A 57,671-nucleotide genomic window follows, 5' to 3' on the forward strand; every position below is an offset into this window, starting at 1 on the left:
CCGTCGCCCATCCTTCGCTACATCCTCACTATGACGACGCACATGAACAACCACATGACGGGGTCCCATGCGGCCCTCACGTCACTGAGAGATCAGCCCACCGTGACGGCATCATCCTCAGCCAGCCTGGCGGTCAACAGCCAGCAAACCCGTCGCGTTCCTGCTCGCCGATCTGGGAGTGACCAAGAGCCACAGCCGCCCCCACGTACCCAACGACAACCCGTTCTCGGAGTCCCAGTTCAAAACGCTGAAGTACCGGCCCGAATTCCCGAAAACATTCACCAGCATCGAACAGGCACGTGCCCATTGCGAGGAGTTCTTCACCTGGTACAACCTCGACCACCGCCATTCTGGGATCGGCTGGCACACCCCCGCCAGCGTCCACTACGGCACCGCCGAACAGATCCGCCAACAGCGCGCCCTGACCCTGGACGCGGCCTACCAGCAGCACCCAGAACGCTTCATCCGCAAGCCACCCCAACCGCCCCAGATCAGCCCAACCATCTGGATCAACCAACCCGAACAGGAGGCAAGCACAAATCCCTGAAACTCACCACGAAATCTGTCTCACCGAGGTTGACATCTTCCGTGCGCGCGTCCTAGTTTCTGACGCCAGAGCCGCGTCGGGAGTTCCCGGCACTGGCCGGCGCGGCCGGGAGTTCAGGCGTCACGGGCAGGGCGGCGGAGTCTTAGTCGTGTAGTGGAACCGCAGCATCTTCGGCTCGTACGTCGACTCGAAGATCAGGTCCGTCCAGGTTGGCTCGCCTGGTCCCCCAATCTCCGCTCCGTAGACTGCCTTTCCCTTGGCGTAGGGGCTCGGCCATCCCGGAGGCGGCCCACCATTCCCAAACGGCGACGTCTCCCAGGTGTACCCATCGAACTGGAGGAACTGGATCCCGCACTTCGTAGACAACTTCACCCGGGGACCTATGACCAGTGGTATCGGCATCTTGCTAGGCCACACGTCAGGAGTCGGCCAAACCTCAGATGGGAAAGGCTCCTGGGAAGAAGGTTCCGGCGCCGGAGAAGAACACGCCCCGACAACACCTACCAGCACGACCGCTACCACCATCGCGAGCCCACGGCGATTCCGGCCACTGCCCATGATCACTCCCCTTACCAGGACGCAGCTGATCGGGGCCGACTCGGCCGCAGTGCTGCGCGCGTCCTGGTTTCTGACGCCAGAGCCGCGTCGGAAGTTCCCGGCACCGGCCGCCAACCGTGCCCAGGCGTCACGGGCAGGGAGGCGGAGTCTTAGTCGTGAAGTGGAACCGCAGCATGTTCGGCTCGTACTTCGAGTTGAATCGCAGCACGTCCCCCGGCTTCGGATCATTCATGATGTCCAACCTGAGGGCGTTCCCTTCTAGGAACTTGACGTATCCCTTGGCGTAGGGGCTCGGCCATCCCGGAGGCGGCCGACCATCACCGAACGGCGACGTCTCCCAGGTGTACCCATCGAACTGAAGGAACTGAACCCCGCACTTCGTCGACAACTTCACCTCGTCACCGACTATCGGCTCCTCGTAGTAGTTACCCTTCGGCCAAACGTCAGGAGTCGGCCAAACCTCAGACGGCGATGGCTCCGGGGACGGGGTATCCGGCGGGGGCGAGGAACACGCCGCCAAGGCCCCCACCAGGACCACTCCAACCACTAACGCCAACCCGCGCCGACTCCGGCCACTGCCCATGATCACTCCCCTCTACCGCTTGACAAGAGTCACCTTGAAATCCGACAAAGCCTTCTTGATCGGAGCGAAGTAGACCCTGCTCGAACACAAGTTGCCCGGGATCGCGACCGACCCAGACGGACACGCGTAGAAGTCTCTCCCCCCAGAAATGGTGCCTCTGACCTGTCTCTTGTCCTCCTGCTTCTTCTTCCCCGGACCCATGAACACCGGGCCACCGCTATCGCCTTCCGCGACTGCGATGCCGCTGCTGGCCACAGCCTTGACCCAAGGGCAGAACGGAATCTTCCCCTTGCTCGCGGCACACGTCTTGGTCTTCGTCACCTTCAACTTGCAGTGAACGCCAGAATTCGCGCCACTGGTGCACACATAGTCGCCGACCTGACTATCGCCCGCACTGCCAACGACCTTGTACTTGGACTTCGGCGCGTTCCAGTCCCCGGTGTAGATCAGCGCGGTGACCTTGCCCGTTGCCCCAACCAGCGCCGTGTCGTGCTTGGGCAACACATCCCACACCTCCCCGAACTTGGAGCCCTTCTTCGGGGGGTTGTTTCCATCCATGGCGTAGTACTTGCCGCCCTTGACCTCCCCGCAATGCTCGGCGGTGATGAACACGTTTCTCCCGCCCTTGTCCTTGCCCGCGACACCGCTGGAGCACAACCTGCCTAACGGCGTCAGCAGCGCCGCACCGGAACGCCACGGCTGATCGGGCTTCCAACGCGGACCCTGGGCTAGAGTCACCCGCTCACCTTTGGTCACCGTGACTGGCACACCAACCGCCTTGGAGAACACCCCCCGGGTCGACTTCAGACCATCTTGATCCGCCCCGGAAACCGCGACAACTTCCGCGTCCAACCCGCTGCCGGTCTGGCTCGGTGACGACTCCACCAGCGACCACCCAGTCGACCGCCGCAACTTCCCGCGCCGCTCCCACAACTTGCCGGTCGCGACATCCAACTCCGCCTGCGTGTACGCGGCGGACGTGACAGTCACCGAAACACCCTTCGGAGGCCTAGCCAGCTTCCGGGCCACCCGTCGGCCCGGCTCGCCTTTCCACGCGAAAGTCACCGAACCCACATCGGGGTCTAGCCACACTCCACCGAACCCCTCAGGGCCTTTGAAATCCAAGGAGTACGCCGGTCCCAGGATCCTGGCAATCCACGCGTCCATGCGCGCTTGTCGCAACATCACGCGGCGGTACTTACCTCCCTGCGGCTCACCTGAGCTGCTGACACCAACGCCAGCGGTCTGAGCCCGCGACGGAACAACACCCGCGCCATCAGCGGCCACACCACCCGAGGTCACAGCGCCGCCAGGGTCCCCGGCCGTGGCTACGACCTCGCCCCCCCCCAACGCCAGTACGACCAGCGCACCAGCCACGACAGCCGACTTGCCCTTACTGAAGCGGGTTCCCCCGAAAGTAACCATGCCGCGACCCTACGTCAGCACCCAGATGCCGTCAACCCCCGCGCGAGCCGGTGGATTCGGGCTAGAGGTTGTCGATCGCGCGGCAGATGTTCGCCTCCATCTGCCGAAGGCGGTCATTCTCCTCGTGTCGGCCACCGACTGACGCCACTACTACTCGCCGACCCGTGGCGCACCGGGCCCCACCGTTCGCGAGCGCTGCGCGAAGTTCTCCGACTGTTCGCGCCAGGCAAGCTGGCAGGCCCGCCGCGTCGGCGACGGCGACCAGGTCAAGGCCGTGCGGCGTGCCGAAGACTCGTTCAAAGTCCCGCGCGAACTCCGGTTCGCCCTGTTCCAGCTGTGAGAACAAGCCGCCGCCGTTGTTGTCAATCACGACGTAAGTCAGGTCCGGCTCCGGCTCGCCCTCAGGCCACACCAGCCCGTTGTGATCATGGAGGAACGACAGATCTCCCATGACCGCGACGCTTGAGTCCCCACCAAGTAGCTGGTGAGCCAGCGCAGCTCCCGCACCACTGCTCACGACCCCGTCGATGCCGTTGACTCCACGGTTGGCCATGACGACGCCTGGGACGGACACCCAGTCCGCTTCCAGGAACCTGATCGGCCACGAGGGTCCGATGAACAACAGCCCGTCGGGCGCGACTGACCGGCGCGCCTCTGCTGCCGCCACAGGTCCTGTCAGATCCGCCTCAGGCTCGTCCGGTCGGCTCGACTCCACGACCCCGGCGATGACGCAGTCAGCGGCGAGCCACTCGGCGAGCCACTCATCCGCCGCCGGGCGCCCCGGTTCGCGGGGGGGCGCCGCCGGGAGTCCCGGCAGCACGACAGACGCTGATCGTGCGGGATCGGGGGGATCGCACAGCGGATTCAGGTTGACCGCCCAGTGGTCACGAGCACCCGACACGACCCCCAATACCGAGCGGGTCAAACCGAACCGCCCCACCGTGATGGCCAGATCAGGTGTGTGCGTGCCAGCGAAACCCGTCGCGGCCAGAACCAGGGGCCCATGCCTAAGCACGTTGGGATGATCAAGAGGCCCAGCGGTGGGCTCGGCGATGACCGGCCAGCCCAAGGCAGCCGCTAGGTCCACGACCTGCCGACGAAGGGATGCCTGAGCGGGCGGCAGGTCGCCTACGATAAGTAGCCCGCGCTCTGGAGGCACCCCTGGCCAGGGCGCCGCCGTCGCTGTTTCCCCCACATCAGCGGCCCCGGCGGTGGAATCGAACTCCGGAACCGAGCCAACGAGCGGCGGGCGGAAGGCGGCGTTGACGTGAACCGGGCCCGGCCAGGACCTTGCCTCTGCCACGCCCCGAGTGGCCGCTGCCTTCCACGCGTCGGATTCGGTTGCGTCCCCTGACTCAGGTGCGGGCAGATCAACCGACCAGCGCACCGCCGAACCGAAGATCCCGACCTGATCGACTGTCTGCGGAGCTCCGCAACCGCGAGCTTCAGCGGGCCTGTCCGCAGTCACCAAGACGAGCTGGGCTGGCGAGTAGCTGGCCTCGAGGACCGATGGAAGCAGATTCCCCACCGCCGTGCCCGATGTGCATACGACCGCCACCGGCTCACCTGACCGCCGGGACAATCCGACAGCCAGGAACCCGGCGGAACGCTCGTCAATCCTCACGTGCAACCGCAGGTGTTGCCGCCGCTCCCGCTCGGCGAGCACAAGCGCCACGGGCGCCGACCGGCTGCCTGGCGACAGCACGAAGTCGCTCACCCCCTGGCGGACCAGCTCGTCGACGAACGCGGCGGCGCACGCCAGGGCTGGCGAAGTCACAGCGCTTCGCCGACCAGCTTCGCGATGCCGGGTTCGACGAGCGGCCATGCGGCGATCATCCGCTCAAGCCACGCCACTTCGGCCTGCTCACCGGCCTGGGCGAGCAGCAACGCGCGGGCTTCCGCGAGAACCTCATCCTCAACGGTCGGCCTCTCGACACGCAGGCCACCGTTTCTTGGCAGCGTCGTGTTCACTACGAGATCGTCAGCCAGTAGCTCGCCTGTGCCCAGACCGCAGTCGTAGGCCAGGTCGGGCAAAGCGGCGGCAGCCGCGACTCCGCATGCCAGACCAATCGAGGTATCCATAGCGCCGCTTATCACGACGGGGACACCGACCGATTCAGCGATCCGCAGCGTCCGGGCGACTCCGCCCAGAGCGGGAGCCTTCAGGATGGCGATGTCCGCAAACCGGGCCAGGTCAGTGACCATTCCGTCGCGGCGGACCAACTCGTCAGCAGCGACCGGCACGTCCAACCGGCCCCGCAGCCAGCTCAGCTCCGCCGCCGTGCGGCAGGGCTGTTCCACGTACTCAAGTCCGTACTCAGCCAGGACCCTTATGCGCTCGATGGCGGTGTCGACGTCCCAGCACCCGTTGGCGTCCACGCGGATCCGTCCGACCCCGGCGCCCAGGTCATCGTCGAGAACCCCACGGACTGCGGCCACGCGAGCTTCATCCGCCGCTGACCCCTCCTCGGGCGAAGCGACTTTGATCTTGATCGTGCGACACCCAGCCTCCCGGATCGCTCGGCGCGTCAGTTCAGCGGCGGCGTCGGGACCGACCGCCGGCACAATCGCGTTCACGGGAACGAAGTTCCTGACGGCCGCGGGCCACTCACCGTAAGCGGCTTCAAGCGCCGAACCCAGCCACAGGGCGTCCGCGCGCTGGTCGTAGTCCGCGAACGGCGAGAACTCACCGGCGCCGCCCGGGCCTCGCAGCACAACACCATCGCGGAATTCCAGGCCACGGAACCGGGTCCGCAACCGCACGCGGAAAGCGACCGCGTTGGCGAGCACACCAGCCAGGCCCCGACGGTGATTCACGGCCGTTTGGGGAACTGTTTGAAGTTGGGCTGCCTCTGTTGCTGGAAGGCGTTTCGACCCTCCTGGGCTTCCTCGCTCATGTAGAACAGAAGCGTCGCATCGCCAGCGAGTTGCTGAACACCAGCCAGCCCATCATCAGCGGCGTTGTGCGACGCCTTCAGCATCCGCAGTGCGAGCGGAGACAAGGAGAGCATCTCCTGGCACCAGGCCACGGTCTCCTTCTCCAAGTCGCGCAAAGGGACGACCGCATTGACCAAGCCCCAATCCAACGCCTGCTCCGCGCCGTACTGACGGCAGAGGAACCAGACCTCCCTGGAACGCTTCTGGCCGATCTGCCTCGCCAGCAAACCCGACCCGTACCCGCCGTCGAATGACCCGACCTTCGGACCCGTCTGCCCAAAACGAGCGTTGTCAGCCGCGATGCTCAGGTCGCACACGATGTGCAGCACGTGCCCGCCACCCACCGCGTATCCGGCGACCATGGCCACTACCGGCTTCGGGGTCCGCCGGATCTGCACCTGAAGGTCAAGAACATTCAGCCTGCCGATTCCCTTCCGGCCCACTTCATCATCGCCGAGGTACCCGTCGCTACCCCTCAGATCCTGATCACCCCCGGAGCAGAAGGCCCAGTCCCCCTGACCCGTGAGGATGATGACCCCGACCTCGTCGTCGTCGCGAGCCAGGTTGAAGGCGTCAGACAACTCGAAGAGTGTCTTGGGCCGGAACGCGTTGCGGCGATCGGGCCGGTTGATCGTGATCTTCGCCATTCCGTCAGCGGTCTCGTACCGAATGTCGCTGAATTCGCCAGCCGCGAGCCAATCCGCTCCAGGTTCGACACTGGAATGCCCTGGGTCATCCGCCGCGGGGCTGTCGGGGGTGACCACGGGAGGCAGGGTGTAGCGATTCCGCGATTCCATGGCCGTCCCTCCATGTGGGCCGCACGGGCCGCGGTTCGCCAGCGGCCCGAGATGTTCCTAGGCTAGTAGCGATGAGCAGACGCGCGCTAAGCCGCATCCTCGTGCCTCCCGGGCCGCCCGGAGTGGGGCTTGTGGCGGGCGCCCTGTCGCGGGCTTTGTCCGGTGGTCAGCCATTCGCACCCATCCCTCTGGCTTCGCAGACAACGCCTGCCGCGCATGCGGCTGCCATGTCCGCGGCTGTGGAAGCCAGCGCGCCCCTGAAACGCGACGACATCGCTATCGTGCTGGCCACGAGCGGGTCCACAGGAGAGCCCCGGGGCGTGGTGCTCACCTCCTCAGCTCTGACTGCTTCCGCACAGCTTGGGTCCGCCGCCATGGGGCCCCCAGGTGTGTGGCTGACCGCGATGCCCGTTACAGGAATCGGCGGGCTGCTCACGGTGGCCAGGGCGCTGCTGGCTGGAGGCGAGCCCATGGCCTGGCCAGGTGTCGGTGGTGCGGAGCCGTTCACCGCCAAGTCGTTCACTTCAACTGCGCGGAGCGTCTTGGACCGAGCGCGAGCTGATGGGTTACCCGCCTACGTGTCCCTTGTGCCCACTCAAGTGACCCGCCTGCTCGGCGATCCCGCTGCCCTGGACGCGCTGGCGGGTTTCGGCCGGGTCATCGTTGGAGGGGCCCGCTTGGCGCGGCACTCAAGGGCCGCGGCGACTGCGGCCGGGGTGCGGATCGTCGAAACGTACGGCATGACCGAAACCTGCGGCGGAGTCGTCTATGACGGCAAGCCGCTGCCAGGAGTCCTGGTGGATGTCTGCGCCGACACTGGCGTGGTCCGACTTGGAGGACCAACAATCGCCGTCGGCTACCGCCTGCGCCCGGATCTGGACCGCCGCCGATTCGCGAACGGATGGTTCATCACGTCCGACCTCGGGCGCTGGGACGGCGAGACGCTGACGGTGCTGGGACGTTGCGACGATGTGATCAAAGTGGGGGGAGTCAAGGTCTCTTTGCCGGCGGTGACCGAAGCCGTGCGCTCGGATTCCCGGGTCATCGACGCGCTCACCGTCGCCGCCCAGGACCCCGAATGGGGCGCTGTCCCGACTACGTATGTCGTTCCAGATGACGCTTCAGCGACCCGACCAGGCGTTCTGGCCGACGCTCTCACGGTCGAACTGATAGGAATCGTGACTTCCAGATTGGGCCGCGCTTCCGCGCCCAGGCGGATTGAATTCGTAGCTGAACTCCCGCACCTTCCGAGCGGCAAGGCGGGGATCCTCCCCCACCCCGCTGGGGGCACCCTCCCCCACTTCGTGGGGGGACCCCCAACGAAGTGGGGGAGGGGGCACCCAGGCCCGCCAGCGGACAGTCAAACCTGATGGCGACTGCCCGCCAGTGGATCGCCGGTGCCAGACCGCGCACACTGCCCGCCGCGATCGCACCCGTCGCTGTTGGAACCGGTGTCGCCGCGCACGAGCACGCGTTCTCCGCTCCTAGAGCGATCCTGGCCCTAGCAGTCGCGCTGGCACTACAGGTCGGCGTCAACTTCGCCAACGACTACAGCGACGGGGTACGCGGCACGGACGCGGTACGCGTCGGCCCGGTGAGACTGGTTGGCCAGCGACTGGCACCACCGGGCGCTGTCCTCGCGGCCGCAGTCGCGTCGTTCGGGCTCGCCGGGATCGCGGGCCTGGCGCTAATCGCGTTGTCCGGGGCCTGGTGGCTCCTCGCGGTGGGAGCGGCCGCGATCGCGTCCGCGTGGTTCTACACCGGTGGCCGCCGCCCGTACGGGTATGCCGGCCTCGGGGAGGCTTTCGTCTTTGCCTTCTTCGGCGTAGTCGCTGTCATGGGCACCGCGTACACGCAAACCGGGACGCTCACCACGCTGGCGCTCATCGCCTCGATCCCACCCGGGCTTTGGGCTTGCGCGATCCTGCTGGCTAACAACCTGCGGGACATCCCGGGAGACCGCGAAGTCGGCAAGATGACTCTGGCCGTGAAGCTCGGCGATCGGAGGACCCGGCATGTGTATGTCGCCGTGATGGGGCTTGGTTTCGTCGCGATCGCAGCCCTCGCCATCTTCTCCCTCCCGGCGCTCATCGGGCTGCTGGCCGTGCCCTTGGCTGTCAAGCCAGTGTCCGTTGTCGCTTCCAGTGCCTCTGGGCCAGCTCTGATCCCAGTGCTCGGCGGCACGGGCGCGGTCCTGCTGGCGGGCGGGCTGCTCGTGGCCGTCGGCCTCGGCGTCTGACACGATCGACTACGAACCGCGCCTGCCAGAGGCTGGGGAAGCGTATGGAGTCCGGGCACGTCAACTCCCGTATGGGCCCAGAAACCGCTCACCGTTGAAGTGAATCAAGTGACTCAGGTTGTCAGCGCACCAAACCTCAGTTTCCCAAGCGATGTCGGCAAGGTACTTCCGCATCTCGCGGCGGGAGGGGAAGCAGGAAACGAACACCAGCCCAGCGGACGAACTCCCGAATAGATTGCTTAGTTCGCCGTGCCGCTTGGCATCGACAGGTCCATGCGACGAGGCGGCCTCCAGCAGGACCATCCAGTTCCTGTCTGGATAGTGCACCACCAGGTCCGGCATCTTGCCATGGCTGTCAACTGTGACCCCGAGCGCCGCCAGCCGGTCCACGTCAAACACAGCCCACTTCGCATCAGCGTCTCCGATGTACAGCACCACGCCGCCGGGGGTGAAGCGTTCACAGAACTCCTCCACCATCTTCTTCAACAGGATGTTCTGCCCCCCAGGACTCAGCTGGATCGCTTCACCGCTGGGCAGTGTGACCGGTATTCGGTTCATCTGACGTGCCACTGCGTACTGCTGAACGAGGCCGGGCCGGAGAGCGAGGTAGTGCTCGAACATGCCATCCGGCCTCCCCGTGCCAAACCTGCGCGCCAGTTCTAGCGCCGTGGGATGGATTCGGTAGCACCATTTCGGCGAGTTGACTGGGCGTGTCGGTTCATCCGGGTTCTGCTCAACCAGCAGCGTGTCGGCGAACTGGTGCAGCGTCTGGCGCCTGATCGTTTCCCGGGTGTTCGGCTTGTACCGATGCCCGAGTTTCCGGTCAATCCAGTCAATGATCTCGACAGTGCGCAGCGGCGGGTTGGCTGCCTGGGGCCACGGCTTGCCGGGTTCGAGCTGGAGCAGCGCCAGGAGGATTCGCGCAGAACGTTCGTTCTGGCGTTCCGCGTCGAGGCCGACCCTGCGGAGGAACTCCTGGGCTTCGGCAATGCGCGTGGCGATCCCGTGATCGTCTCTCATGCCGCTGATCCGATCACAATTCAAAGTGGCCAGCGACGATTTCGTCCAAGGTGTCCTGGTCCGGCAAGCGAGGGTCGAAGCGCGCTCCCAGCGCCCGCATCTCATCGTCGCTCGGGAATCGGAGTGTCCGCAGGTCCGTCGCGTTGACCTGAGTGTGACCCGAGAACGTGCGGAAGAAGCGGTCGACGAGCGTCGAATTCAGCCAGTACGACAGACCGATTGCGAGGAAGCGATCCAAGCCAGCCCCGCTGCGGTGGAACACGTTCAGGTGGTTCTCGAACGCGACCGTCTTTGCCGCGTGTCCGGTCGGATCCCACACTCCAGCGACAATTCTCCGCCGCTCCTCCTTCGCGGAGAACCGTTTCGCGAGGACGTAGTAGCCGTTGGGCATCACGCGCTTCGCCGCTCGGACCTCGTCGGACACGTCTAAGGCTTGCGGCTTACGGATCTCCCGGGGCCACTCAACGATCCCGCCCCGAATGTTGCCCGGGTACACGAGGGGCACCGTAGCTTCGTCCATCTCGTTCCGCAGGAGGTCCCGGACGCGGAAATCGACAACCCGGCCCGTGGAAACACTGAGCCCGATGCCGGAGAGCGTGCATGGGATGAGCGCCATCGAGTCCGCGGCCTCCTGATCCTTGTCATTGGCGAAGACGCGGACGAACTTGTGCGGGTCACCGGGTCTGACAACCTCGTTGTACGGGACGGTACGCACAACTGCCACGTCATGATGCCCCGCGCTGATCGCGATGGTGACGTGTGAGCGCTTGCCGACACGAGTGCCCGAGAACACGATGTTCTCCTGGAGCACGCCCGTGTCAGCGAACACCGTCGACCGCGACTGGAATGTGTGAATCGCATCCAGTGCAAGCCGGTCCAGCAGGAACCGACGAAAGCTGCCGAAGTAAGGTCCGTTGGCGAAAGAGCGCGGCGTGATCGCCGCGAGTTGCCCACCGTCCCGCAGCACTTCAACGCCGACCGCGAGGAAGGCGGCATACAGATTCGGGCAGTCGGCGCCGATCGCGGCGACAGCGAGCCGGTGCGAGGAACGCGCCCCGAGTTTCAGGTATGGGGGATTCATGATGACCAAGTCGAACGGCCGCGAAAGCAGGGGTTCACTGGCGAGCAACCCGGTAGCGAGGTCTATGAAATCGCCCTCAATCACTGACGCATCCAGACTCATGCCGCTTGACCTGGCAGCGTCCTTGCAGTCCTCAAACGTGTCGCGCAGGTACCCAGCGACAGTGGGATCTGTTTCGACACCAACAACCTCAACGTCGAGTTGGGGCGACTCGCTCAGGATTCGGGCAACGATCGCAGCCGTCAGCGAGCCCGACCCAGCCCCAGGGTCGAGAATCCGAAGTTGGCCTTCGCGTGGCAGCCGGGGAATCGCGGCAATCAGCGAAGCCGCGCGCCCGGGGGTGAAGAACTGGCCGAGTGCTGACCGAGACTTGTCGTCAAGCCTGGATGCCGCCCCGACTCGGCGAGCCTCTGCGTGGGCGAGCAGCTGCCGCGGTATCACGAGGAATAGCGTAGGCCGTCCCCTCAAGTCGTCGGCGCATTTCCACAGGCCCCTAAGAGGTGCCGTCGGCCTCAGCGTCTGAGGCCCCGGCTCAACCCTTGGATCACGTTCCCGGTCACTTAGGATCGAACTGTGCGGGCACTGGCTAGTGGGCCAACGAGGGGAGGACTCCAATGCGATCGCCGGACTCCCCCCGCCTGGTTCCCGTCCTGCTGTACCACCACGTAGTGGCGGGCCGACCCGACGAGCCCTGGGCGATCGGCTCGAACGAACTGCGCCGACATCTCCAGATGCTGGCCGCCACAGGAGCGGCTACATTCACCGCCAGCGACTACGCCGACCACTGCCGATCGGCGACATTGCCCGAGAAACCCCTGGCGATGGTCACATTCGATGACGCCCACGCCGGTGTGGTGGACCTCGCGCTTCCGATTCTCCAGGAGCTCGGGCTGCGGGCCACGTTCTTCGTCGCCACTGGATTCCTTGGCAAGCCGGGCAACATCTCTGCCAGCGCCCTGCGAGGGCTCGCCGGGACCGATCTGGAGATCGGCTCCCACAGCATCAGCCATCCGCAGCTAGATGTGATCAGCGAGCACGATGCCTGGATCGAGATAGCGCGTAGCCTCGACGCGCTGCAGGACATCACAGGTAGCGCGGTTACCTCCTTCTCATACCCGCACGGCTATCACGGACCTGTCGCGCGCCGACTCGTCGAGCGTGCTGGCTACGAGACCGCCCACGCCGTGAAGAACTCGTTCAGCTATGTAGGCGACGACCTGTTGGCGGTGGCCCGGCTCACAGTGCTCGCCGATACTCCCACCGCTGTCGTTGGCGAATGGATCAACCGCCGCGGCGCCCCGATCGCGCGTCGTTCCGAAGCAGCGCGGACGCGGCTGTGGCGCCACTACCGGCGAGCACGCATGCGCCTCGGGCCTGGCCTGGGGCAACCGGCGGTCGCTTCGACGGAGGCCGCCGACGATGCTGACGGTTGACCTCGACTCCCTGCCCGAAACGGTCGAAGCCGGGGCTTTCGTCCTCATCCGCGACGTCGGCCGTCCTGTCTGCTTGCTGCGGGTCGCTCGACCGGTGACCGGTTCACAGCTGCTGGACGTCGCACGAGATGACGCTGCCCAATCGCCAGGCGTAACAGTGCTTCAACGGGCCAAGCCACGCGCTCGTCCCGCTGGGGAGATCCTCACTCCGGGCGACGCGAAATCGGCCAGGCCCACTCTGTCAATCGTCATTCCCAGCGCCCGTGGAGGAAGCTCGGCAGCTCGGCTGATCGCATCGTTGGCTGGAGAGCGTGACTGGATAGATCAGATCTTGGTGATTCCCAACGGTTGCGACCCGGTGCGAACCCGAGACGTAGTCGCCGAAGCGATTGCCAGCAACTGGGGCAGCGTGGATTCCATCGATTGGGACGTAATCGAGTCACCGGTCGGGCTGTCACGCGCACGCAACACTGGCCTTCGCGCCGCGACCGGCGACCTCACGGCGATGGTCGACGACGACGTCATAGTCCTGCCCGGATGGGGATCCGCGATCGCCGCGGCAGCGACGAATCTCCCGCGGGCGTGGGCCTTCAACGCACTGGTGCTGAGCGACAGCCCCGCCACCGAGGCAGCGAAGTGGTTCGAGCACTCCGGCGGATTCCGCAAGGGCCTGGACTCGCGCATCTTCCTGCCGCGCGACTTCGCCGCCGCGCAGGCGCTGCGGGAGGTGACGGCCATGGGAACCGGCGCTACCTGCGTACTTCGCACCCAGCAGGCCCGCGAACTTGGCGGCTACAGCGAGCGCCTCGGGGCGGGCACGAGCGCCCTTGGTGGCGAAGACCTCAACATGCACCTGAACGTCCTTGACGCGGGTGGGGCTGTCGCGTACGTACCCGCAATCACTGTCTTGCATCCGCCGCCGGACAGCTGGGAGGCGATTCGAAGACAGACCTTCAGGTACGGGGTCGGCCTGTCAGCTCTGGTCACACACCGAGTCGCCACAGGCGGGATCACGATCCGACAACTGCTGAGGTTGTGCCTGGCGGCGATCGTGACTGTGGCTTCGCGCAGTGGCTACGTCCACGAGCACCAGGAACGATTCCCACTGAGACTGCGACTTCTCGAACTTGGCGGATTGGCCACCGGCCCGCTCGCCTACGCTCGCTCATCCCTGGCGCTTCCGAGGCAGGCTTCCGGCGGCGAGGACGCCGAGTCGATGGATCTGCGGCATCGAACCGTACGCAGCGGCTACCTGCTGATCGTGAACACGGTGGCAACAGCACTGCTGGGATTGGGCTACTGGGCCATCGCCGCTCGCGTGATGCCACCGGCCGCGCTCGGAGTTGGCGCGGCGTTGATCGCGTTGATCACAGCTCTGTCCACCGCCGGGCAACTGAACTTCTCCCTGTCATTGCCGGTGCTTCTGCCGCGCGCGGGCAAGCACCGAAGACGTTTGCTACTCAGGTCCTACTGTGCGGCGCTCGCGCTGACCTTGGCTATAGGTGTCGGAGCGCTGGCGATCGCTCCCGGCGCTATGAGTGCGTTGCCGGGTGGAGTGACTGGTGCCGCGCTGTTCCTCGTCGCACTGTGTCTGTGGTCGATCTTCTCGATCGAGGACGGAGCTCTGGTCGCGGCCAACAAGACCTGGGTTGTGCCCGTGGAGAACAGTGCGTTCGGTGTGCTGAAAGTTGCAGCGCTCCTCGGGCTAGCGCTACTGGTTAGCGGCGGCGAAACTGGTCGATCGGAGTCCGCCGGGGCCGCGATCCTGGCAGCGTCGTGGTACCTACCGCTAGCACTGATAATCCCCGTCGTGACCGTGATCCTGCTGCGTACGCTGGCGGCACCCACGCCCCGGGCGGATAGCGCCAAGCTGCGCATCCGCCAGTTCGTCGCGTTCGACTACGTCGGCTCGCTGCTCCTGCAAGCCGGGTCAACCGCGCTTCCATTCATCGTCGCTGTGGCTCTCGACCCGACGGCGGCGGCGTTGTTCGTGGTCGCCTGGACCCTGTCCACGAGCGTGGATGTCCTGACCATGAATCTGTCCTGGCCGATGAGCGTGGCCATCGCTTCCTCTCCGAAGGACGCCGCGGCCACGAGCCGGGCTGTAGCTCTACGGATCTCACTGCTGATCGTCCCCGCGATTGGGGTTGGCATCGTCGGTGCGCCGTGGCTGCTTCAGATCTTCGGCCAGGAGTACGCCGAGGGCAGCGTCGGTATCCTGCGGCTGCTGCTGTTCGCGTCGATACCGCGGGCAGCGGCGACGTTCGCGATGTCGGGCCTGCGGGCGCGGGCCAAAGCCCGAGCGGTCGCGGGCGTTCAGGGCGTGGCCACCATAGTCACGCTCGCCGTCGGCTTGGGTCTGGCTCCAACGCTCGTCATCAACGGGTTCGGAATCGGCTGGCTCATCGCCAACCTATTCGCTGCGGCGCTGGCGCTCGCCGCCCTGCGCGCGGTGACTGGTTCGGAGCGCGCACACAGCTAACTGACAGCGCCGAAGCTTCAATCGCGCGACGCGGCGTTGGCGTGTGTCCACCTCCCGTGGCTACGATGAGTTGTAGAAGATCCTGGAGTCACCATGACGCGAGTAATCCCGGTCCTGATCATCATTGGGCTCGCACTATACGCGTTCTTCGACGTCCAGGGGACTCCCGCTGACAGAGCCCTGCGTTTGCCGAAGTCGCTATGGATGATCATCGCGCTGATTCCGCTGCTCGGGGCGGCTCTGTGGTTCCTGCTGGGACGCCCGGAAAGCGCGGGAAGCGGACCGCCGCCACCCCGGATCATCACGCTGAAGTCAAAGCCCAGGCCGATCGCTCCCGACGACGATCCGACATTCCTGCGCAGGCTCGATGAGCAAACCTGGCGCCAGGCTCAGGATCGCAAGCGCGCCGCTCAGCAACCGTCCGAGCCACCAGAGGCCAGTGACGAGAGCGCCGGAGCTTGATCCGAATAGGACCCTTGCCGCCTAGGCTCCCGCGCCCTTAGACGCGCGAGCCGTGAGGTCAGCGGCTGGCTCGGTGTAGATGATGGCGACCAAGGCGTCTGCCTCGAATTCCAACGAAGTGACAGACGCCAGCGAACATTGGCGGTGTCGCGGGTCGTGGGCGAACCGGCGGTGCTCCGCGTCAAGACGGGCAACCCATATGGGCAGCTGGTGCGAAACGACCAGAGCCTCATGCCCACTCGCTTCAATCCGCGCCCGGTCAATCGCGACACGCATCCTGGCGGCCATGTCCACATACGGCTCGCCCCAAGACGGACGCAACGGATTCCAGAGGTACCTCAGCAGGCGCGGGTGCCTCGCCACCTCTCCGACGCTGACCCGCATCCCCTCGAAGACGTTCTCCCCTTCGATCAAGTCCGGGTCCGTCTTCACCTCCAGACCGCGCACGGCCGCGATCGGTGCGGCAGTCTCTTGCGCCCGTTCAAGCGGCGACGCCTTGACCAGCACGATGTCACGATCCTTGACAGTCGATGCGACGCGCTGAGCCATCCGCTGGCCTAACTCGGACAAGTGGAACCTGGGCAGGCGCCCATAGAGGATGCCCTCGGGATTGTGGACCTCGCCATGACGCAGAAGGTGTACGACCGTCCGCTCGGCCATCGGCGCTCCAATCTCATCCCGGCGTTCGGTCCAACGCCGCAGACCAGGCTACGCGAAGTATGGCGGCGCCGTCTTGCCACGAACACGGGCGGGAGCTGATGAGATCAATCCCAGCGCGCAGCGTGAAGTTGCCGCCCGAGCAACACCACGCCGACCGCAAGCAAGAAACCGCTTGCCAGGGCGAGGTGCCATCTCGTAGGACCGCCTTGGATGTCGTTGAATACGGGGATCAGGACGAAGAGACCCACACCGGTGAAGACAGCGGGAACGGCGGGCCTCCACCCGGCAATCTTCACGGCTACGTATGCGAGCGCACTCGCAACAACAAGGAGGGCGAATCCAATCAAGACCCCCAAGACGGCGATCAGACACACGAAGTCAGTGGCGAGAACGAATAGCACGAACCCGCCGATCACTTCGGGCCCCCACGGGGGTGGCGCAGCCGGCACTTGTTCCGCGTCCGTCATGACACACGTCTGAGTTCACGGCATCCGCGTGCCACGCCTTGGTACTCAGGTTGGGTCATGGCGAACCCCTGGGGGGGCTGCGGCGGCGGCTCGGGCGGCGGCGGGCAACGCGGCCGCGATGCGGTCGATCGCGTTGTCGTCGTGTGCCGCCGATACGAACCAGGCTTCGAAGGCCGACGGCGGCAGGTACACGCCCGCGTCCAACATGGAGTGGAAGAACGCCGAGTAGCGCCACGCCTCTTGCGAGCGGGCCGCGTCATAGTCGCGGACCACCTCGGAGGTGAAGAAAACGCTGAACAGGTTCCCAGCGGCCTGAACTCTATGGGCCACCCCACTTTCTGACAGCGCCGCGGACACTAACCGGGAGACTTGCTCCGCCCTGGAGTCCAGATGTGCGTAGACCTCTTGTGTGCACGCGCTCAGGGTCGCCAGACCGGCCGCCATCGCCACCGGGTTCCCGCTGAGGGTCCCCGCCTGATAGACCGGCCCGGCGGGCGCCACCTGCCGCATCACGTCCGCCCTGCCGCCGAAAGCCGCGGCGGGCAAGCCGCCACCCATGACCTTGCCGAACGTGATCAGATCCGGCACGACGCCATCAACGCCGAACCAGCCCGACGAGGTCACGCGGAACCCGGTCATCACCTCATCGCTTATGAAGAGTGCGCCGTGACGGGCACACAATTCGGCCAAGCCCGCGTTGAAGCCATCGTGAGGAGGAACCACGCCCATGTTCGCGGCGGCGGCCTCGGTGATGACACAGGCGATGTCGTCGCGAGTTTCGAAGGCACGTGCCACAGATCGCAGGTCGTTGTATGGCAAGACGATGGTGTCGCACGCCTGGTGGCTTGTGACTCCGGGACTGTCAGGTAGCCCCAGCGTCGCCACGCCACTACCGGCGGCGGCTAGCAGCGCGTCAACGTGACCGTGATAGCAGCCAGCGAACTTCACTACGGCCGTCCGTCCGGTGAACCCGCGCGCCAACCTGACAGCAGACATTGTCGCCTCGGTCCCGCTGGACACCATCCGAACCATCTGAGCCGGAGCCACCCGACCTGTGATGACTTCCGCGAGGGCGACCTCGTCTGGCGTCGGAGTGCCGAAGGAAAGCCCACGAGCGGCAGCCACCGACACCGCTTCGACTACCGCAGGGTGAGCATGACCCAGGATCGCTGGCCCCCATGCCCCCACTAGGTCCACGTACTCCGCGCCGTCGACGTCGTACAGATAAGGCCCGCGCCCGCGAACCATGAACCGGGGGGTGCCGCCTACCGCCCCGAACGCCCTAACCGGGGAGTTCACTCCACCTGGCGTCACCGCGGCGGCACGGTCGAACAGGGATTTCGAAACGGTCATCCGTCGATTCTGGCAGCAGGCCTGGATCCTGTCGCTGTCAGGTGCTCAGTCGTTCGGCGAGTTCGGTCGCCCAGTACGTGAGAACAGCCGACGCGCCAGCACGTTGGATCCCCAAGACCGTCTCGTGCATCAATGCGTCCCGGTCCAACCAGCCGTTCGCGGCAGCCGCTTCGATGGCCGCGTATTCTCCCGAGACCTGATACGCCCACACCGGCAGGTCGGCGCTCGCCGTGACGTCCGCCAGCACATCCAGGTAACCGAGAGCGGGCTTGACCATCAGGATGTCGGCTCCTTCGGCCGCGTCAAGCCACGCCTCGCGCATTGCCTCGCGCCGGTTGGCCGGGTCCATCTGGTAAGTGCGACGATCTCCGCTGAGCTGCGAAGACACGGCCTCACGGAAGGGGCCGTACCAAGCCGAGGCGTACTTGGCGGTGTAGGCCAAGATCGCGACGTCCGGCCTACCCGCCCCGTCGAGCGCCGCGCGCACTGCGGCGACCTGGCCATCCATCATGCCGCTAAGACCCAGCACTTCAGCCCCGGCCAAGGCTTGCGCGGCCGCGATGTCGGCGTACCTGCGCAGCGTCGCGTCATTGCCGACCGAACCGTCCGCGGAAAGCACTCCGCAGTGACCGTGATCTGTGAACGCGTCCAGGCACGTATCCGCCATGACGACCAGATCATCGCCGGCAGCGTCGACGGCCACCCCGATCGCGCGATTCAGGATTCCGTCCGGGTCGTCCGCGCCAGAGCCCCGTGGATCCAGGTGCGCCGGAACTCCGAAAAGCATCACGCCGCCGACACCGGCATCGGCGGCCCGCCGCACGGCTGCGGCCCCGGACTCAAGGGTGTGCCTTACGACTCCAGGCATGCTCGGAATGGGGTCAGGCTGCTCGATACTCTCGGCCACGAATAGTGGCTGCACCAGCGAAGCCGGGCTAACGCGCACCTCAGCCATCAGTCGGCGTACGGCAGGGGTTGAGCGCAGTCTGCGAGGGCGGTCGCTCGACTCTGGTTGGACGTACATCTGCCGGCTAGGTCGCCTTGCGCCGGGCTGCGGCGCGTCGGCGGCTGGGTCTCCAGGACATCTCCCCGACCTCCGCGGCAGCCAGGCGCAAGGCGTCACCATGCTCCGCGAGGTTGCACACCAGCTGGCTCACGCTGGGGGAATCCGCCAAGACATCCACGGTCAGACCGTGCTCTTCGGCAGCGCGGGCTGTCTGGGGGCCAATGCACGCGATGACTGTGCTCGCGCGCGGTTTACCCGCTATCCCTATCAGGTTCCGCACCGTTGAAGATGACGTGAACAGGACAGCGTCGAAACCACCGGTCTTGATCGCCTCGCGGATGGGAGCGGGAGGCGGCGAGGCCCGCACAGTCCTATAGGCCGTCACATCATCGACTTCCCAGCCGAGTTCGTTCAATCCCGCGACGAGGGTCTCAGTGGCGATGTCCGCGCGGGGCAGGAACACACGGTTGATCGGATCCATCACGTCGTCGTACTCCGGCCATTCCTCCAGCAGGCCAAGGCTTGATTGCTCACCGCTGGGCGTCAAGTCCGGGGTCACGCCGAAAGCGCGCAGAGCGGCGGCGGTCTGCGCGCCAATGGCCGCGACCTTCAGTCCGGCGAACGAACGCGCGTCCAATCCATATGCGGTGAACCTCTCGCACACGGCACGCACAGCATTGGTGGACGTGAACCCGACCCACTCGTAGCGCCCGGTCACCAGTCCTTGGATCGCGCGTTCCATCTGCTGCGGAGTACGCGGAGGCTCGACCGAGATCGTGGGGACCTCGACCGGCACTGCTCCGTACTGCCTCAGCTGTTCAGACAAAGAAGCGGCCTGCTCCTTTGTCCTCGGCACCAGGACCCTCCAGCCGAACAGGGGCTTGGTCTCGAACCACGACATGACCGCGCGCTGTTCCACTACTTCGCCGACGACGACGAGTCCCGGCCCTGACTGCTTGGCGTTCTTCACCGCCGCGGCCACATCAGCCAGCGTGGACACCACCGTGCGCTGATCCACACTCGTGCCAGAACGAGTGATAGCGACCGGCGTTCCAGCATCCCGGCCCGCCGCGATGAGCGAATCCGCGATCGCCACAACGTTGTCGGCGCCGTTATGGATAACCAGGGTCACACGTTGGCGCGCGAGGAGATTCCAGTCCAGGTCAGTGTCATTGGCGTCAACGATCGCGACCTCCCGCGCGCGGCCACCTGTCAAGCCGAAGCCAGCGTATGCGGGGATCCCATTGACCGGACTGACGCCGGGCACAATCTCGAACGGGACGTGTGCCTTGGTCAACGCCTGGACTTCGATCGCCAGCGAACCGTCGAGGACTGGGTCACCGGACAGGAGCCGGGCCACCACGCGGGACTGAGTAGCCAGCGCGGCCACGAGCTTGGCGCGTGCCTGATGGTCGAGCGGCACTGCGTCCTCGTCGACCGGGACCACTACCTCCGCCCCCTCGGCGACCTGGGACCGCGCCAGGGCGGCTACGTCAGGATCGGCCACGATCACGTCGGCCGCAGCCAGCAAGGCGGCCGCCCGAACCGTCAGGAGGTCGGGATCTCCCGGCCCAGCGGCAATGAGCGACACGCAGGTGGCGGACTTCTTCTTCGCGCTTCTCAACGGACACTCTCCCCTAGATAACGGCCGGCCCCGACTGCGAGGAGTTCGCCGGCCACTCGATGACCGAGCGAAACAGCCTCACTGACAGGTCCGGCAGCGGACACACGGACAGGATCAGCGCCCTCGGGATCGAGGACGGCGGCAGTCAAGTTCAGTTCGTTGCCAAGCGCTCGCCCAAGGGCTCCGACCGGGGCGGCACACCCGACGCGAAGCGCGACCAGCACAGCTCGCTCGGCGTCGACCTCGGCGTGGGTCGGAGCGTGATCGAGCTGGGCGACTGCCAGCGCGAGTCCAGCGTCGGCGCGCGCCCTAACCTCAACGGCCAGGGCGCCCTGTGCAGGTGCCGGAAGCATCATGTCGGGTTCAAGGATCTCGGCGATGCGTTCCGACAACCCGAGCCTGTGCAGACCCGCGGCAGCCAGGACGACCGCGTCGAACTCACCGGAATCGAGCTTGGCGAGCCTGGTTCCCACGTTGCCCCTCACAGGCACGGTCCGCAGATCTGGACGCAGGGTCCGGATGGCCGCCGCGCGGCGCGGTGACCCGGTCGCGATCGTCGCCCCCGCTGGTAGCTCCGCCAAAGGGACACCGCCGCGCGTGCAGACCGCGTCCCGCGCGTCAGCGCGTGCCGGGACAGCGGCCAGGTCAAGCCCCGCCGCGGGTGCCGTGGGGAGGTCCTTCAGAGAATGAACCGCCAGGTCCGCTGAACCGTCCAGGATCGCCGCACGAACGTCACTGACGAAAACCCCTGATCCGCCTATCTCATGCAACGCTTCCGTGGACTGATCGCCCTTGGTCACTACTTGGAGTAGCTCGATGCCGATGCCCGACTGTCGGAGCTGATTAGCGACGAAGCGGGCTTGCGCGAGCGCCAAGTCGGAGGAGCGAGTCGCAAGTTTGTAGGTCACTGGACTACCTCCCTGAGGCGCTCGGCCTCGCGGAGGTCGGCAACATCGGCATCAGACGTACCCGGCACCAGAGCGACCTGATCGACGGCGAGGTTGAAGAGGGAATTCAGCGCTTGGGCGTACTGGGCGCTGTCGCGATCAGTCGCCAGCTCCTTGAGCCGAACCGTCGGGGTGTGCAACAAGGTGTTGAACGCGCGCCGGAATCCGAGCTCGATTTCCTCCCATTGGTCCTGCGTGATCTCGGGCAACCGCCCCCGGACCCGCAGCAGTTCTTCATCGACGACCGCTGATCCCCAAGCCCTAAGACCGAGCATGACCGGCTCGAATTTCCGGGCGGCGCGCGTAGCCACGAATTCTGTCAGTTCCTCTGCCACAACGCGCCTGGCGGCCGTCGCGCCATCTGACTCCGCCCCATCGGCGACTGCCAAACCGACGTCAGACAGGTCCAATCGGACGACTCCGGGCAAGTCCGCGATACCGATCTCGGAGTCGTGCGGCATCGCCATGTCGAGCACTACCAGGGGTCGGCCGCCTCTGCCGATCAGCGTCGGCCGGACGATGTCGGTCGTCAACACGACGCCGGTCGCGCCAGTGCAGCACACGACCAGGTCCGCGTCGGTGATCAGTTCTGGAAGCTCACTCAGTCCGGCCACATCTGAGCCACGACCCAAGCCTCGACCCTGTTCCACTGGAGGGGACCCCTCCCCCACGAAGTGGGGGGACCCCTCCCCCACCTCGTGGGGGGACCCCCCAGGTCGTGGGGAACGGTTAGCCACTGTCACTTCGCCGACGCCCAACCGCGAAAGGTGAGCCAGCGTCAGCGACCCCAACGCTCCGGCTCCGATGACAACGACAGCTGCCCCGCCGGGTTGGGCACCGCCCAGTCCGGCCAGCCGCTCGAAGGCCTGCGCCAAACCAACTGACACGATCGACGCCCCGGCGCCGTCGATCGGGGTAGCCGACCTAACGAGCTTGCCAACCCTGAGGGCCGCTTGTCCGACTTCGTTCAGTTCCCGGCCCGCGGTGCCTGAGTCCTGCGCTGCCACGACCGCCGCGCGCACCTGCCCCATGATCTGCTGCTCGCCGACCACCATCGAGTCAAGACCGGCTGCTAGTTCGAACATGTGCTGGATAGTCCGCTCGTGATAGCGGACGTAGCAGTGCGGCATCAGTTCCTCCACCGCCATACCCGCCCCCTTGGCCAACAGGGCAGAGATATCGTTCACTGCCGCGTGGAACCTGTCCGCTTCGGCGTACACCTCAAGCCGGTTGCACGTCGACACGACCATTGACTCAGCGATGTGTTCACTGGCTAGGGCTTCCGACGCCAACCGGACCTGGTCCACTCCCGCGAGTTGATCGAGCACAGCGATCGGCGCTGTCTTGTGACTTGCCCCGACCACCAAGAGAGTCACCGCGCCGTCACCTCCCGCCGCAGACACGTCCGCGGCTCAAACTGCGCCTGTCGCGACCGCGAATCGTTCGGCAACCGTGCTCCCCATGAAGCGGCGCGGCGGCTGCCGCACCGATGCCCGCACCAGGCTGGTTCTACTGGCTCGCCCCTGCGGCAATCCGGGAATATCCCGCCATTGCGCTCGGCGTGCCCTCAGAGTACGAATCAGCGGCCGAATCCACAAAGTCGCGAGGAGTGAGACGCCCGCTATCCGAACACTACGGTTCCACTCGCCTGAGCGTCGCCCCGGTCGTCACTCGTTGCTTGGTGATCTTCGGCTCGCCCAGGTAGGACAGCGAGGCACCCGTAGACAGTGACACCGCCATCGCACGCTTCACGTTCATCAGCGCTGTAGCTCCTGCCGACATGTCCACCGATGCCTCAGTCAGTTCAAGATCTCCCGCCCGGACCGTTGAAGCTTCTGTGACGGCTACCTTCGCCCTCGCCACCGAACCTGTCAGGGTCGCCGAAGACCCCGCCTTCAGATCCGCCGTGAAGTCCTTGGCCCGCACCGCACCTGAGAATTCAGCACCGGCCGATAGCTTCAGCCGCACGGTCTTCCCGGACAGAGCGACCCCCCGGCTCAACCGGATCAACGCCCCGGACGTGCCGGTGACCGACACCAGCGATTCGGCTGTTACGTCGGCGGAAAGCGTGGCTCCGGCAGGGACCGGGCCGGACGCCGTGCGCAGGGTTAGCACGCCGTCGGCAATCGTCACCTGTACCTGATTCGCCGGGATGCCCGAGGAGCGCACTTGGACCGTGCTCGAAGTCCCAGGCGAGACTGTCACACGGAATCCGTCTGCTGCCTGGATCGAGTCGAATGATCCCGTCGCGACGACACTTGCGGAAGGCGAAGCTGAAGGCCGCGCATCATCGCAACCGACCAAGGCGACCGAGCCGACCATCAGACCTGCGGCAACGATCCGGATCAAACCGGCTCGACCTCGACCGCCGTGCCGTAGGCAGCCACTTCGTTCATCAGATCGGCGATCTCGCCGGAGTCGTAGCGCATGGCTAGCACAGCGTTCGCGCCGAGCCTGGCTGCTTCGGCCTTCAGTCGGTCAACTGCTTCGGTGCGGCTGTCGTTCAGCAAAGTCGTGTAGCCCTTGGCCTCTCCCCCGAACATCGTCCGGAAGCTGGCGCCGACGTTGGAGAACGCGTTGCGCGCGCGCACAGTCAGCCCACACACCTCGCCCAGTACGCGCACAACGCGGAATCCGGGAAGGTCGTTCATGGTCGAAACGATGATCGGTGGCCCTGAGTACTTAGCGGGCCCGGCGCCAACTTCACCGGGGGCCTGCTCACTGATCACTGGCTGAACGTGTTCACTCCAGCGTTCGCCGTCCCAGTAGCGAAGATTCGCGGGGTTCTGTGGATCGCCGTACCAGCCAGCGGGGGGCAGTGGTGTCATGTCATCGCTCATGGCCATCAGCGTAGCGACCGGACACAGGTCCGCTCAGGCCGACTCGGAGAACGGGGCGGCAGAACCTCAGACGGGCACACAGCCGCGTAAAGTCCACCTGTGCCCAACTCTCACGCACGCAGCCGCGCGAAGGCTCGGCCCAGGACCCGGGTCGCCGTCGCCGCCGGCCGGATCGTCTCCGCGGCGTCCAGGGCAGCCGGGCGAGGCGAGGGCATGGTCGTCGGCGGAAAGGTGATCCTGCGACTCGCGCCATCAGCCGTCACAGACCTTGCTGCCGGGCGCGTCGCGGCCCTGGTTTCCGCGACCAACGGCAAGACGTCGACGACGCGTCTGCTGGCCAGCGCGCTCGAACAGGCCGGACCTGTGGTTAGTCAAACCACTGGCGCCAACATGCCGACCGGCATAGTCATGGCGTTGGCCAGAGCCCCGAGAACGGCCACCGCGATTCTGGAGGTGGATGAGGCGTATCTGCCGGTTACGGTCGCGCAGGCGAAGCCGCGAATCGTCGTGCTGGGAAACCTCACACGGGATCAGCTGGACCGGATGAACGAAGTCGCGATGATCGCGCGCAAGTGGCGATCCACGCTGGCCGAGCTTCACGATGTCGTGGTGATCGCCAACGCTGATGATCCGATGGTCGAGTTCGCCGCCGGCGCCGCAGCCAACGTGATCTGGGTGGGCGCGGGTCAACAGTGGACCGCCGACTCGACCGTGTGTGCCCAATGCGGGTCGCTGCTCAACAGGGATGGCCCGCAGTGGTCGTGTCCCGGCTGCGGTCGGTCACGCCCCCACCCGGACTGGCTGCTCGACTATGAGCCTGGAGCAGCGACCGCAACGGGGCCGGACGGCGTCGCGCTTGACTTGAGTGACTTGCGGCTGCCGGGACGGTTCAACGCGGCCAACGCCACGCTCGCACTCGCGGCGGTGCGGGCGCTCGGGCTGGATCCGATAGAGGGACTTCGTCGGATGAAGGACGTGGATTCTGTCTCCGGCAGGTTCGCCACGATGCGCGTCGGACAGCTGACGGTCCAGCTACTGCTGGCGAAGAACCCCGCTGGGTGGTCGGAGCTGCTCGACATAATGCCCCCGGCGCCGACTCCGATCATCGTGACCATCAACTCCAATTCGGCCGACGGTCGTGATCCGTCGTGGCTTTGGGACGTGCCGTTCGAGAAGCTGCGGGGCCGCACTGTCGTCGCCACCGGATCCCGGCGGCGGGACCTCGCGGTCCGGCTGACACACGCCGAGGTGGACTACGTAGTAATCGAAGATCCCTATGCCGTCGGCGCACGGCTTCCCGCTGGGATGGTCGACCTTGAGGCGGTCTGTTGCGCCGCCACCTATACCGCCTTCCAGGAACTACGCACGACGGGGGTTCCAGCGTGAGCCCGGATCTGCACGCAGGCGAGTCCGCCGTCAGCATCGTTTCGGTCTACCCGGTGCTGCTTGGCACGTACGGAGATGGAGGCAACGTCATGACGCTTCGCCACCGGGCGAAGCTGCACGGCGTCGACGTGCGAGTAATGGAGATCCCACCTGGTTCCCCCGTGCCTCGCGACGCCGATATCTATGTGATGGGCGGAGGCGAGGACACGGCTCAGGTCGCAGCCAGCCAGGCTCTGCGGTCCGACGGAGGACTGCGCGCCGCCGCCGAGCGCGGAGCCGCTGTGTTGGCCATCTGTGCCGGGTATCAGCTTCTGGGCCGGGCGTTCCCTGATGCTCAAGGCCAGCCGACGCCTGGGCTCGATCTGATCGACATCGAAACGTCGCGGCTGCCCGCACGCGCCGTCGGCGAGCTAGTCGCCTCGCCTGAGGTGTCGGGTGAGGCACCACTGTTGACCGACCGGTTAACCGGCTATGAAAACCACGCCGGTGGCACAACAAGAGGGCCGGGCGTCCGGCCACTTGGACGCCTCCTGGCGGGAGTCGGTAACGGCGACGGGACCGAGGGCAGCATCGTCGGCCGGATCATCGGCACGTATCTGCATGGCCCGTGCCTGGTCCGCAATCCCAACATCGCCGACCAGCTGCTCAGCTGGGCGTCCGGTCGTCGGCTTGAGCCGATCAGCGAGGCCTCGGTCGAGGATCTGCGATCAGAGCGCTTGCGAACGGTCCTGGGCTCCCGTTGAGCCTGCTGGGGCGGATCAAGGCTTCGCCGGTGCTTCGGGGGATGCCCCGCGAGGTGTCGGTCATTGCGGCGATCGCGTTCTGCGTGGCACTCGGGTACGGCATCGTCGCGCCCGCCATCCCGATCTACGCGCGCTCGTTCGGCGTCTCGGCGTTCCTGGCAGGCGCGGTAGTCAGCGTGTTCGCGCTGATGCGCCTGGTGTCAGCCCTGGGCGCTGGCGTCTTGATCGACCGGGCCGGGGAACGAGTGATCCTGACGTCGGGCCTGATCTTCGTCGCGGTGTCCAGCGTGCTAGCCGGACTCGCTGCCGACTACACCCAGCTGCTCGTGCTGCGCGGCGTGGGTGGAATCGGAAGCAGCATGTTCACGGTCTCGGCGATGGCTCTGATGCTGAAGGTGGTTCACCCCGATCAACGCGGTCGAGCGGCTGCGGCGTTCCAGGCCGGGTTCCTGCTGGGAGGGGTAGCCGGCCCTGCTGTCGGAGGGCTAGTCCTGGCTTGGTCCGTTCGCGCGCCCTTCTTCGTCTACGCGGGGACGCTGGCCATGGCAGCAGCAGTGTCGTGGCGGTACCTGCCATCGGAGCCGCCGGGCACACCGATCGTCACGGACCCTGAAGAACCCACCGAACCTGTGCCTTCGAGCGTCACACTCGCAAGCGCACTGAAGATGCGTGCTTACTGGACTGCTCTGTGCGCCAACTTGACCAACGGCATTGTCTCATTCGGGCTGCGATTCAGCCTCGTCCCCTTATTCGTGATCGAAGGGCTGAACAGCGGAGCGAGCCTCGCGGGCATCGGATTCCTAGTGGCGGCCGCTTCCCAGGCCGCATTGCTCATGCCCGCGGGCCGAATGGCGGACACACGCGGCCGCAGGCCCGCCCTGCTGTTCGGCACACTGCTCACAGCGATCGGCATGGGCGCGCTGGTCGTGACGCAAGCGCCGGTGACGTTCGTCGTTGCCATGGCCGTTGCAGGGGCTGCCGGGGCGTTCATGGGGTCCGCTCCAGCCGCTGTCGCCGGCGACATCGTGGGCGCCGCGGGGAAAGGAACGGTTATCGCCGTCTTCCAGATGACGGCAGACCTGGGCGTGATACTCGGCCCGCTGCTGGCCGGACTGCTGGCAGACTCGTGGGGCTTCGGGCCGGCGTTCGCTGTTGGTGCCGCCGTGGCACTGCTGGCGTTCGTCGCGGCCGTGATCATGCCGGAGACCCTGGGCGCCTCCCGCAGAGCCAGCGGATCGGGACCTTGACGGCTTCGACCCGAGCTCGATCGGTACATTCGCGCAATGACTGACTCCGACATCCTGCTCGAAACACGCGGCAGCGCCGTGTACCTACTCCTGAACCGTGCGGACAAGGCGAACGCGCTCACACAGCGGATGTGGGACCTAGTACCTGAACTCGTGCTAAAGGCTGAATCAACGCCGGGAGCCCGTGTCCTTGTGCTGGGATCGACGACCGACAAGGTATTCAGCGCCGGCGCGGATGTCGCCGAGTACAGCGCGAATGCCGGAACTGTGGCGTGGGGCATGGAGAACCATCGCAGGGTCACAGACGCGACGGCGGCAATCGCCGACTGCTCATTGGCGACAATCGCCCGGATCGCGGGACCTTGTGCGGGAGGCGCTGTCGCGTTGGTTGCCGCGTGCGATCTGCGCTTGGCCGCCGAGAACGCGCGCGTCGTCGTCCCACCAGCCAAACTCGGCCTGGTCTACCCGCAGGCCGACACCGCCAGACTCGTGGACCTGATAGGCCCGAGCGCCACGAAACTCCTGCTGCTGACGGCGGCCAAGATGGACGCCCCGTGGGCGCTGCGCGTCGGCCTGGTGGATTACATGGCACCCGATGATGGGCTCGATTCCCTAGTGGACGAATTCGTAGCCCGCATCAGCGCCACCGCGCCGGTTTCGGTCCGTTCGATGAAGACAACGGTCGCTTGGGCCTTGAGCGGGGTCCGCGAGGATACAGCGGAAACCCGAGATCTCATCGCTGGGGCGCTCGCCCATCCTGACCACAAGGAAGGAACCGAGGCGTTTCTGGAAGGCCGGGCGCCGCGATTCACCGGCTGCTGAAGAGAGGTGACTGCTGAGCATCCGCTGGGTGGCCGAACCGTGCGCCGCCGAGCGAATTCCGCGCCCGGTTCGCGAGTCGCGCCAGATCAAGCGCCCATCGGTGTCAAGATCACGGAGTGGCCCGCGTACACCACGCCCGCAGGATCGCCCGCGCGGCCGCCTATGGCGGCGGCGGGTTACTGGGGTTGGGTGCAGCCACATTGGGCGGGCTCATCGCCCAATCACAGCAGGCGCGCAAGGCGATCGGTCAGCGCAGGGAGTCAGCCCCGTACGCCGATGGACGGTACGGACACGCGAAAGGAACATCACTGCGGTTGGCCCTGCTAGGCGACTCAGCGGCCGCGGGGCTGGGCGCCGACAACGCGCGCGACACCATCGGCGCAGTGCTGGCGTCCCTGGTCTCGGAGTACTCCGGGCAGCCGGTCGTGCTCAGCACCGTTGCCGAGGTGGGCGCCAGGTCAAGGCACCTGGACGAGCAGGTGACCCGCGCGCTCCACTACAAGCCGCACGTCGCAGTGATCATCATTGGAACGAACGACGTAACCCACATCATCCGGCCGCAAGTCTCCGTCCGGTACCTCGACGCGAGCGTTCGGCACCTGCGCGACAACGGGGTTCAGGTCGTCGTGGGGACATGCCCGGACCTCGGCACGATCACACCGATCGATCCTCCGCTTCGCTGGGTGGCGCGGCGCCTGTCGAGATCGCTCGCGGCCGCCCAGGCTATTTGCGTCGTCGAAGCCGGTGGGCGAGCCGTCTCACTGGCTGACCTGCTCGGACCCGAGTTCGGAGCCCGGCCCGAAGTCCTGTTCAGCCGCGACCGTTTCCATCCATCAAGCGAGGGATACAGGGCGACCGCGCAGGTGTTGGCACCATCGGTGCTCGCCGCTCTTAGTCGTGGCGCCAGCGGAGAGGTTCTTCCTGACTTGTTCATAGGACGGACCATCGCCCCCCTTCCGCAAGCTGCGGCTGAGGCCGCCGAGAACCCCGGTACGGAGGTTTCCGCCACGACTGTAGGCGGCCGACAGCGCGGAGCTTTCGGACGCTGGGCACGGCTGGGTAAGCGCATTCTCGTGCACAGGCCAGCGCGATCGCCCGCCGTCGACGAAGACTCTCAGGGCGAGTGCCACCTCGGTCCGCCAACGGCGGTACGGTAGGTCAGCGAGAAGTTCCGCAACCGCTCGGAGGACCGGAATGACCCTGCACCATTCAGAGGCCACTCACCGCCAGCTCGTCGATCGGATCCCCACCGCAACCGGCAAGAACCTGAACGAGTGGTTCTCGACGCTGCTCGATGGGCCGGCGCTGTCTCGGTTCGACGAGCGGGTTACGTGGTTGCGTGACGAGTACGACCTGTCCCATGGGCAGGCAACCGCGATCGTCCACGAGTACGACAAAGTGCGCGCCGCGCGCAAGCTGGCGTAACGGGGATAGTGCCCCGCAGCGGCGTAGCGAGGCCACACGTGCGAGTGATCTTGTCGCGCAAGCGGCCACATTTGGCCGCTTCGCGTATCTGAAGTGGCCAAAACCGCTCCGTGAGCCCGGCGCAGGGACAGTCAGTCGCGGCTGAGGGCGAGAATCGCCAGGAGTCGAAGGATCTCCAGGTACAGCCAGATCAGCGTGACGAGCAGCCCGAAGGACATGCGCCACGATTCTCTTTCGGGAAGGCCCTGGGCAACGCCCTGCTTGATCGCCTCGAAGTCCAGGTTGAGCGTGAACGCTGCTAGCAGTACACCGAACGCGCAGAGCAGAAGCCCCAGCGTGCCAACTCCGTAGAAGCCCCATCCTCCCCCGACACCGAACAGCGCCGCCCCGAACGACACAAGCGCGATGAGCAGATAGGACACCATGGCGACGGCCATGACCTTCATGAAGGTTCCGTTGACCTTGATGATGCGCCCGGAGTACAAGGCGAGCATCACGCCGAACGCGACAAGAGTCCCGATGATCGCCTGGCTAACGAGCCCCTCGTACTGGGCCTCCTGGCGCACCAGCGTGTCGTAGAAGAGCGAGATGCCGCCGAGGAAGATCCCCTCCGCGAACGCGTAGGCGAGCACGAGGCCAGGCTTGACCTGCTTCATGAAGATGTTCGCCAAGGCGAGGCCGAGGCCGACGAACATGGCCACGATCCACAGCCACGGGACCGATGGCGTCAGCTGCCAGCCGATGACCGCCGCCACGATCAATACCGCCAGGTTGATCGATGTCTTGACGATGACGTCGTTGACAGTGACGGCTGCCCCAGGACCGAAGCCCTGAGCCGATGGCAAGGCACCCGTCGCTCCTGGAGCGGTCGCCGCCTGCTGGTAGGCCGAGCGTCCCTCGTCATAGGCGAATCCAGCTCCGCCAGAACTCGGCGACTCCTTGGTGATGCGGTTCAGCACTGGGTTGCGGGTCTGCACGTTGGGCTCCTTCTAGTGGGGTGGCCGGACACCTTCCGAGCTCATCTCGGGACTTCCTCGCGCGGGGCGCGAACGCCCCCTTGAGCAAGCATGCGTACTGGGATGACGGTATCGCAAGCTGTCCCGATTAGGCGGCATCCCTTGTTCCATTGTGGGAGCTACTCCCGTAGTGGCGGCGGGGGCTTGTCGGTGATGGTGATGCCGCCTCTGCGGAAGCGGCCGTTCCCGACAAACGCGCCCTTTAGGGTACAGACGCGCCCGTTGCAACGGTCGCGTCCTTGCGAAGCGGGCGCGTTTGTGCGTTGCGGCCGTTTCGGCGGGGGGTGGCGGCGGGGGCTTGTCGGTGATGCTGATTCCGCCTCTGCGGAACCGTCCGCCTGCGCGTGGCGCGGTAGACAGTCGGCAGATGAAACCCGGCTCAGTGCGGAATCCAGGAAGGGAGCAGGTGCCCGGAGTGGGACTCGAACCCACACGCCGTTGCCGGCCCGAGGGTTTAAGCCTCGTGCGTCTACCGCTTCCGCCATCCGGGCGCTCGACTCGACAACAGCGTAGCCCGCCTGGCGGCCTGGACCCTTGCGAGTCTCTGTGGTTCCGCGCGATACTCATGACGCGAATGCTGCCCGCCTCAGGTCGGGCCGCCAGCGAGCCGATACCGGGTCTGACACACACCTTGGGGGTTGATCGTGATCGCTGTGCCGACGCGCGGGGCCATCATGCTGGCACTCGCTGGCGCCCTGACCATAGGGCTACTCGCTCCGGCTAGCTCGGGCACCGGCGCGACCACGGCCAGTTCCGTCGACCCCACCGCGAGCGCGACGAAGGCACTGGGACCGAAGCTGTCCCTCGCGACATACAACATCTGCAACCCGCGCTGCGGCAGCGGTTGGAAGTCGTGGGAGAAGCGGCGACTCAAGATGGCAAGGACTGTCGGAGCCGCCGGCGCGGACATCGTCGCGATCCAGGAAGCCGAAAACCAGTATTACGGCGAGACACGGCATTGGACCGACGTCGCGGGCCTGCTGATCCGCAAGGGATACGCGATCGCCAACACGAACATCACCGAATGTCAGACCTTCTGCACGCGTGAGACGCACGTCTTCTACCGCCGCAGCCGCTTCGAGCTAGTGCAGTCGAGCAGCGGCGACTCTGCCGGATTGCAATCCCTAGAGGATCTGACCGGCCCCGGCTGGGGGGGATCGATCAGCAACCGCTCGTTCTCCTGGGCGTTCTTGCGCCACCGTTCAAGCGGCGCGGAGTTCCTAGCTGTCTCGGTCCACCTGCATCCGAACGAGACCGCGCGCGGTGAGCGGCTCCGGGTGCGAGCAGCGCGTGCGATCAGGAGTTGGATCGACCGGGAGCTGACACTCCGAGGCAAGCCTGGTCTCCCCGTAGCCGTGATGGGCGATCTGAACTCGTTCGCGGCTCGCCAGCCCAAAGGTGCGCAGAAGGTCTTCTACCGAGCGGGATTCCGCGACAGCTTCCAAGCCCGCAAGAAGATCAGGCCGAACTACTCGACAGTCAACATCAACTGGAACAACCTGAAGTACGCCGGGTGGCCGCCCAAGCCTTACGCCTACCCAGGCGAAGGGGCCCGAGTGGACTACATACTCGTCAGGAACGCGTCGCGGTTGGTTCAGTACAGGACATTCCTGCGGCTTCGGAAGAACGGAAGGTTCAAGAATCGCTTCCGCTCGTCGGACCACAATCTGATCTCGGCAGTGGTACGTATACCCGTGACCTGATCCGGCCGCGTCGACGCCTTCCGAGCCAGCCAGGCGTCACAGGTAGGTCTTTCTGGCATGAACAGCGTGAGCGCCAGCGACTCTGTCGAGAAACAGCAGCCCGTCCAGGTGATCCATCTCGTGCTGGATCGCCCTGGCTTCAAACGCGTCAGTCGTAATCTCGATCTCCCGGCCCGAGCCAGGCAGCTGTGCCCAAACGACCAGCCGAGTCGCCCGCCGGACATCGCCGGTGAAGTCGGGAACCGACAGGCACCCCTCGCGGGCCCGCTCCTTACGGGACGCACTGACGACGCGAGGGTTGACCAACACATACTCGCCGTGATGCGTCTTGGCCTTTGGATGCTCAGACACGTCGAGGCTGAACACTCGCCAGGACTCACCAAGCTGGTTCGCGGCGAGCCCGACACATCCGGGAGATTGCCGCATTGTCGCGACCAGGTCAGCGGCGAGGGCAACGATGCGCTCATCCGCCGGGTTCGCGGTCATACATGGCGCCGCTAACGGTCCAGCGGGCGCCGCCAAGACGGGACGCACGCGGCCCTGGGGCAGATCCATCTCCCGTCCGAGATTCATCGCGCTCAGAGGACATCCTCTTCACACGCGCGCAGCGTCGCGGTGACCCCAAGTTCCCGGGCGACGTCAGCGATAGCGGCCGTCACTTCGGTCATGTCCGCGCCGACAGGGAACTCGACCTCCGCGGTCAAGACGTAGAAATCGTGTGCCAACCGAGTCGAGACATCGACGACGTTCCCCCCGCGCTCGGCGACTACCCCGGCCGCCCGGCTGACGATGCCAGGACGATCGGCGCCGTGAACAGAAAGGACGTAACGCGGCCCGGACGGAGCAGCAACTCCATCGTCCGGGACAGGGAACACCGACACGGCGAGTCCTTCGTCCGACAAGCCAGCCAGGCGATCCGCGATCCGCTGAGTCGGCGCCGACACATCCGCGATCAGGGTCATGGCGAAGTGACCCCGAAGCAGCGTCATCGACGAGTCCTCAAGGTTGCCGCCCAGCTCGGCGATGGCCGCCGCGACCTCCGCCACGACGCCAGGCCTATCCCGTCCGACCACAGTCACCGCAACAGATGTCACATGCGCCAGGCTACATCTGACGCAGCTCGCTAAGGCGCTCCGACGAGACTCACCCCCCACTTCCGCGGAAATGAGCCGGTCACGGATTGCCAGTGTCAGCTAGCTCTCGCACTCGGCGGGTCCCCGACCAATCTGGCGCTGATCAGCCTGTTGAGGCTGACTCCCTGCTCGGCTGCGGCCAGTGTGAGGCTGCGATGCAGTTCCGGGGGGATACGCAGCAGCAACCGGCCTGAGTAATCACGTTCGGCGATGGGTTCGGGTACCGGCTCACCGGATTCCCTGAAGTCCGCGAGCGTGCTCCGGACCAGTTCAGTGATGCCGGCCAGAGCTTCCTCCTGGGTTGGGGCCAGCCAGGACAGCGACGGAAACTCGGCGCACAGGCCAACGTATTCATCGTCTTCCACCGACCACAGCAGTCGGTAGGAGTAGTGCTGAGTATCAGGCATCGTCGCATCCTTCTCGCTCGTCGGTCCCGGCTGCTAGCCGGTCGATCGCTCTGATCATCTGTCTGACCTGGTAGGCCTTGGCCTGACCGTGATCGCTTTGTATGTTGACCCGCGGGTCGCCCGCCCACGGCGTCTTGAACACCTCGTGCGATCCGCCACTTCGCCGCGGATCTCCGAAGTAGTGGACGCAGACGTGGTGAAGGTCGCGAAACGATGTCGCCTTGGGGCTGTTGCGCATCTTGGCAACCAGATCCTCGACGCCTCCCACTGCTGGATAGTATCACTATAGATATCACGGCGCGAGACGGCGCGGGAGAGCGGGGCCTCGCTCAGCCCCAATGGTCGCTCCGGTACTGCAAGCACCTCCTCACCGTGCAGTTGCTTCGTGGCGTTGCCGAAGCGCACCCAGAAGCCCGTGAAGTCGGCGTGGATGACGCGATCGAGTTCGGCGCGGTATCCATCCACGTCGCCAGCGCTGAGCGTGCGAAGCCGAGCCAGGTCAGACTCGATCTGGCTCTCAGGGCTACTTGTGTAGCGGCCTGTGGTTTGGGCCATGAAGAACCACCGGGCGATGACCGCGCGCAGCATCTGGTCGGGCAAGGGATCGATGAGTGGATTGCGTGCCGACGGACCCGTGACGCTCGGATCGACAGCGGACCGCGCAAATGCCTCCAGCGAGCGCTGGCCCTGTTCCCAGTGCACAGACATCAAGGTGAGGATGAAATCCGCCTGATTGAGCTGGACGCCCTCGGAGTTGGTCCGGACGAAGATTTCCGCGACCTGCTCCTCATCCGCTTGCGCGGCGAGCACGATGACCTGGAAGAGGAAGTTTGTCAGATCATGCACCCGGTCGATGCGTTCGCGGAGCGGGTCCTTCTCCAGTTCGGTGAGGGGAGTCTCGCGCGACCTGCTGAGCCGGTCCAACCAGTCCCTTTCCTCTAGCCGATAGTTGTCCGACCACAGGACCGTGATGTCGGGGATGAACTCCGGATCCCGATCGATGGCGGCGTCGGCGACTTCGAACGTCTCGTCGGCGGGCTTGAACGCGATACGGACACGGCACCTACCCGACTCGGGCCACGTTTTGGCCGTGGCCGGTGCGCATGGCCTCTGACAAGGGAATCCTTCGTAGGATAGCGCTGGATTTGCGCACTAATCCGCTTCCCCAGGTCCCGGTGCCGACCTTCAGGCCGCCTTGGCGGTCGTTATCGCGAATGGCCGAAACTCTTGCGTGAGACACCCAGTACAACGTCGGCCTTCCTCACGAACGTCGGCCTTCCTCACGAACGTCGGTCCTTTCCCCGCGAGCTGGGGGCCCCTTCCCAAGTGGGGGCCGCCGTGGTGCCTCACATAGAAGTGAGCGCCAAGTGATGCCCGGTGCCTCACGCGTGGTGAGCGCGTGGGGGCTTGCGCTACTTCGCCTCGCTCATCACCTGAAATGCGAAACGACACTAATCTGGCCCGAGTCAGGTCCAAGGCATCTTCGACGAGTCCAGCGGGAAGGCACTCGGGGGCCCCCACTCAGGCCAGAGACCAGGCGATGCCGTCGAGGATGTCGTGTTCGCTGGCCACGAGCTCGGACGCGCCGCTGCGCTCGACGATCGCCGAAAGAATCAGGCACCCGGCCGGGATCACGTCAGCGCGGCCCGCGTGCATCACGGGAAGATCAGCCCGTTGGTGTGACGTCATCGCCAGCAGATCCTCGGACACGGCGGCTACGTCACCCGCGCTGATCCTGGCGCCATGAATCCTGGCCGAGTCATACTCGGTCAATCCCAGGGCCAGCGCCGCGACCGTAGTCACGGTACCGGCGCAGCCGACCAAGGTGCGCGCACCAGCGAGCGGGACGCTTCGTTCGACGGCGTCGAGTTCGCGGCCAACTTCGGACCGGATCGCCGAAGCTTCGACGTCGGACACCGGATCTGAGTCGACGTAGCGCTCAGTGAACCGAACACAGCCCATGTCTACGCTGGCGAAACCAGTCGGGCGCTCGATTCCGCGAACGAACTCCGTAGACCCGCCTCCTATGTCGAACACCAGTGCCGGCTTCTCCAGCATCTGACCACGCACAGCACCGGCGAACGTCAGCGCTGCCTCCTCCTCGCCCGTGAGGATCTCCGGTTCCACACCCATGATCCGGGACACATCAGCGACAAACTCAACGCTGTTCGAGGCATCCCTCGCGGCCGACGTCGCGACGAAGCGCACCGCCGTCACGCCGCGCTTGTCGATAATCTCCCGGTAGCTCTGGCACGCCACCTTGACCCGATCGAGCGCGGCGTCAGACAACCGGCCTGTCTGATCCACTCCCTCGCCCAGCCGCACGATCGTCATCACGCGGGCAAGCTCCACCATCCGATCGACGTCAGCCACAAGAAGCCGGATTGAGTTAGTACCGCAGTCGACGGCAGCGACCGTTCTGGTCATGTGCGCTGAGGTTCCCCGGCGCCCCGTCCAGCCGAATCTGACAGGCACGAGCCCGCCACGCCCCACTCACTCAGCAGATCCAGCACCTCGTCACCGAATGGATTCACGCCGCGGCCAGCGACAAGCGAATGCGCCACCAGCGCGTGAAGACACTTCACCCTTGACGGCATTCCGCCTGCGGATACGCCACTCAGCTCGTCCACCTCGCCCAACGCCGAGCGGCGCGTCAGGTAGTCATCGTGTGCCGCCGAGTAGCGTGACGCCAGGTCTGGGTCCGCGCTCAAGCGGGCGTTCATCTCCGCCATCAGGCCCCCGGCCTCCAGCGTGCTCACCGCGGCGACAGCCTTCGGACAGGTCAAGTAGAACGTGGTCGGAAAAGGCGACCCAGAGCCCACGCGCGGCCCCGTGATCAGCACATCCGCGTGGCCGCACCGGCACCGGTGACCGACCGACACGTCTCCCCGCACGGCCCGACCGAGCTGGCGGCTAACGCACTCCCGGTCAGCCGGACGCATCTGATGACGCCGACTCCGCGACCTGTGCCGGGCGTCCGGTCGAAGACTCCACCGATTGCCACAGATGCCCCCACCACGTGGTCGGAACGTCGACCGTCGGCGTCACGACGTCCTCCTCCTGTGTATCCAGCACGATCAGGCCTGCCTCTCCAGGACTGACCATGTTCAGTCTGATCCGCGCCTGCGCGGCGACGTGAAGGTCGCTGCGCCAAAGTTCTTGTTCGCGCTGCAACTCCTGCACCCTGAACGACGCCTTGTCGATGTCAACGCTGAGCGATTCAAGCTCAGTTCTCTGCGACAACCACGATCTGACCGGCAGCGCGAGCATCAGAGCCAGCGCCATGAACACGGCGACCAGGATCAATGTGCGGCCAGACATCGGCTGCCCTTCCGTCTGGTCGGCGCCGGCCGCTGATCCCTCCGCGATGCTCACGCGCCGATCGTCGCATGGCGGCGAAGGGCATCCGGGCAGCGCCACGCGCACTCGATGCAACCAAAGGTGCACCGAAGGGCGAAACCGCCGTCAGGCCCCGATCCGCGGGAAGGCGCTGGCTCCGGCGTACCTGCCGGCGTCGTCCAACTCCTGCTCGATCCGCATCAGCTGGTTGTACTTCGCGACCCTCTCGGCCCTCGCCGGAGCCCCTGACTTGATCTGGCCGCAGTTGGTCGCGACCACCAGGTCGGCGATTGTGGTGTCCACGGTCTCACCGGAACGGTGGCTGAACATGCACGTGTACCCATTGCGCAACGCGAGTTCGACCGCATCCAGGGTCTCCGAAAGGGTTCCGATCTGGTTCACCTTCACCAGCAGCGAGTTCCCGACGTTGAGGTCGATTCCCTTCCGCAGACGCTCGGGGTTCGTCACGAAGATGTCGTCGCCAACGATCTGGGTCTTGTCGCCAAGCGCCTGCGTCAGCTGGGCCCAACCTTCCCAGTCGTCCTCGGACAGCGGGTCCTCCAGGCTGATGAGCGGGAACGCGGTGACAAGCTCCTCGTAGTAGGCGGTCATCCAGTCGTTGTCGCGCAGACCGCCATCGAAGTTGTAACCATCGTCGGCGCGGAACTCCGAAGCTGCCGCGTCCATGGCTAGCGACACGTCGCGCCCCGGCTTCAATCCTGTGCCGTCGATCGCTTCGACGATGACTTCCAGCGCGGCGCGGTTACTCGGCAGGTTCGGCGCGAAGCCACCCTCGTCGCCCAACCCAGTCGCCAGTCCTTTCCCGTGCAAGACCGACTTCAAAGAGTGGTAGACCTCAGCGCCCCACCGAACTGCCTCAGTGAACGTCGGAGCCCCGATCGGCGCGATCATGAACTCCTGGATGTCCACGTTGGAGTCGGCGTGCGAGCCGCCGTTGAGGATGTTCATCATCGGAACTGGCAGCACGTGGGCTCCGGGACCGCCGACATAGCGGAACAGGGGCAAGTCCGCGGACTCTGCCGCGGCTCGCGCAACCGCGAGTGATACTCCCAGGATGGCGTTCGCGCCAAGGCGGCCCTTGTTCGGCGTACCGTCCAAGTCGATCATGGCCTGGTCGACAAGACGCTGCTCGGATGCGTCCAACCCGATGACCTCAGGAGCTATGTCGTCCTCAACGGCCGCGCAGGCCTTCAGCACGCCCTTGCCTCCGTAGCGATCCTCACCGTCACGGCGCTCCACGGCTTCGGCCTTGCCGGTCGAGGCTCCGGATGGCACAGCAGCGCGGGCCACCACGCCATCGTCGAGTCCAACCTCCACTTCCACAGTCGGGTTTCCCCTGGAGTCGAGAATCTCTCGGGCAATGACGACATCGATGCTGGCCATGTTTCTCCTCTCGGGTTAGACGTCCACCCGACTCAATGACACAGGCGGGGCCGCGGCCACTCTATCGGCGGGGTCCGAAGGATGCCCGTCAACTCCGCGAGAAGATCACAATCCGCGGGCCGCGGCGGATCGCTCAGCCCAGGCCCAAGATTGACGGCAGATGCTCCGGCGCGATGGACCCCTGAGCCAGCAACCGGTCATGGACCTGTCGAAGGTTCCAACCGCGATGCCTTTCGGCGAGCTGCTTCACGACCGCCGCCACGCCCCGGTACCCGATGTAGCGAGCGGGAAGTTCCCCGTACGTCACGGACGCGCGGCGCCACTTACCGATGATCTCGCTCTCCTCCTGGTAGCCGCGGGTCGCCATGAGTCGCCGACCCTGCGCCTCCGTCATGCCTTGAGTGTGAATGCTGATCTCCAGGATCGTGTTGATGATCATGCGGAGCTGCATCTTCAACTGCTGGAATCGCAACGAGGGACGTCGCTGTGTCGATACGACGAAACCGTTCCGTGCCATCATCTCCTCGGCATAGGTCGCCCAACCTTCGATCAGGAGCTGGCTGGGGAAAGCCGACCGGGCGGCCGTTGGTGACTCGGCACTTCGTGCCCACGCGAGCTGCAGCGCGTGTCCGGGCATCGCCTCATGGACCATCAGATCGAAGATCATGTCCCGGTTGTATTCGCGGTAGAAGGACTGGCGCTGCTCCGCTGTCCAGTCCGCTGCTGTCGGCGCGACAGCGAGCACGGTGGGGAGTTCCGCGCGCTCCAGCGATCCGGGCGCGTCGCAGTAGGCCACCCGGACACCCCGGTGAACCTCGGGCATCGCTACCAGCCGTAGATCCATCGGCGGCACCGAAACGAGTCGGCGAGCCGCCACGAATTCCGAAGCCCGCTGGAGCGCCTCCCCGCATACTTCGAGCACCGACTCGTCATCGACAGCTGGGGGGCCGGCCAGTTTGTCCATCGCGTCCTCGACCAGGCGCCTGCGACCCATGCTCTTGCCGAGCAACTTCGACGCGGTGCGGCCGAGCTCCTCCCCGACCCTGTCTAGGTCACTCTCGGCGGTCGCCAGCACTTCCTCGATTGACTCCGGCGTGCCCAGCCGGTAGCGCAACACGCCCTCGTACGCGGTCGCGCCCATGCTGAAGCCTGGGGCCGCCTTCGCCCGGTGATCCGCGAGCCACACGACATGCCTGCCGATGGACGCCACAGCCGATTCGGCGGCCTCCGCCATGCCCGGCACGTCCCCGAGGTCGCCCATCGTTCGATCCAGCATTGGCTCGATCGCTGCCATCTGAGCGATGGCGACCTCAATATGGGGACGGGGCATCGCGCGAAGGCAGTGGCGAGCGTTGTCTAGAAATTCCCCAACGAGTTCGAGGCGCCCAACAAGGGACCGGGCCCGGTCGGCGGGCGGCGCGAATGGCCGCTCAAGGAGTGAGTGCAGGGCATCAGCGGGGTTCCAGGCCAACGGATTCCACTCATGCGGACGGATCACGGTGAGTTCATGGAGTCGGGCGGACACTTCGCTGCGCAGTACGTACAAGTCAGCGGCAGTCATCCGGCTCAGCGCGACGTCATCAACCGACTCCAGGAAGTCGGAGTGTCTACGTAGGATGCGCGCGAACTCGTCGCTTGTGTCCGGGCTCGGGTCAGGCAAACGCGAATCGAATCGATGATCTCCGACGCGGGTCGCATGGACTGGATCGCGGACGAGAATATCGTCGACTACGCCCGAGGCCAGTCCCACAAAGCGGCGGTCCTCGGGACTGTGAATGCCAACGCCAAACACAGCCGAACCATACCCCGCTGGCGATCCGCTACTGCTCCGCGTCCCGGACGTCCTGATACAGGCCGCGGACTGAGTGCCTCAGAGCCGCCTCGGCGTCCAAGCCGTGCGCTTCGGCGGCAGCGACGATTCCCAAGAGTCGCTCGCCCAGACCCTCGAACGACGGCGCGTCGGCGGAGGCCGAAGTCTGCTCCATCCGAAGGCCAGATTCTCGCGCTCGGCGCAGAGTCTTCTGAGCCCAGGACAACGCGGGCAGACCGGACGGGATTCCGTCAAGAGCTGATGTTCGCCCCTTCTCCTCCGCCTTGAGCCTGGTCCAATTCCTCACGACAGCCTCGGCGTCGTCTGCCTTGGTGTCGGCGAAGACATGCGGGTGGCGCCTGACCAGCTTGTCGATAATCCCCTCAGCGACGTCATCTATGTCCCATGGCCGGTCGGGGTTGTCCTGCGCGATCCGGGCGTGGAACACGATCTGAAGCAGCAGATCTCCGAGTTCCTCGAGCATCCCGGCGTCGTCGTCGGTTTCGATGGCCTCGACCGTTTCGTAACACTCCTCGATCAAGTACTCAGCCAGGGATCGGTGAGTCTGCTGAGCGTCCCAGGGACAGCCTCCGGGAGAGCGCAGCGTGTCCATGACGGCCACCAGTTCGAGGAACTTCCCGCCACGGGGATGGTTCGGTTCGGTCATCACCTAGCTGGGATGACCGACTCGGGAGTCGACTCCGGCGCCGACACTGGGTTGGCAGGATCTGAGATCTGGAGAGTCCGCTGGTCCCACTGGCCATAGCGGGGCGAGACTTCGACGCCGATCCGCCTTGCGATGTCCATGATCGCCGCCAGCAGTTTCTGCTCCTGCTCGCTCTGGCCAGCCCCGGGAGCCAGCGCTTCAGCGATCGCGCGCACCCTCAGCTGAGTCAGAAGGTCCGTCTTGATCATCGAAGGCGCGATCCCACGCTCCGCCGCTACCTGGAAGAGCTGCTGCTCCCCGCCCAAGGCGAGCACTTGCTGGCCGTACGCCTCTTCCACTTCGACGGCCGCGACCTCTGCCTTCAGGATGTCGGCAGCCTCCTCAACCAGCGCCGCACCAACGTCGTAGGAGACCACGGCTATCGCGCCGTTCTCGCTTGGAGCATCCGGAGGAAGTCCAAGTACGCCGTTGATCTGGTGCATCTGATCAGCGACCGTCGCGACTTCGATAACCCGGTCTCCCACGATGGCCGCCGCGCCCGGCCTCGCCGACGCGCACCCGGCCAGGACCAGGACCGCCGCTACGCCTGCCGGCAAGGCTCCGCGAGCCAGGATCTTGTGCCTCATTGCCCAACTCCCGATTCCACCGGCTCTCCCAGGAGCACGGTCTTGACCAACCGTACGGCCCAGGCCAAGACAGCGGACTCCTGGCCTCCCACGCCCGTTGGCAGCGGAACGAGAATCTGGCGGGTCGCGGGCTTGACGATCGACCCCTTGTACAGCCTGGCGAGCCGGACCCGCCGTGACTCGGGCAGCTCGACCGGATGCAGCCGAACCCGGCCGCCGACCTGGAGGATCTCGCTCAGCCCGGCTCCCCTGGCGAGCACGCGCAGAGTCGCGACTGCCACGAGGTTGTCCATCTCGGCGGGGAACTTGCCGTACCTGTCGGCGAGCTCGGATCGCAGGTCGTCGAGTTCCTCAGTCGATCGGGCAGCCGAGAGCCGCTGATAGGCCTCGAGCCGCAGCCGCTCCTCTGGCACGAACTCGTGCGGAATCCGCGCACTCACCGGCAGATCGATCCGAACCTCGCCGGATTCTGGCTGACTTTCGCCCTTGAAGTCCGCGAGAGCCTCGCCCACCAGGCGCACGTACATGTCGAACCCAACCTCGGCAATGTGGCCGCTCTGCTCTCCCCCGAGCAAGTTCCCGGCACCGCGGATCTCAAGGTCCTTCAGCGCTACATGCATCCCGGAGCCCAGGTCCGTGTTCTGTGCGATCGTCGCCAGGCGGTCGTGCGCCGTTTCGCTGAGGACCCCGCCAGCGGGAAAGAGGAAGTACGCGTATGCCCGGCTGCTCGACCGACCGACGCGCCCCCGCAGCTGATGCAGCTGGCTGAGGCCGAAGCTGTCCGCGCGATCTACGACCAGAGTGTTCGCGTTGGCTATGTCGATGCCGGCTTCGATGATCGTGGTGCAAACAAGTACGTCCACCCGCTTCTCCCAGAAGTCCAGGATCGCGCGCTCCAGTGCCGCTTCGGGCATCTGACCGTGGGCCACGGCGACTTCGGCCTCGGGTACGAGCTCTTGGATCCGCGACGCTGTCCGGTGGATGGATTCCACCCGGTTATGCACGAAGAAGACTTGGCCGTCCCGAAGCAGCTCTCGCCGAACCGCCGCGCTGATGTGCCGCTCATCGTAGGGGCCCACGTGCGTGAGCACGGGCAGCCGAGCCTCGGGGGGAGTCGCGATCGTGGACATCTCGCGGATCCCGGTCACTGCCATCTCAAGCGTCCGGGGGATCGGGGTCGCGGACATGCTGAGCACGTCGACATTCGCACGCAAGGCCTTCAGGTGTTCCTTGTGCTCGACGCCGAAGCGCTGCTCCTCATCGATGATCACCAGACCCAGGTCCGCGAACTGGATTTGAGGCGTGAGCAACCGGTGGGTCCCGATCACGACGTCCAGGCGCCCGTCCGCGAGGCGTTCGATGACATCGGTGACCTCGGCGCGAGTCTGGAACCTGCTCAGGGCAGCGACAGCGACGGGGAAGCCCGCGTACCGCTCCGAGAACGTCGCGAGGTGCTGTTGGCTCAGCAAAGTCGTTGGCACAAGAACGGCCACCTGCTTGCCGTCCTGCACCGCCTTGAACGCCGCTCGCACCGCGATTTCGGTCTTGCCGTAGCCAACGTCACCGCAAACCAGCCGATCCATGGGCACGGGGCGCTCCATGTCGGCCTTCACCTCATCGATGCAACTGAGCTGATCAGCGGTCTCCACGTATTCGAATGAATCCTCCAGCTCCCGCTGCCAAGGCGTGTCCGGGCCGAAAGCGTGCCCCGGCGCGGACTGGCGAGCCGCGTAGAGCCTGATGAGCTCGGCAGCGATCTGCCTGACGGCTTTGCGGGCGCGGCCTTTCGTGGCGGCCCAGTCTGAACCACCCAGCTTGTTCAGCGCCGGTTGCTCACCGCCGATGTAGCCAGACACAGCCTCCAACTGGTCCGTCGGGATGAACAGTCGGTCGGGCGGATGGCCGCGTTTGCCTGGCGCGTACTCGACAACGAGGTACTCCCGCGCCGCTCCGTGAACCTCACGCGTCATCAGCTCGACGTAGCGACCGATCCCATGCTTGTCGTGGACGACTAGGTCCCCCGGCCGCAGTGATAGCGGGTCGACAGTTCGGCCCCTCCTCGAGGGAAGGCGTGTCGTTGTCCGGCGTGCTGCCACGCCCGTTGTGATCTCTCGCTCAGGCAGTACCACGATCCGCGGACCATCAAGCGTGAACCCGCCGACCATCGCTCCGACCGCGACGCAGACCACGCCCGGCTCCAGCGGCTTGGTCTCGTCCAGAGACGCGGGGATGCCCCGGTCGCGAAGCACTTCGGTCAAGCGCTGCGCCACCCCAGGGCCGGAAGCAGCCACAAGCGCGCGATAGCCGTCCCCGGTGAGCTGGGCGATCTCGTCCAGCGCCCGCGCCGGTCCGGTGTAGGGGCCGACACTTGTGGCTCCGCAGTCCCACTGGTCATCGGTCGGGTCGCCGCGAAACGCCGTGAGCTCCACCAACGGGCCGATCGCGCTTCGGAGCCGCTGCGTCAGAGCGTCCCAATCCGTCATCGCCCCAACGGACACCGCGAGCGGCGCCGCGCTCCCAGCGCTGGCGGACGCCCAAGCAGCGGCCGCGAACTCCTCCGCTGTGCGCAGCGCATCTTCGGAGCGGCCCCTGACCCGCTCGGGATCGGTGACCACGGTGCTCCAGCCTGTGCCGAGCAGGTCTAACAGGTTGCCCATCCGAGGCACCAGGAGAGGGGCGAGTGACTCCATTCCGGGAACCGCCCGACCGTCGGCGATCGCGGCCAGGTCTTCAGCGAGTACAGGCTGCTCGGCAGACAAAGTCAGCGCCCTGGCCCTAACCGCGTCGGTCAGCATCAGCTCGCGGCACGGCAGCACCAGGATCTCCCGGTCGAGTTCCAGCAGCATCCGCTGGTCTGTGACGGCGAATGAACGAATCTGCTCAATCTGGTCGCCCCACAGCTCAGCTCGGACCGCGTGTCCTTCAGTCGGTGGGAATACGTCCAAGATCCCGCCGCGGATCGCGAACTGGCCGCGCCGCTCGACCAGATCGCACCGCTCGTACCCGAACTCGACGAGCGTCCGGGCCGCGGCCCTAAGTTCCAGCTCAAGCCCAGTGGCCAAGCGCAACGGCTCCACATCCGGCAAGTCGATCGGGAACCTCTGCATCAGTGCCCTCACCGGAACGATGAGCGCGTCGATCTTGTCCCACGAGGGATCGCCGGGCGACGGACTCACGAGCCTGCGCATGATGGCGAGGCGGTTTCCCACTATGTCCGCCGATGGGGAAAGGCGCTCGTGCGGCAGGGTCTCCCAAGCCGGCAGTACAGCCGTCAGGCATCCTGGCGCCCAATGCGGGAGCTGGCTGGCGATGTCTTCAGCTTCCCCGCTAGAGGCCGTGACGACGAGCACCTGACCCTTGCGGGCCAAGCTGGCGATCAATGCCGCCTTCGCGCCAGGGGGGGCTAGCACAGACCCGAAGGATTCTGGCATCTCCAGACAGTCGACGACCTCGGTCCAAACAGTCACCGATGCCCACTCCTAGATCGCCCGCGCCGACAGCGCACCAACGATGGTAACTGGCGAGTCGAAGTCAGCCTTCTGGCAAGCTCGCGCGAAGATCGCTGGCAACCTCCGGGTGGGCGACAAACAAGTCGCGCACATAGGGAGGCATCTGGTTGAAGCCGACACCCGTGCGATCCCAGTGAGTGATCTCCAGACCGTAGCGGCGGCCAACCGCCAGCGGCGCGGCGACATCCCACTCGTAGAAGCCTGTGTCGTGCAGGTAGGCCTCCGCGCGACCACACAGGATCTCATTTACCTTGGCGCCGACCGATCCGACGTTCACGATCTCAACTTCGCGTCCGGCCCGCTCCGACCAGCGGGTGACGATCCTGTCCAGCTCAGCGGGCGGACGGGTCCTGGACACAACCACGCGCAGCGGCCGATCAGTTGCCAATGGAGGAAGCGTCCCGTGATCTCCCGATGTTCGCGTCAGACCTTGATCGGGCAGGTCAACGACACCCGTTTCTACCCGGCGCTCCGCTTGGTTCCACAACGCGATGTGCACACCGAAGTCCGCGCGGCCTTGACCGTACTCCCACGTGCCGTCAAGCGGGTCGACAATCCACACGCGGTCGGCGGTAAGTCGGCGGTCGTCATCCTTGCCTTCCTCGCTGAGGATGGCGTCGCCCGGTCTCGCGGCGATTAGCCCCCGCATGATCAGGTCGTTGGATGTGCGGTCCGCCGTGTCGCGCAGCTCCTTGGAGCGCTCCTTGTCCCGCGGATCTATTGGGCCGAAGCTCTCACGCAATTCCAAGAGGAGACGACCTGCCCGGACAGCCAGATCGCGAGCCAGGTCTAGGTCGGAAGTCGTCATGCCGCCTCACCGTACCGGAGCCAAGTTCCCGCGCCCACGGTGTTCATCAGGAATTGAACTGATTCTGAGCGGCCGCCAAGCCCAGGCGAATGGTGGTTTCCGCGCAGTTCCGCGCGCGCTCCAACACCTCTGGCAGGTCTTGGCGTTCAGACTTGGCGAAGCTGGACAACACGTAGTCCACAGGATCGACCCTGTCGTTCGGCCGCCCAATTCCGATGCGGAGCCGATACCACTCGCCCGTTCGCAGTGAACGCCGGACGCTGCGCAATCCGTTGTGCCCATTGTCGCCGCCTCCGAGCTTGACCCGCACTGACCCGAATGGCAGATCCAACTCGTCATGCACCACGAGCAGCCGATCAGCCTCTGCCTTGTAGTACGACAAGACCGCTGCCACGGCTCCACCGGACTCGTTCATGTAGGAGCGCGGAACGGCCAGGATCACACGCTCGGTCCCCAGACGGCATTCCCTGGCGTCGCAACGGGCCATTCGCCGTACCTTGAGGGGTCCCCCAAGCTCCAGTGCCCAGGAGCGCACAACCATCGCTCCGACGTTGTGCCTGGTGTCCGCGTACTCCTCCCCAGGGTTCCCCAAGCCAATGACGACCCAGGGGGCGCGCTGGCCTTCAGACTGTCGCGCTTGGCTGCCCAGTCGGATCACTGGCCTTCAGCCGCTGGGGTGCCCCCAGACGAGGCATCCGCGCCAGCTTCCTCGGATGGCTCGCCCGCAGTCTCGCCCTCCTCCAAAGCTTCGGCAGCAGCGATCGCTTCCTCCCGCGCCTCAGCCGCAGCGGTCGCTTCCTCCCGGGCCTTCGCGCGCTCTTCCAGTGTCTCCACTATGCGGCTAGCCACTTCGTCGAGGTCCTCGCCCTTGGCGGAGGCTTCCTCGATGATCGCCGCCACCGCGATCTGGTCAAACCCGGCTTCCTCTGCGGCGGCCCTTGCCTTGGCCAGAGCTTGCGCGTAGGCGTGGCGATCCGCCACATCGGCAGCGCTGAGGATGATCAAGTCAACGTGCTTGAGATCTTGGCGAACCGGGTTCCTCTGGATGTCGCGTGGAGCCACGAGCAGGCTCTGTCCGTCCAGCTCAACGTTTAGAACGACCCGGGAGATCCGTAGAGCCAGGTTCAGCTCGTGATCGGGAAGCAGAACGTGGCGGACATCGCTGCCAGATCCGTACATCACGGCTGGCACATGTCCGGCCCGCCTGTATCTGCGGGCGGCTCCCTTGCCAAAGTCCGTTCTTGCTTGCGCGGCGATTCGTACGTCGGTCGACATCCGGTCTCCTAGTCGAGGTCCATCAAACTGCCCCGGCCAGGTTCAACCAGGTCGATAACGGCGCGGTCTTCGCTTTCCGCGCCCTCGCCGAGGCTCGCCCAGTGTAGGCCCGGCCTCGCGCGCACCCCAAACCGCCGGCGACTGGCTGTGACACGGCGCCGCCCGATCCGACTCACGCGTCCTCAGGTGATGTCAGCCTTGCTCAGCTCGAACATGCTCGTGACCGACCCGTCGGTGAACACCTCGTGGATTGCCTTGGCCACGAGCGGGGCGATCGACAAGATCGTGAGCTGCTCGAAGCGCTGGTCATCGGCGATCGGGAGCGTGTCGGTCACGATCACTTCGGCGATCCCGGACGCAGCCAGCCGCTCAGCCGCCGGGTCACTCAGGATGCCGTGAGTCGCGGCCACAACCACGTCCCGTGCTCCGGTATCGAACAGAGCCTCGGCCGCCTTCGCGATAGTGCCCCCGGTGTCGATCATGTCGTCCACTACGACGCACAGCCGGTCGCGGACATCACCAACGACCTCCAGAACCTTCGACTGGTTGGGAACATCCGGGTCGCGGCGCTTGTGGATGATCGCCAGGGGCGTTCCGAGCACGTCAGTCCACCTCTCAGCCACGCGCACTCGGCCCGCGTCCGGAGACACCACGGTGATGTTCGCCGGGTCGTAGTTGCGCCTCACGTGGTCGGCGAGGTACGGCAGGGCGAACAGATGGTCTACCGGTCCGTTCAGGAATCCTTGGATCTGCGACGTGTGCAAGTCCAAAGTCATGATCCGATCGGCGCCAGCGGCTTGGAACATGTCCATCATGAGGCGGGCGGTGATTGGCTCGCGACCCCTGTGCTTCTTGTCCTGACGGGCGTATCCCAGGAAGGGGGCCACGACGGTGACGCGCCTGGCGGAAGCCCGCTTGGCGGCATCCACCATGATCAACTGTTCCATGATCCACTGGTTGATCGGTGTCGTGTGGCTCTGGAGGATGAACACATCGCAGCCGCGTACAGACTCCTCGAACCTTACGAAGATCTCTCCGTTGGCGAAGTCGTAGGCCGACACGGGACTGAGTTCGGTGCCCAGCTCAGCGGCCACGGCGTTCGCCAAATCCGGGTGGGATCTTCCAGCGGTCAGCAGGAGCCGCTTGTTGGCCGCGAGGGTTATGCCATCGCTGTGATCAACCATCAGGGTTCCACTTCCTCGTCCGAACCTCGCGCCGCTTCCGCAGCCGGACTCCCCGGCCGACGTTTCTCCACCCAGCCTTCGATATTGCGCTGACGCCCCCGGGCCACAGCCAGGGCGCCTGCGGGAACGTCTTCGGTGATAACCGATCCGGCGGCTGTGTACGCGCCGTCGCCGATCGTCAATGGCGCGACCAGCATCGTGTCGCTGCCAATACGCACATCCCGCCCGACCGTGGTGTGGTGCTTGTCGACTCCGTCGTAGTTGACGAAGATCGTCGCGGCGCCGATGTTGGTTCCGGCTCCGATGGTCGCGTCGCCGACGTAGGTCAGGTGAGGAACCTTCGCGCCCGGCCCGATGACCGCGTTCTTGATCTCCACGTACGCGCCAGCCTTGGCGCCTTGCTCGATCCGCGCGCCCGGGCGCAGGAACGTGAACGGCCCGACTTCGGCTCGCGGCCCGATCGCCGCGCCAACAGCATGGACGCGGTTCACGTGAGCCCCGGACTCGACGACGGTGTCCACCAGCGTGCAGTCCGGCCCGACGATAGCCCCCGCGCCGACCTTGGTCGAGCCTCGCAGGATCACGCCTGGCTCCAGGGTGGCGTCGGCTTCCAGCTCGACAGTGACGTCGACGTAGGTGCGGGCCGGGTCGGTCATCGTCACACCCTGGGCCATCCACGCCTCGTTGATCCGGCTTCGCAAGACGGCGGCGGCTTGGGCCATTTGCGCTCGGTCGTTCACGCCGGTGATGTCCGCGGCGTCGGCCGCCGCGATCGCTGAGACTCGCAGTCCGTCGTGCCTGGCGATCGCCACGAGATCCGGCAAGTACTCCTCGCCCTGCGCGTTCTTGGTGGAAAGCCGGCTGATGGCGCTGCGCAGGAACTCCGGGTCGAATGAGTACATGGCGCTGTTAACTTCGTCGATCGCCAGGGTGCCGACGTCGGCGTCGCGATCCTCCACGATGGCTGTCAGGGATCCATCGCCAGCCCGGATCACGCGCCCGTAGCCTGACGGGTCGGCGACCACGGCGCTGAGCACGGTCACCGCCGCGCCGGTATTCACCTGCTCGTTGACCAACAACCGCAGCGTGGCCGGCTTCAGCAGCGGCGAGTCCCCGGACACGACAACGACCGGGCCGCCGCTCCAATCGATGTCCTCGGCGTCCATCTGTCGCAGCGCCATCCGGACAGCGTGGCCGGTGCCGTTCTGCTCCGCCTGGACCACGGGCAGGACTTCGGGCCACTCCTCAGCGAGATGAGCGGCGACTCGATCGCGCTGGTGGCCGATAACGACGACGGTCTTGCCCGGCCGAAGCTGTTCCACGGCCGCGATCACATGCCCGACCAGCGAGCGCCCGCAGATCTCATGGAGGACCTTCGCGGTACCGGACTTCATGCGAGTTCCCTCGCCGGCAGCGAGCACGATGACGGCCGACGGCGCGATCTCCAGCGGCTCTGCTGGCGAGGTTCCGCCGGGAAGCGTCATCTGTCCTCCGGAACGCGCGATCGATGCACGGGCAGAATACCGCCGCGACCGGCCACGACCGAGCCAAGGTAGCTCCGCCGCCAGGTCTCGATCCTGGACTTACAGCTTCAAAGGCTGTCGGGCTGCCATTACCCTACGGCGGAATGGACCCGCGCCAGAGCGGGCCGCTGACAGCAATCTTCGCATCCGGACGCCGGTCGGCCCAAGGTTATCCTTGGTGCTGGAGGACCAACCATGAGTAGTCAACCGCCTGTCCCGGCGAGGCGCGACGCGTGAACGAATCGCTCATCAACGCCGTCGTGGGCATGAACAGGCGGCTCGTGGCGTCCCCGGACGGCTGGAAGGCGAGGGTCATCGGCCCGCCGATCACGATCGACGGCAACACCCTGGACCGCTCTCTGCAGGCCATGCTGTACATCGGAAACCGCTCGGGAATGGCCGACTTGGAGGGTGCGACGGTTCGGCAGCGCCGGGCGCGCCTGAATCAGTCGACCCAGCTCACCATGCCGTTGCGCAGAGACGTCAGAGTCCTTCAGCGAACGATCCCTGGACCCGAGCGGCCGATCCGGATCAGGATCTACCGCACCGGTCGCGGCTACGTCCGGCGGCCGGGGCTGGTGTATTACCACGGCGGCGGCTGGGCGCTCGGTGACCTGAACACCCACGACGGCGGTTGCCGCGAGCTGGCTGCCGCTAGTGGGTGCTCAGTCATATCTGTCGACTACCGCCGCGCACCGGAGAACCCCTTCCCCGCCGGACTGGAAGATGCGATCGCCGCGTTCCGCTGGGTCAGCCAGAACTGCCGCCCCCTATCGATCATCCCCGGCGCCGTCGCCGTAATCGGCGACAGCAGCGGCGGAAACTTCGCCACTGTGGTCGCACAGACGGCCCGGGACGAGGGCTTCCCACCGCCAATCGCGCAGGGCCTTGTCTACCCAGCGGTCGACCTGCGGTTGAACACTCGCTCAGTGGCGCTGTTCGGTGAGGGGTTCTTCCTGACGCTGGCCGACATGGAATGGTTCCGCGACAACTACATTCGTGAGCCCGAACAGATCCTCGACCCCAGGGCTGCACCAGCGATGGCCGAGGACCTATCCGGCCTGGCCCCAGCGGCCGTGTGGACCGCCGGCTTCGATCCTCTGCGAGATGAGGGCATCGAGTACGCGGAACGAATGCGCGACGCCGGGGTCACCGTGACGCATAGGCATTACCCGTCGATGACGCACGGGTTCTTCGGGATGGGGGTACTGCCTGGCGGCGTGGCGCGAGTCCGCGAGATCGGCCGCACGATGAGCGACATGATCCTGAATCAGCTCGTGTGAGTGGGGGGCGGGTCGTCTCCGCAAGCACCATGGCCTGTGCTCGTCTGACCGCTTCTCGCGCGACAGAACCTCGACGTCTCAGCGAGCCGCAGCTGCGAGGAGAAGCTCCGCCGCAAGATCAATGTCATCGTTCGAGATCTCGCCACCTCCGGCCGCCCGTATCGACGCGAGCGCTTGGGCGCGTCGGCGCACGAGCCACAGGTCGACGTGGAGTGCGATGTCACGAGCGACAGAGGCGTCGACGGCGCCAACCTGCGATAGGGCCGCCGGGCGGGTTGCCCCGTCGAAAGTTAGACGCACGATGTCGAGCAGGTCAGTTCCTTGCTTGTCGGCAGAACGGTTCATGACGGCCTGAAGCTTCATGGCGATCAGAGGTCCCGGTTCGGCGACAGGCGTCGTGACCTCCACTAGCTGTCCGCCCGAGCGAATCACCTCGATTGTTAGGTCGGTCGCGGAGTCGTGCGCCCACGCGTGGGCAGCCGCGTAGAGACGATCGCCTGGATCGTCACTGGGCCGGTCGAGCTCAACCTGGCGGACTTCAAGCACGTCGACCCTCACGGCCCCCCACTGGGTGGGCAAGAGGACGGCCGTCGGCTCGACAGGCTTGGCTCCAGCAGCGGCGCGAAGTAGTTCGAGTTGAGACAACTCACCCCGCATCCGGTCTACGACGTCTAGATCGACTGTGGCGCGATACGGGCTCGACAGGCGCGACTGGACCGCGAGCCCACCCACGATGACGGGCGGCTGGCCGATAAGAGCGGACGCCTCCACGACACCTTGGACGAGTGCGGCCATCGCGTCGCCCAGGAATGTCACGCGGCTACCAGACACGAGTCCAGCGATCATCGGGTGTCCAGGCGTCCAGGATCTCCCGGCCCCGACCGACGTCCTGCGCGAGATCGAGCGCGACGAACAACGGATGGGCGAGTGGCCACTCGACATCATCCCTCTCAAGGTCCACTCGGTCCCGTACAACTGTGGACACGGGAGCCACGCGCACGGTCGCCCTCGCCCGCGCGGCGAAGCCTGCTGCACCAAGGAGGCTGGCTGCGCGCCGGACGACCGACTCGTCGGTCACGAAGAAGTCGAGTGCCTGATCAGAGCGAAGCGCCAGTGGCGCACCATAGGCCACTGCGGCAGCGGAGTCGGTCAACGCCCACCCTGACTCGTGCTCAACATCCTCCAGACCCAGTCGCAGGGCCTTGGCCAGGGCAGCGTCGCCGGGGGTAGGGAGCCGGGCGAGGTTGGTGCGCCGCACAGGCCAGCGGTCAGCGACCCTCCAAAACAGGTCGGCACCCGCGACAGCGTTCTTGGCGTCAACCAGGCCACTCCGCCGGAGAGCGGCAAGAATGTCGGAGACAGTGCTCGGGGATCGCCCCAAGACGCGGGCCAACTCACGCACGGCCGTGGCGCGCTCTGGCTCTAGCAAGAGCGCCGTAGCGACTTCCAGCCCGGCTTTGCCACTGAGTGCCTCCGTCCGAATGGCACGCTCTCCTACCGGCTCAACCTCCGCGTCGATCACCAGGCGGTCCGTGCGGAGCGCCAACCTTCCTCGCAAGTCGAAGTAGCCGCCGCGACGCGAGGTGAGCGCCTTGCGTGCCGCGCCAGTTACTCTGTCGGCCGCGACGAGAAGGGCGGCATCAGTCGGCAGGATCTCGGAGAGAAGATGATCGGCCACATCTTCGGTAACCAGCGAGCGACGTTTCACGTGAATCGCGGCTCTGACACCGTCCGGATCCAGCACCAGATCGAACTCTGCTCGGTCGAGGGCGCCCGGGCTCAACTGGGTTGCGATGCCCAACTGCGCGAAAGCGTCAACCACGAGGCCTTCGGTGTCCATGCATCACTCTCTCAGGCGTTCTGTGTTCGGTCAATACCGAACGCCGAACATGACGCGAACGGACGCCATAGCTAGCCCCGGGACTAGTCCGAACGCGACTCACCTCCACCGCTGAAGCGGGTCAAGGGGCGCCAATCTGCCTGTCTAGCGTTTCCCGTAGACGCCGCTAGAGTTTGCTATACGTTGATGGGCAGCGAGCCGTGCGCCTGCGCAGATGACCCCGGCGCCGGTAGCTACCCAGGTGATCGCACAGTTCGCGCCACAGGATCTTGGCCGAGGCTCGACATCCAACACCCTGACTTCCCGTGCCGTAGGCGGGGCTCTTGGCAGGGCCGCTCGGCCAGTGATCGTGACCGGCCTAGTCCAGCGAGCCGGGCACCCATTCGTAGAGGTAGTCCTGCAATCCGACCCCGATGCTCTCGGCCAGCCACTGGCGGACTTGATCGTCAACGCCGTCGGGCGACGCAAGGGGCAGCTGATGCGCCTGCCACCTCGGGCCGTGGTCATTGATTCGCGAGATGCGCGAATCGTCCAGTCGGCGCCGCAGCGCGAAATTCGCGAGAAAGACTCTCTTGCGGGACTGCCCCCGGCGAACCGGACTCGGGCGACCATGACAACCCGGGTCTTCTGGGGGATGACGCGAATCCGGGCCTTTCGCTTGGTGCCCTCCTCCGCCGTGACCTGTGCGAACCGGCTGAATGTCTCCAGGACGTTGGGCTCTGACTGGGCGAACGCATCCTCGATCGCCATGGTCACGCAGGAGTGCGCCAGGTTCCTCGACACGAGGGGGGCGCCGCACTTTGGGCAGAACCAAAGGGGCGGGGCAGGCAGGCGGCAGCACGGCATCCTCTCCACTGGTCGGCGACGCGTGGCGTTGCGCCGTGAACGTCCCCAGTATTCTCGCTGGCCTCATCGCCCGCGCGCCTGCGGCGACGAGAGTCCCCGGGGCCTGTTCGGCCGTCGCCTGCTCCGGCGGACGCGGCGCGGACGCGGCGCGGACTCAGTGGTCCGGGTCCGGGGAATTAGTTTGGCCGCACGGGATGTCCTATGCTTAGTTGTATGGTGCAAGCAACAAAGGGTTCAGCTCGGGCACTTAATGAGAGCCTGGAATCACGCGGCCTCCTGGCCATGTTCAAGATCCTCAGGGCTTCTCACGTGTTGTCTCCCCACGACAACATTGACATCGGCGCGATCAAGCTCGTGTCAGCGCTGAGCGAGCTCGGCCCGTCGCGCCTTGGTGAAGTCGCTCGCGAGGCGCATCTGGATATTTCCACGGCCAGTCGGCACGCGGCGGCTTTGGAGCGGCAAAGGCTCGTAGGGCGTTCGCCTGACCCCGACGACGGGCGGGCTTGCGTGCTCGAACTGACAGCAGAGGGCGCCGACCTGCTGCGCGCCATGCTCGAAAACCGGGCAGCCGCGATCACTCCGGCGCTGCGGGAATGGAGCGCGGCCGACAAGGAGAGCCTCTTCAACCTGCTCATCAGGTTGTCCCACGACATGAACGAGCAGGTCGAGCTGAAGCGACGGAGCCTCGCGTGAGCGCTCAGGACAACGCCACCGTCACGACCAGCCAGGGCGTCACGACCAGCCAGGGCGTCATGACCAGCCAGGGCGTCATGACCCCCCGCCGGTTATGGCTGATCCTGTGCGCGCTGATGCTGACGATGCTGCTGGCGGCCCTGGATCAGACGATCGTGGCGACGGCGCTTCCGACCATCACTTCGGACCTCGGCGGGCTGAACGAACTGTCGTGGGTCGTCACGGCGTACCTGCTCGCCTCGACTGCGAGCACTCCGATCTGGGGCAAGCTGTCCGACCTGTACGGCCGGAAACTGATGCTGCAGTCCGCCGTCGTGATCTTCGTTCTCGGCTCGATCCTGGCCGGCCTGTCTCAGAACATGGGGCAGTTGATCACCACTCGCTCGATCCAGGGCCTCGGGGCTGGCGGCCTCATGGTGTTGATCCTGGCGGTGATCGCCGACATCGTGCCGCCGCGCGACCGCGGGAAGTACGGAGGGCTCTTCGGCGGTGTCTTCGGAATCGCCAGCGTGGTGGGCCCGCTTCTGGGCGGCCTGTTCACTCAACACCTCAGCTGGCGATGGGTCTTCTACGTCAACGTCCCCCTGGGAATCGCGGCGTTCGTGATCCTCGGCGCGGTTTTGCACATTCCCGCGCATAAGAAGCAGCACAAGATCGACTGGCTCGGGGCCGGCCTCCTGGTCGCGGCCGTGGTAACGCTACTGCTCGTTGCGGTGTGGGGCGGCCAGCGCTACCCGTGGGGATCATCCACCATCATCGGCTTGGCAATCGGCAGCCTGATCACGGCCGCCCTGTTCATCTGGCAGGAGCTGCGTCATCCGGAGCCGATAGTGCCGTTGTCGATGTTCCGGCTGCCGGTGATGCGGATTGCGTCCGCGATCGGTTTCGTCGTCGGTTTCGCGATGTTCGGAGCGATCGTGTATCTGCCGCTGTACCTGCAGGTTGTGCGCGGCGCGACACCGACCGTCGCGGGCCTGCAACTGCTGCCGTTGATGGTCGGGCTGCTGTCGACTTCGGTTCTCAGCGGTCGGCTGATCAGCCGAACGGGAAGGTACAAGGTCTTTCCGATCATCGGCACAGCGTTGGCCGGGATCGGCGTTTCCATGCTTTCGCTGGTTACTGCCACGACGGGATATTGGTACATCGCGCTTGCCGCGTTCATCCTCGGATCTGGTTTGGGCAACGTGATGCAGGTGCTGATCATCGCCGTTCAGAACAACATCGACCCACGTCAGATGGGCGCGGCAACGAGCGCGTCCACTTTCTTCCGGTCGATCGGCGCCTCCTTCGGTACCGCGGTCATGGGCGCGGTGTTCACTGCTGCGCTGGCCCAGGAAATCACGGACGCAGTGCCACCGGATCTCGCGGCCCAGTTCAACGGGGCTGCCAACCAGATCACGTCGTCGGTGGGCCAGATCGACTCACTGCCGCCGACAATCCACGACAGCGTTCTGACCGCTATGGCCAACGCGATCGGCGACACGTTCCTGTTTGCCGTGCCGATCATCGTGATCGCCTTCGTGCTGGCGTGGTTCCTGAAGGAGGTTCCGCTGCGCAAGGGCCACGGGCCGACACTGACTGAGGAACTGGCCGAGGACGCCGCCGTACCCATGCCGAGCTTCGAGTAGCCAAGTGGCACCGCAGGTCTGACGCCGCTGCGGGGTGCGCTGATAAGTGCGCCTGAGCCAATGAGGCTCTTCGGAAATGCGTGGGCTGGCGGTCTCTCAACATCTGACTGTGGGGGTCGATTGCGGCGATACCCTGATCCCAGCCATGCGGCCCTTGCCCGTTTCATCCACCCAAGCCTTCGAACCAGTCGGATTCCCCTTGGCGCACCGCCCGGTCAACACCGACACGTGCACGTCGCACTTCTGAGCCGTCATCAACCGCCGCCGCTTGCGGGAGCCACCCGACACTGTCCCAGTCACGAAACCCAACCCTTCGTCTCGTTGATCCTTCCGAGACCACCCGATTCGGTTGGGTAATGAGACGGGGGAAGTTCTTCACGGATTCAGACGCCGAGCACACTCCCAAACGACGCGGAAACCACGAAACCGGGCTAAGCCAGCCGCAGGATCACAACGATTGTCCGGCGAACGAACAAGTCGACGAACTGGCGGCTGCGGGAGAGCGCAACGACCAAGCCGTAGTCTGCGACTGTGACCGACAGCCCTGACCCCGCCGCCTACCGGCCAGCGCGCACCCGAGTCCGGATGAGCGGCCAGCAGCGCCGCGAGCAGCTGATCACGGTCGCCCGGCACCTGTTCGCCCAGAAGGGCTACGAGACCGTGAGCGTGGAAGAGATCGCAGCCGAAGCGCAGGTTTCCAAGCCCGTCGTGTACGAGCACTTCGGCGGCAAGGAGGGCCTCTACGCGGTGATCGTTGACCGCGAGATGAACACGCTCCTGGACACGATCACCAGCGCCTTGACGGCCGGTCACCCCAAGCAGCTCCTGGAGCAGGCTGGGCTCGCTCTGCTGGACTACATCGAAACTGACACCGACGGCTTCCGGATCCTGGT

At 65.7% G+C, this 57,671-nt stretch carries 54 protein-coding genes, 2 tRNA genes and 1 pseudogene (1 of these 57 running past the window's edge); 18 read left to right on the top strand and 39 right to left on the bottom strand.

The window, feature by feature from the left end; genetic code table 11:
• Positions 1-142: 142 nt before the first annotated feature.
• Positions 143-547, top strand: a pseudogene (locus Q8P38_10405) (integrase core domain-containing protein).
• A 120-nt stretch (positions 548-667) separates the two neighbouring features.
• Here Q8P38_10405 and Q8P38_10410 read toward each other — a convergent pair.
• The 6 genes from Q8P38_10410 to menB form a co-directional block, all read right to left on the bottom strand.
• Complete coding sequence (locus tag Q8P38_10410) at positions 668-1,105, bottom strand: hypothetical protein (protein ID MDP4015014.1); 438 nt, start codon at positions 1,103-1,105, stop codon at positions 668-670.
• Positions 1,106-1,232: 127 nt separating this feature from the next.
• On the bottom strand, positions 1,233-1,688 hold the full coding sequence (locus Q8P38_10415; GenBank protein ID MDP4015015.1) for a hypothetical protein: 456 nt from the start codon (positions 1,686-1,688) through the stop codon (positions 1,233-1,235).
• A gap of 12 nt (positions 1,689-1,700) precedes the next feature.
• On the bottom strand, positions 1,701-3,113 hold the full coding sequence (locus tag Q8P38_10420) for a hypothetical protein (protein ID MDP4015016.1): 1,413 nt from the start codon (positions 3,111-3,113) through the stop codon (positions 1,701-1,703).
• 61 nt (positions 3,114-3,174) lie between these two features.
• Complete coding sequence (gene menD, locus Q8P38_10425; protein ID MDP4015017.1) at positions 3,175-4,938, bottom strand: 2-succinyl-5-enolpyruvyl-6-hydroxy-3-cyclohexene-1-carboxylic-acid synthase; 1,764 nt, start codon at positions 4,936-4,938, stop codon at positions 3,175-3,177.
• A complete protein-coding gene (locus Q8P38_10430) occupies positions 4,887-5,930 on the bottom strand; it encodes an o-succinylbenzoate synthase (GenBank protein ID MDP4015018.1) in 1,044 nt (347 codons plus the stop codon). Before Q8P38_10430 ends, menD begins: the two co-directional genes overlap by 52 nt.
• Entirely contained in the window at positions 5,927-6,847 is a 921-nt protein-coding gene (menB, locus tag Q8P38_10435; GenBank protein MDP4015019.1) for a 1,4-dihydroxy-2-naphthoyl-CoA synthase, read from the bottom strand. The genes Q8P38_10430 and menB overlap by 4 nt, the downstream gene beginning before the upstream one ends.
• A 71-nt stretch (positions 6,848-6,918) precedes the next feature.
• Between menB and Q8P38_10440 the strand changes: the two genes are divergently transcribed.
• Positions 6,919-8,217, top strand: coding sequence for an AMP-binding protein (locus tag Q8P38_10440; GenBank protein MDP4015020.1), 1,299 nt, complete (start codon positions 6,919-6,921; stop codon positions 8,215-8,217).
• Positions 8,217-9,086, top strand: coding sequence for a 1,4-dihydroxy-2-naphthoate polyprenyltransferase (locus Q8P38_10445; protein ID MDP4015021.1), 870 nt, complete (start codon positions 8,217-8,219; stop codon positions 9,084-9,086). The genes Q8P38_10440 and Q8P38_10445 overlap by 1 nt, the downstream gene beginning before the upstream one ends.
• Before the next feature lie 60 nt (positions 9,087-9,146).
• Here the strand turns inward: Q8P38_10445 and Q8P38_10450 are convergent, their stop codons facing one another.
• Together Q8P38_10450 and Q8P38_10455 are read right to left on the bottom strand one after the other, a co-directional pair.
• Complete coding sequence (locus Q8P38_10450; protein ID MDP4015022.1) at positions 9,147-10,106, bottom strand: BsuBI/PstI family type II restriction endonuclease; 960 nt, start codon at positions 10,104-10,106, stop codon at positions 9,147-9,149.
• Between the two features lie 13 nt (positions 10,107-10,119).
• Positions 10,120-11,628 carry an Eco57I restriction-modification methylase domain-containing protein gene (locus Q8P38_10455; GenBank protein ID MDP4015023.1) on the bottom strand — a complete coding sequence of 503 codons (1,509 nt, stop codon included), beginning with the start codon at positions 11,626-11,628 and terminating at the stop codon, positions 10,120-10,122.
• 173 nt (positions 11,629-11,801) lie between these two features.
• Here Q8P38_10455 and Q8P38_10460 point away from each other — a divergent pair, with 173 nt between their 5' ends.
• From Q8P38_10460 to Q8P38_10470, 3 genes are all read left to right on the top strand, one after another.
• Complete coding sequence (locus Q8P38_10460) at positions 11,802-12,620, top strand: polysaccharide deacetylase family protein (protein MDP4015024.1); 819 nt, start codon at positions 11,802-11,804, stop codon at positions 12,618-12,620.
• Entirely contained in the window at positions 12,607-15,102 is a 2,496-nt protein-coding gene (locus Q8P38_10465; protein ID MDP4015025.1) for a glycosyltransferase, read from the top strand. The genes Q8P38_10460 and Q8P38_10465 overlap by 14 nt, the downstream gene beginning before the upstream one ends.
• 93 nt (positions 15,103-15,195) lie before the next feature.
• Complete coding sequence (locus Q8P38_10470; protein MDP4015026.1) at positions 15,196-15,564, top strand: PLD nuclease N-terminal domain-containing protein; 369 nt, start codon at positions 15,196-15,198, stop codon at positions 15,562-15,564.
• 21 nt (positions 15,565-15,585) lie between these two features.
• Here the strand turns inward: Q8P38_10470 and Q8P38_10475 are convergent, their stop codons facing one another.
• The 9 genes from Q8P38_10475 to Q8P38_10515 all read right to left on the bottom strand — a co-directional run bounded on the left by Q8P38_10475 (position 15,586) and on the right by Q8P38_10515 (position 24,461).
• Positions 15,586-16,224 carry a histidine phosphatase family protein gene (locus tag Q8P38_10475; protein ID MDP4015027.1) on the bottom strand — a complete coding sequence of 213 codons (639 nt, stop codon included), beginning with the start codon at positions 16,222-16,224 and terminating at the stop codon, positions 15,586-15,588.
• A gap of 104 nt (positions 16,225-16,328) precedes the next feature.
• Positions 16,329-16,691, bottom strand: a complete 363-nt coding sequence (locus tag Q8P38_10480) for a hypothetical protein (GenBank protein ID MDP4015028.1) — start codon at positions 16,689-16,691, stop codon at positions 16,329-16,331.
• A 45-nt stretch (positions 16,692-16,736) separates the two neighbouring features.
• Positions 16,737-18,044, bottom strand: coding sequence for a glutamate-1-semialdehyde 2,1-aminomutase (hemL, locus tag Q8P38_10485; GenBank protein MDP4015029.1), 1,308 nt, complete (start codon positions 18,042-18,044; stop codon positions 16,737-16,739).
• Between the two features lie 37 nt (positions 18,045-18,081).
• Positions 18,082-19,068: a porphobilinogen synthase gene (gene hemB / locus Q8P38_10490; protein MDP4015030.1), complete on the bottom strand. Its 987-nt coding sequence runs from the start codon at positions 19,066-19,068 to the stop codon at positions 18,082-18,084.
• Between the two features lie 7 nt (positions 19,069-19,075).
• The gene (locus Q8P38_10495; GenBank protein ID MDP4015031.1) at positions 19,076-20,674 is read right to left on the bottom strand and encodes a uroporphyrinogen-III synthase; all 1,599 of its coding nucleotides are present in this window, start codon (positions 20,672-20,674) and stop codon (positions 19,076-19,078) included.
• Positions 20,671-21,582, bottom strand: coding sequence for a hydroxymethylbilane synthase (hemC, locus tag Q8P38_10500; protein ID MDP4015032.1), 912 nt, complete (start codon positions 21,580-21,582; stop codon positions 20,671-20,673). The genes Q8P38_10495 and hemC overlap by 4 nt, the downstream gene beginning before the upstream one ends.
• Positions 21,579-22,997 carry a glutamyl-tRNA reductase gene (locus Q8P38_10505; GenBank protein MDP4015033.1) on the bottom strand — a complete coding sequence of 473 codons (1,419 nt, stop codon included), beginning with the start codon at positions 22,995-22,997 and terminating at the stop codon, positions 21,579-21,581. Before Q8P38_10505 ends, hemC begins: the two co-directional genes overlap by 4 nt.
• Positions 22,998-23,253: 256 nt before the next feature.
• Positions 23,254-23,943 (bottom strand): DUF2807 domain-containing protein, encoded by a 690-nt coding sequence (locus Q8P38_10510; GenBank protein MDP4015034.1) that lies wholly within the window; start codon positions 23,941-23,943, stop codon positions 23,254-23,256.
• A 23-nt stretch (positions 23,944-23,966) separates the two neighbouring features.
• Positions 23,967-24,461, bottom strand: a complete 495-nt coding sequence (locus Q8P38_10515; protein ID MDP4015035.1) for a heavy metal-binding domain-containing protein — start codon at positions 24,459-24,461, stop codon at positions 23,967-23,969.
• Between the two features lie 99 nt (positions 24,462-24,560).
• On the opposite strand from Q8P38_10515, the gene Q8P38_10520 reads away from it, so the two are divergent.
• The 6 genes from Q8P38_10520 (at position 24,561) to Q8P38_10545 (ending at position 30,084) form a co-directional block, all read left to right on the top strand.
• Positions 24,561-25,847 carry a MurT ligase domain-containing protein gene (locus tag Q8P38_10520; protein MDP4015036.1) on the top strand — a complete coding sequence of 429 codons (1,287 nt, stop codon included), beginning with the start codon at positions 24,561-24,563 and terminating at the stop codon, positions 25,845-25,847.
• Complete coding sequence (locus Q8P38_10525; protein ID MDP4015037.1) at positions 25,844-26,590, top strand: glutamine amidotransferase; 747 nt, start codon at positions 25,844-25,846, stop codon at positions 26,588-26,590. The genes Q8P38_10520 and Q8P38_10525 overlap by 4 nt, the downstream gene beginning before the upstream one ends.
• Positions 26,591-26,643: 53 nt before the next feature.
• Complete coding sequence (locus Q8P38_10530; GenBank protein ID MDP4015038.1) at positions 26,644-27,837, top strand: MFS transporter; 1,194 nt, start codon at positions 26,644-26,646, stop codon at positions 27,835-27,837.
• A gap of 36 nt (positions 27,838-27,873) precedes the next feature.
• Positions 27,874-28,659, top strand: a complete 786-nt coding sequence (locus Q8P38_10535) for an enoyl-CoA hydratase-related protein (protein ID MDP4015039.1) — start codon at positions 27,874-27,876, stop codon at positions 28,657-28,659.
• 116 nt (positions 28,660-28,775) lie between these two features.
• Positions 28,776-29,816, top strand: a complete 1,041-nt coding sequence (locus Q8P38_10540) for an SGNH/GDSL hydrolase family protein (protein ID MDP4015040.1) — start codon at positions 28,776-28,778, stop codon at positions 29,814-29,816.
• 37 nt (positions 29,817-29,853) lie between these two features.
• Entirely contained in the window at positions 29,854-30,084 is a 231-nt protein-coding gene (locus Q8P38_10545) for a DUF4287 domain-containing protein (protein ID MDP4015041.1), read from the top strand.
• A 131-nt stretch (positions 30,085-30,215) separates the two neighbouring features.
• On the opposite strand, the gene Q8P38_10550 is transcribed toward Q8P38_10545, so the two are convergent.
• Positions 30,216-31,061 (bottom strand): Bax inhibitor-1/YccA family protein, encoded by an 846-nt coding sequence (locus Q8P38_10550; GenBank protein MDP4015042.1) that lies wholly within the window; start codon positions 31,059-31,061, stop codon positions 30,216-30,218.
• Positions 31,062-31,507: 446 nt separating this feature from the next.
• Positions 31,508-31,591: transfer RNA gene (locus Q8P38_10555), tRNA-Leu, on the bottom strand.
• 153 nt (positions 31,592-31,744) lie between these two features.
• Here Q8P38_10555 and Q8P38_10560 point away from each other — a divergent pair.
• Positions 31,745-32,803 carry an endonuclease/exonuclease/phosphatase family protein gene (locus Q8P38_10560; protein MDP4015043.1) on the top strand — a complete coding sequence of 353 codons (1,059 nt, stop codon included), beginning with the start codon at positions 31,745-31,747 and terminating at the stop codon, positions 32,801-32,803.
• Positions 32,804-32,839: 36 nt separating this feature from the next.
• Here Q8P38_10560 and def read toward each other — a convergent pair whose 3' ends face one another.
• From def to Q8P38_10580, 4 genes are all read right to left on the bottom strand, one after another.
• Complete coding sequence (gene def, locus Q8P38_10565; protein MDP4015044.1) at positions 32,840-33,376, bottom strand: peptide deformylase; 537 nt, start codon at positions 33,374-33,376, stop codon at positions 32,840-32,842.
• Between the two features lie 5 nt (positions 33,377-33,381).
• Positions 33,382-33,897, bottom strand: a complete 516-nt coding sequence (locus tag Q8P38_10570) for an ACT domain-containing protein (GenBank protein ID MDP4015045.1) — start codon at positions 33,895-33,897, stop codon at positions 33,382-33,384.
• A 95-nt stretch (positions 33,898-33,992) separates the two neighbouring features.
• A complete protein-coding gene (locus Q8P38_10575) occupies positions 33,993-34,343 on the bottom strand; it encodes a type II toxin-antitoxin system HicB family antitoxin (GenBank protein MDP4015046.1) in 351 nt (116 codons plus the stop codon).
• The gene (locus tag Q8P38_10580) at positions 34,336-34,611 is read right to left on the bottom strand and encodes a hypothetical protein (GenBank protein MDP4015047.1); all 276 of its coding nucleotides are present in this window, start codon (positions 34,609-34,611) and stop codon (positions 34,336-34,338) included. Before Q8P38_10580 ends, Q8P38_10575 begins: the two co-directional genes overlap by 8 nt.
• 104 nt (positions 34,612-34,715) lie before the next feature.
• On the opposite strand from Q8P38_10580, the gene Q8P38_10585 reads away from it, so the two are divergent.
• On the top strand, positions 34,716-35,285 hold the full coding sequence (locus tag Q8P38_10585) for a hypothetical protein (GenBank protein ID MDP4015048.1): 570 nt from the start codon (positions 34,716-34,718) through the stop codon (positions 35,283-35,285).
• A gap of 579 nt (positions 35,286-35,864) precedes the next feature.
• Here Q8P38_10585 and Q8P38_10590 read toward each other — a convergent pair.
• The 14 genes from Q8P38_10590 to Q8P38_10655 all read right to left on the bottom strand — a co-directional run bounded on the left by Q8P38_10590 (position 35,865) and on the right by Q8P38_10655 (position 50,592).
• On the bottom strand, positions 35,865-36,770 hold the full coding sequence (locus tag Q8P38_10590; protein MDP4015049.1) for a Ppx/GppA phosphatase family protein: 906 nt from the start codon (positions 36,768-36,770) through the stop codon (positions 35,865-35,867).
• On the bottom strand, positions 36,767-37,285 hold the full coding sequence (locus tag Q8P38_10595; GenBank protein ID MDP4015050.1) for a DUF501 domain-containing protein: 519 nt from the start codon (positions 37,283-37,285) through the stop codon (positions 36,767-36,769). Before Q8P38_10595 ends, Q8P38_10590 begins: the two co-directional genes overlap by 4 nt.
• Positions 37,272-37,718, bottom strand: a complete 447-nt coding sequence (locus Q8P38_10600; protein ID MDP4015051.1) for a septum formation initiator family protein — start codon at positions 37,716-37,718, stop codon at positions 37,272-37,274. The genes Q8P38_10595 and Q8P38_10600 overlap by 14 nt, the downstream gene beginning before the upstream one ends.
• 90 nt (positions 37,719-37,808) lie before the next feature.
• On the bottom strand, positions 37,809-39,086 hold the full coding sequence (eno, locus tag Q8P38_10605) for a phosphopyruvate hydratase (protein MDP4015052.1): 1,278 nt from the start codon (positions 39,084-39,086) through the stop codon (positions 37,809-37,811).
• A gap of 133 nt (positions 39,087-39,219) precedes the next feature.
• A complete protein-coding gene (locus Q8P38_10610) occupies positions 39,220-40,878 on the bottom strand; it encodes a DUF885 domain-containing protein (protein MDP4015053.1) in 1,659 nt (552 codons plus the stop codon).
• Between the two features lie 28 nt (positions 40,879-40,906).
• Positions 40,907-41,563, bottom strand: coding sequence for a MazG family protein (locus Q8P38_10615; protein MDP4015054.1), 657 nt, complete (start codon positions 41,561-41,563; stop codon positions 40,907-40,909).
• Positions 41,563-42,189: a hypothetical protein gene (locus tag Q8P38_10620; GenBank protein MDP4015055.1), complete on the bottom strand. Its 627-nt coding sequence runs from the start codon at positions 42,187-42,189 to the stop codon at positions 41,563-41,565. Before Q8P38_10620 ends, Q8P38_10615 begins: the two co-directional genes overlap by 1 nt.
• The gene (gene mfd, locus Q8P38_10625) at positions 42,186-45,656 is read right to left on the bottom strand and encodes a transcription-repair coupling factor (GenBank protein ID MDP4015056.1); all 3,471 of its coding nucleotides are present in this window, start codon (positions 45,654-45,656) and stop codon (positions 42,186-42,188) included. The genes Q8P38_10620 and mfd overlap by 4 nt, the downstream gene beginning before the upstream one ends.
• A 64-nt stretch (positions 45,657-45,720) precedes the next feature.
• Positions 45,721-46,506 (bottom strand): inositol monophosphatase family protein, encoded by a 786-nt coding sequence (locus tag Q8P38_10630; GenBank protein MDP4015057.1) that lies wholly within the window; start codon positions 46,504-46,506, stop codon positions 45,721-45,723.
• Positions 46,507-46,552: 46 nt separating this feature from the next.
• On the bottom strand, positions 46,553-47,164 hold the full coding sequence (gene pth, locus Q8P38_10635) for an aminoacyl-tRNA hydrolase (protein MDP4015058.1): 612 nt from the start codon (positions 47,162-47,164) through the stop codon (positions 46,553-46,555).
• On the bottom strand, positions 47,161-47,781 hold the full coding sequence (locus Q8P38_10640) for a 50S ribosomal protein L25 (protein ID MDP4015059.1): 621 nt from the start codon (positions 47,779-47,781) through the stop codon (positions 47,161-47,163). The genes pth and Q8P38_10640 overlap by 4 nt, the downstream gene beginning before the upstream one ends.
• Before the next feature lie 182 nt (positions 47,782-47,963).
• Positions 47,964-48,965: a ribose-phosphate diphosphokinase gene (locus tag Q8P38_10645; protein MDP4015060.1), complete on the bottom strand. Its 1,002-nt coding sequence runs from the start codon at positions 48,963-48,965 to the stop codon at positions 47,964-47,966.
• Entirely contained in the window at positions 48,965-50,449 is a 1,485-nt protein-coding gene (gene glmU / locus Q8P38_10650) for a bifunctional UDP-N-acetylglucosamine diphosphorylase/glucosamine-1-phosphate N-acetyltransferase GlmU (GenBank protein MDP4015061.1), read from the bottom strand. Before glmU ends, Q8P38_10645 begins: the two co-directional genes overlap by 1 nt.
• Positions 50,450-50,521: 72 nt before the next feature.
• Positions 50,522-50,592, bottom strand: a tRNA-Gln gene (locus Q8P38_10655).
• A gap of 129 nt (positions 50,593-50,721) precedes the next feature.
• Between Q8P38_10655 and Q8P38_10660 the strand changes: the two genes are divergently transcribed.
• Positions 50,722-51,771, top strand: coding sequence for an alpha/beta hydrolase (locus Q8P38_10660; protein MDP4015062.1), 1,050 nt, complete (start codon positions 50,722-50,724; stop codon positions 51,769-51,771).
• Positions 51,772-51,849: 78 nt separating this feature from the next.
• Here the strand turns inward: Q8P38_10660 and Q8P38_10665 are convergent, their stop codons facing one another.
• A complete protein-coding gene (locus tag Q8P38_10665; protein MDP4015063.1) occupies positions 51,850-52,617 on the bottom strand; it encodes a hypothetical protein in 768 nt (255 codons plus the stop codon).
• Positions 52,592-53,611 (bottom strand): helix-turn-helix domain-containing protein, encoded by a 1,020-nt coding sequence (locus Q8P38_10670; GenBank protein MDP4015064.1) that lies wholly within the window; start codon positions 53,609-53,611, stop codon positions 52,592-52,594. The genes Q8P38_10665 and Q8P38_10670 overlap by 26 nt, the downstream gene beginning before the upstream one ends.
• Before the next feature lie 1,059 nt (positions 53,612-54,670).
• Between Q8P38_10670 and Q8P38_10675 the strand changes: the two genes are divergently transcribed.
• From Q8P38_10675 to Q8P38_10685, 3 genes are all read left to right on the top strand, one after another.
• On the top strand, positions 54,671-55,150 hold the full coding sequence (locus Q8P38_10675; protein ID MDP4015065.1) for a MarR family transcriptional regulator: 480 nt from the start codon (positions 54,671-54,673) through the stop codon (positions 55,148-55,150).
• Positions 55,147-56,778, top strand: a complete 1,632-nt coding sequence (locus Q8P38_10680; protein MDP4015066.1) for an MDR family MFS transporter — start codon at positions 55,147-55,149, stop codon at positions 56,776-56,778. The genes Q8P38_10675 and Q8P38_10680 overlap by 4 nt, the downstream gene beginning before the upstream one ends.
• 531 nt (positions 56,779-57,309) lie before the next feature.
• Positions 57,310-57,671 carry the 5' portion of a TetR/AcrR family transcriptional regulator gene (locus tag Q8P38_10685; protein ID MDP4015067.1) on the top strand. 292 nt of this gene lie beyond the right edge of the window, so the window shows 362 of its 654 coding nt (coding positions 1-362); it begins with the start codon at positions 57,310-57,312; the stop codon falls past the right edge of the window.

It is taken from the genome of Candidatus Nanopelagicales bacterium, from assembly GCA_030700225.1.
In the GTDB taxonomy this organism is placed as follows: domain Bacteria; phylum Actinomycetota; class Actinomycetes; order S36-B12.

Coding starts and splice junctions, on each gene's coding strand:
- Q8P38_10410 (MDP4015014.1), bottom strand. CDS start 1,105: ATGGGCAGTGGCCGGAATCGCCGTGGGCTCGCGATGGTGGTAGCGGTC.
- Q8P38_10415 (MDP4015015.1), bottom strand. CDS start 1,688: ATGGGCAGTGGCCGGAGTCGGCGCGGGTTGGCGTTAGTGGTTGGAGTG.
- Q8P38_10420 (MDP4015016.1), bottom strand. CDS start 3,113: ATGGTTACTTTCGGGGGAACCCGCTTCAGTAAGGGCAAGTCGGCTGTC.
- menD (MDP4015017.1), bottom strand. CDS start 4,938: ATGGCCGCTCGTCGAACCCGGCATCGCGAAGCTGGTCGGCGAAGCGCT.
- menB (MDP4015019.1), bottom strand. CDS start 6,847: ATGGAATCGCGGAATCGCTACACCCTGCCTCCCGTGGTCACCCCCGAC.
- Q8P38_10440 (MDP4015020.1), top strand. CDS start 6,919: ATGAGCAGACGCGCGCTAAGCCGCATCCTCGTGCCTCCCGGGCCGCCC.
- Q8P38_10445 (MDP4015021.1), top strand. CDS start 8,217: ATGGCGACTGCCCGCCAGTGGATCGCCGGTGCCAGACCGCGCACACTG.
- Q8P38_10450 (MDP4015022.1), bottom strand. CDS start 10,106: ATGAGAGACGATCACGGGATCGCCACGCGCATTGCCGAAGCCCAGGAG.
- Q8P38_10460 (MDP4015024.1), top strand. CDS start 11,802: ATGCGATCGCCGGACTCCCCCCGCCTGGTTCCCGTCCTGCTGTACCAC.
- Q8P38_10465 (MDP4015025.1), top strand. CDS start 12,607: ATGCTGACGGTTGACCTCGACTCCCTGCCCGAAACGGTCGAAGCCGGG.
- Q8P38_10470 (MDP4015026.1), top strand. CDS start 15,196: ATGACGCGAGTAATCCCGGTCCTGATCATCATTGGGCTCGCACTATAC.
- Q8P38_10475 (MDP4015027.1), bottom strand. CDS start 16,224: ATGGCCGAGCGGACGGTCGTACACCTTCTGCGTCATGGCGAGGTCCAC.
- Q8P38_10480 (MDP4015028.1), bottom strand. CDS start 16,691: ATGACGGACGCGGAACAAGTGCCGGCTGCGCCACCCCCGTGGGGGCCC.
- hemL (MDP4015029.1), bottom strand. CDS start 18,044: ATGACCGTTTCGAAATCCCTGTTCGACCGTGCCGCCGCGGTGACGCCA.
- hemB (MDP4015030.1), bottom strand. CDS start 19,068: ATGTACGTCCAACCAGAGTCGAGCGACCGCCCTCGCAGACTGCGCTCA.
- Q8P38_10510 (MDP4015034.1), bottom strand. CDS start 23,943: ATGGTCGGCTCGGTCGCCTTGGTCGGTTGCGATGATGCGCGGCCTTCA.
- Q8P38_10515 (MDP4015035.1), bottom strand. CDS start 24,461: ATGAGCGATGACATGACACCACTGCCCCCCGCTGGCTGGTACGGCGAT.
- Q8P38_10535 (MDP4015039.1), top strand. CDS start 27,874: ATGACTGACTCCGACATCCTGCTCGAAACACGCGGCAGCGCCGTGTAC.
- Q8P38_10545 (MDP4015041.1), top strand. CDS start 29,854: ATGACCCTGCACCATTCAGAGGCCACTCACCGCCAGCTCGTCGATCGG.
- def (MDP4015044.1), bottom strand. CDS start 33,376: ATGAATCTCGGACGGGAGATGGATCTGCCCCAGGGCCGCGTGCGTCCC.
- Q8P38_10575 (MDP4015046.1), bottom strand. CDS start 34,343: ATGCCTGATACTCAGCACTACTCCTACCGACTGCTGTGGTCGGTGGAA.
- Q8P38_10590 (MDP4015049.1), bottom strand. CDS start 36,770: ATGACCAGAACGGTCGCTGCCGTCGACTGCGGTACTAACTCAATCCGG.
- Q8P38_10595 (MDP4015050.1), bottom strand. CDS start 37,285: ATGCGTCCGGCTGACCGGGAGTGCGTTAGCCGCCAGCTCGGTCGGGCC.
- eno (MDP4015052.1), bottom strand. CDS start 39,086: ATGGCCAGCATCGATGTCGTCATTGCCCGAGAGATTCTCGACTCCAGG.
- Q8P38_10615 (MDP4015054.1), bottom strand. CDS start 41,563: ATGACCGAACCGAACCATCCCCGTGGCGGGAAGTTCCTCGAACTGGTG.
- Q8P38_10620 (MDP4015055.1), bottom strand. CDS start 42,189: ATGAGGCACAAGATCCTGGCTCGCGGAGCCTTGCCGGCAGGCGTAGCG.
- Q8P38_10630 (MDP4015057.1), bottom strand. CDS start 46,506: ATGACGACTTCCGACCTAGACCTGGCTCGCGATCTGGCTGTCCGGGCA.
- Q8P38_10640 (MDP4015059.1), bottom strand. CDS start 47,781: ATGTCGACCGACGTACGAATCGCCGCGCAAGCAAGAACGGACTTTGGC.
- Q8P38_10645 (MDP4015060.1), bottom strand. CDS start 48,965: ATGGTTGATCACAGCGATGGCATAACCCTCGCGGCCAACAAGCGGCTC.
- glmU (MDP4015061.1), bottom strand. CDS start 50,449: ATGACGCTTCCCGGCGGAACCTCGCCAGCAGAGCCGCTGGAGATCGCG.
- Q8P38_10665 (MDP4015063.1), bottom strand. CDS start 52,617: ATGATCGCTGGACTCGTGTCTGGTAGCCGCGTGACATTCCTGGGCGAC.
- Q8P38_10670 (MDP4015064.1), bottom strand. CDS start 53,611: ATGGACACCGAAGGCCTCGTGGTTGACGCTTTCGCGCAGTTGGGCATC.
- Q8P38_10675 (MDP4015065.1), top strand. CDS start 54,671: ATGGTGCAAGCAACAAAGGGTTCAGCTCGGGCACTTAATGAGAGCCTG.